Here is a 50,932-nt window from a genome sequence, read left to right on the forward strand (position 1 = left end):
CTGATCGTGGGGTGCTGGGACCGGTACCGCTGGGAGAACCGGCCTCGCTCCAAGCGCATCCGCGCAGCATGATCACACCTACTGGCGGACGTTCTTATCCCTCTCGACGGCGAGGAGCAGGTGTTCCTCGAGGAAGCGCGGACCGGCGAGCTCCTGCCCAGCGGTAGGGAGTTCCTGGTCACAGTGCAGACGCCGCAGCGCTCGCACGCCTTGTAGTGCCGCAGGAGCTGCGTACGCGCTGCGCATCCGGGCCTGACGCACACCGGCGGTGCCTCGTGGAGTCGTTGGCGGGGAGCTCGGAAGAGTTGGCCCCTTCCGAGTAACGAAGCGACTACGCGCAAGGGGCCAACACTTTGGAGCTCCCGGAATCAGCCCCGGCACCTCGCGGAGCGGACCCGCACAGACCGCACGCACACAGACCGGACCACGAGGACGGCGACGACGACGACCGCAGCGCCGCGCATCAAGCACGGATCGCCCATCAGTCGCGGAGCCAGTCCTCCATGACACGCAGTTGGTACTAGGCGAGACCCACTACCGATGGCTACTGTGCGACGCATGGCACCGGATCTCGACCGCAGGACCCAGCTGCTCCGCGGCGCTCTGGACACCTGCCTGCTCGCCCTGCTCGCCCGCACGCCCACGCATGCATACGACCTGGTCGTCCAGCTGGAGAAGCACGGCCTGCCCGACATCAGCTACGGCACCGTCTACCCGTTGATGACCCGCCTGCGCAGCCAGGGGCTGGTGCGCGACGAGACGCGCCCCAGCGACAGCGGCCCTCCCCGCAAGGTCTTCCACCTGACGGACGAGGGCCATCGCACCCTGCACGCCTGGAGCGAGCAGTGGATTCAGACCACCACGACCATCACCGCACTCCTACGCACCGCAGGAGCCGTGCCCGTTCTCGAACCCGAGGAGCCCGCCCGTGTCCACGCTTGAGCGCCGCCGTCCCCAGACCGCCAGCACTGACGCCGTCCTCAGGCGCGTCGACCGGCGCCTGCGCCGGCTGGACCTGCGTCGTGTCGACAGACTGGCGATCACCGCTGACCTCCACGCGGACCTGCTCGCGGCAGAAGCGGACGGCCGCGACCCCGCCGACCTCATCGGACCCGACGTGGACCGGTTCGCGCTGCGCACCGTGGTGGAGGGTGACTACGTCATTGGCTACCGCGGCCCTGCCCGCCTGGCGCTGCTCGGCACACTGGCTGCCGTACCCGCCGTCGTCGTCGCCCACCTGGTGGCGCTGGGCGTGATCCAGCCCCTCTTCACGGCGTTCGTCAGCCCCTTTCTGAACCTGCCGCACTTCGGCGACGAGGCCGCCTGGCTCGCGACGGGTGTCATTAGCCTCCTCGGTGCGCTTCCCGTGGTCGGGCTGCTGCTGCACGGACGGCCAGGAGCGCGCTCGACCATGAAGGTCGCTCCGATCGCGCTCGCCCTCGCAGCAGCCGTCGCCGTCAGCGGCAACAGGGCGGTGCTGGAGGGAGCCTCGGAGATCAGCCCGCTCAGCGTCGTCATCCAGGTCCTCTGCGGGGTGGTCCCCCTGGCGGTGGCGTTGCTGGTCGCCCGCTGGTGGGGCTTGCGCCAGAGCGGCGAGACCGCCCCGGTCGTCTGACCCGCGCTGGCCGGGCCGGCACCTCCTGGCCCACCTGGATACCTGGCACAACGCGCTCACGACGGCTCCACGCGGGGCCGCTTCTGGGGGCCGTAGCGCAAACCCGTGGACCGGGCTCGGCCGGCCGGACAGGATGGCCAGCCGTGATGACCGAGACCGAGGTCGCTGAGGACGACGACGGGGGCTCCGACCTGTACTGCGAGGGCTACGACCTCGCTGAGGCCGGTGAGCACGAGCGCGCCGTCGTCGTCTTCACGCGCTCCGCGGAACTCGGGTACGCCGACGCACTGCATGCCCTAGGCAATTCGCTCCGCGAGCTGGACCGCACCGAGGAAGCGGTCCGCGCCTTCACCGACGCCGAAGCGGCCGGGGTGACGGAGTCGATCCTCAACCTCGGTCACGCGCTCAGGGAGCTCGGCGACGCCGACGGCGCCGAGGCCGCCTACCAGCGGGCGCGCGAGGCGGGGGATCCCACAGCGCCGATGTGCCTCGCGACCCTGTGGCGTCGGCGAGGCGATGACGCACCAGCCCGAGAGCTGCTGGAGCGCTCGGCCGCCGAGGGGAACGCCTGGTCCGCCGGTGAGTTGGCGCTGTGGATGCTGGCCGATCTCGACGACGACCTCGATGCCGTCGAACCTGGCGGCGACATCGAGACGCTGCTGCGCCGAGCAGCTGACGTCGACGGTGATGCCCGCGCCGACCTCGCGTGGGTGCTGCGACGCCGAGGCGAGCTCGACGAAGCAGAGGCGCTGCTGCGCACCGGCCACGAGCAGGGCGACTGGGACTGCTCGATCAAGCTGGCCGTCCTCCTCGACGAAGACCGCGGTGACGTCACGGAGGCCGAGCAGGTGCTCCGCGCGGCGGCTGCAGCCGGCGAGCTCTTCGCGTGGAACAACCTCGGGCTTCTGCTGCGCGACCAAGGCCGGCTACTGGAGGCGGAGGACGCCCTCCGACGCGGGGCCCGCGGCGGCGATGCCCTCGCCGTGAAGAACCTGCGGGCGCTGCGCCGCGACTACCGCCGCCAGCTCGGCCGCGCCCACCGCCGCACGGCTCGGGAGTCCGTCAACGTCGGGCACGGGTGACCGGCGCCCTCGGCGCCGACGCGCAGGCCAGCCGCTGTTCGTGTCGGCGGGGTTGTCAGCGTTGAGCTCGGAAGAGTTGGCCCCTTCCGAGTAACGAAGCGACTACGCGCAAGGGGCCAACACTTCGGAGCTCGCGGAATCAGCTCCGGCGCCCCGCGGACCGATCCCCCACAGACCGCAGGCGCACAGACCGGACCACGAGGACGGCGACGACGACGACCGCAGCGCCGCCCGCGAGCGCAAGCCAGCGCGATCGCCCACCGCGTTCGGCAGAGCCGGCCGGATCGCCGCCACGCCCGTCGTCGTCCTCCTCCTCCTCCTCCTCCTCCTGCTCAGGGACCAGGGTGACCGTGCCGGCGTCGCCATCCACGGTGACCAGCGCCCCGTCGGTCAGGCGCTGCGTAGCGACGCCCGTGCCGAGCACGGCGGGGATGCCGTACTCGCGCGCCACGATCGAGCTGTGCGAGAGCGGCCCGCCGACGTCGGTGACGACGGCGGAGGCCATCGCGAACAGCGAGGTCCACGCCGGTGTGGTCATGCGGGCCACGAGAACGTCGCCGGGTCGCAGGCGGGCGGAGTCCTCCGGGCCTGAGAGCACCCGCGCCACGGCCGTCACCTGCCCACCGCTCGCGCCGACGCCGCGGACCACCGGCCCGGTCTGGGACTGGTCACCGCTGGGCATCACGCCGCCCAGGGCCCGCTGCAGCCACGGCGGGGCGAGCGGCAGCAGCTGCGGCGGGCTCGCGAGGCGCTGACCGCGCCACATCTCCTTGCGCACCGCCACACGGTCACGCAGTGGCGTGAGATCGCCGGCGGCGGCGGCCTCCATTTCGGTGCGGCGCAGCCAGAAGACGTCGTCGGCGTGCTCCAGCACCCCAGAGGCTGCCAACCGCCGGCCCGACTCCCGCAGGAACCTGCGGATGGTCGGCCACGCCAGACCGATGTCGGAGAGCGCGTCCTCGCGAGCGGCGCCCGCCTCCTGTGCCCACCGCAGCAGCCGCACCAGCAGGGAGCGGCGCAACGGGCTGAGCCGCCCCAGCACCTCCGCGGTGGCGCGCTCGCGCCGCTCGGCGGAGCGGCGCTGCCGCTCGTGGGGATCGCTGCCGTGACCTTCCAGGTACTGGCGCAGGGTGGCAATCAGCGGCTCGGGGTGGTCTGCCGGAACGCCGACGGAGAAGTCCAGGGTGTAGAGCGCGTGCCCGTGCTGCTGCAGGTGGTCGTGGAGGAGCTGGTGCCACGCGGGATCGTCAGGCACCCGCCCGGCCCGCAGGGCTACCGCGACGGGCGGGTGGCGGTGCGCCCATTCCGCGAGGTCGAACAGCGACGTCTCCGCGCGGATCGGCGCGCTGTCGAGGCCGAGCAGCAGGTCGAGCGAGGGTGGGTCGCCGGGGCGGCGGGCGAGCCGGTCGTAGGCTGCGCGGAACACCGCCTCGGTGATGACCGCCTGCGGCACCACCGACTGCACGGCCGTGTAGTAGGTGCACCCGGCCTCGAGCAGTTCCGCGGCGGCGGCCAGCAGCTCAGCCTGGCTCATCTCGGCTTCGCGTCGCGCCGCCCACCGCTCGACGAGCGCGGCGTAGGTCGGGTGGGCATGCTCCCGCCAGCCGCGCACGCCCGTGTGCGCCTTCCCGTTGACGAGCCACACGACGGCCCGCGGCGTCGCGAGGCACATCCGCACGAAGGCCGTGTGGGAGAAGAAGTAGTAGGCGTAGCCGTTGACCGTGGGGAAGCGGATGTCGTCGTCGTCGTCGAACGCTCCCTCACCGAGGGCCTGCGAGACCAGCGCCCGCAGCGACCGCGGGACGGCCACCCCGGCGAGGTCCGCGAACAGCGGCGTCAGCGGGTCGGGCAGCTGCTCGACGATGCTCGCCCTCCAGTACGTGCCCCCGTGGACCGGCACGGTCCAGTCGGTGGGGACGTCGCCGGTGGGCTCCGGGAGCGCGGTGATGGGCCGGGCCTGGAGCAGCACGAACGCGCCGGCGGTGTCGCGCGCCCACTCGACGTCCTGCGGCGCACCGAGATGCACCTGCACCCGCAGGCCGAGGTCCGCGAGCGCCAGCGCCTCGGTGTCGGTGAGCACGGGACGGCGGCGCAGGTGATCGGGGACGGGCTCCTCGCGCGTCCCGCCGTCGCTGGAGGCGAGGGCGCGGGTGAGCACGGGCTGGTCCGCCGTCGTCCTGCTCACCACCGCTCTCCGAGCGGTGTCGACGACGACGACGTCGGGGGTCACCGTCCCCGACACGACGGCTTCGCCCAGACCCCATGCGGCGCTGATGACGGTGCGGCGGCGCTGGCCGGTGGCGGGGTCGGCGGTGAAGAGCACGCCGGCGGCGTCGGCGTCGACCATCTGCTGGACGAGCACCGCGAGCGCGAGCCGGTCAGCGTGGCCGTCGTCGTCCTGCTGGTCCTGCTGACGGCTGTGGGGATGGTGCCTGCGGTAGTCGATGGCGCGGGCGGTCCACAGCGACGCCCAGCAGGCGCGGACGGCGTCGAGCAGGTGCGCTTCGGTGCGGACGTTGAGGAAGGTGTCCTGCTGTCCTGCGGAGCTGGCTAACGCCAGGTCTTCCGTGGTGGCGGAGGAGCGCACGGCCACCGGCGGTGAGCCCAGCTCGCGCCAGGCGCTGACGATCGCGGCGGCGAGGTCGGCGGGCAGGGGCGCGGAGGTGAAGAGGCGGCGGACGTCGTCGGACGCGTCCGATCCGCGTGCCGTGATCAGGCGGGTGAGCTGAGGGGCGATGCCGGTCTGCACGACGAAGTCCTCGTACGCGTCCGTGAGCACCACGTAGCCGGGTGGCACCGAGAACCCCGCGGCGAGCAGGTCACCGAGGGTGGCGGCCTTGCCCCCGGCAATGGCGGTGTCCGTGCGGCGCAGGTCACGCAGGGGCACCACGCGGGTCGCGGCCGGCGTCGTCGCTGCCGCCGGAGGGCTCGACGAAGTCATAGGTGCCGGTCTACTCCAGCGCGGTCGCCGTGACGAGCCATACCGGGGAGTCCGCACCGGGGAGTCCGCGCCGGGGCAGAGGGCAACGTGCTGGTCAGGTTCGAGCGGGCTGCGCGTCGGACAGCCGAGCGATGACGGCGTTGAGCAGCGGCGAGCGTTCGAGCGGGTCCGCCTGGAGCGCCGGTCGGATGAGCTCGTGCAGGCGGTCGGATCGACCGGCTTCCAGGAACCACGGGCCGACCATCCCGAGGTGATGGGCGTACTCGTCGACGAGTCGGCAGTAGTGGTAGGCCACGTCGAGCAGTTCCTCAGCGACGTCGAGGGCTGCGCCGAGGTCGCCACCGACGTAGTGGCGCACCGCGCGCGGCGCCAGCACCCACAGGCGGTCGATGCCCTCCCCGTCGTCGCGCAGCGGCACGGCGAGCAGGGAGACGGCCGTGGCCCTGTCGCCGCGCGCGTCGGCGGCGAGGGCGCGCTGGACGCGGATGGTCACCTCGGCGATCCAGTCGTCGATGACGGGATGCGCCGCGACGAGAGCGTCGAAGGCCTCCCACCGTCCCAGCGTGCGCAGGGCCAGCGCCTGGTTGGCGACCGCCTGCTCCCTCGCGGGGTGGTCACCGGCGGCGGTCGCGACGGCGATCGCCTCGTCACCGATGGCGACGGCGGCCTCGAGGTCCTCCTCGAGCTCGAAGGCGTGGGCGACGAGCAGGCTGAGGCTGAGCTGAGCGGCGAGGTGGTTCGCGCGTGCGTAGTCGACGGCGAGACGGCGCAGCTCCCGCGCGACGACCCGGTGGCCGCGCAGGCTCTCCGACTGAGCCACCGAGCCGAGGGCGGATGCCAGGACCGCGGGCTGCCCGCTGCGTTCCGCGGAGGTGAGCATCCGGTCCTGCCAGATGAGCGCCTGGGTCCAGTCCGCCCTCGTCTCGAACCACAGCATGAGCCGCTTGGCGATCGTGGCCGCCGGTCCCGGCCGCAGCCGCTCGAGCACGGCTGCGTCCTGGAAGGGCTCCAGGACGCGCCACTGGCTCGTCGCATCGCCCATCAGGGAGTGGGCCCGAGCGGCGAGAGCGGCCGCCCGGGCGCGGTCGTCCAGGGAGGCCGCCCCTTCGAGGACCGGCGCGAGCACGGCCGTGACCTCGTCGAAGCGGGACAGCGCCATGGCCGCCTCACCCATCGCCAGGCGCGTGGGCACCTCGCGTGCGGGGTCGGTGACCAGGCGGAGGATCTCGTGGCCGAGCGTGAGCACCTCCGTGGCACCGCCGACCTCGGCCGCGTGGTCAACCGCGGCGCTCAGCCACGCCAGGAGGCGCGCCGTCACGGTGTCATGGGCGGGGTCGGTGCCAGGGAGCGCGTCACGCGCATCACGCAGGTGCTGGGCGATGACGGCCGCCAGCTCGCCGCGAGCGCCGGTCTCACGTTCGAGGTGGTCGACCGCGGCGAGGTGGAGGGCCGCCCGGTCGCGGCGTGACTGCTGGGCGTACGCCACGTCGCGCACCGACGGCTGGAGGAAGGCGATGCGCCCGCCGTCGGACGAGAGGCGGTCGCGCACCCAGGCGAGCACGTCGCGCGCCACGAGCTCGGCGACGAGCGCCTGCGTCTGGCGCTCGGTGAAGCCGGTGAGCGCCTGCAGGCCCGCCACGGTGAAGACCTGGCCGAGCACGGCCGCCGCCATGACGAGCCGCCGCTGCTCGGTGCCGAGGAGGTCGAGCCTGCTCGCGATCAGCACCTGGAGGCTGGTGGGCGCTCCCATGCGTCCGACGCTCGTCAGGTCGGCGCCGGCGCGGACGCGCAACGGCGACCGGGGGAACTCGGCTCCGGTCTCTTCGAGCAGCCCACGGTCCTGCAGGGCGCGGACCGTCTCGACCGCGTAGAGCGGGTTCCCCTCCGCACGGCGCACCAGCGCCTCCTCGACCTCCTCGGGAAGGTCGTCCACGACCTGCGCGAGGAGCTCGGCGACCTCGGAGTCGGTGAGCAGCGGGAGGTTGACCACCGTCGTGTGGCGCAGGGCGGCCAGACGAGGATGCCGTTCGAGGAGCTCGGGGCGGGCGACCAGCACCACGAGCCCCGGGAAGGCGACCGAGTTCACCAGGTGCTCCACGAAGGCGAGGAGGCCGGCGTCGGCGTGGTGTGCGTCGTCGATGATCCACACCACCGGCGTCGATCCGTCCGGCTCCTGCGCGCTGAGCAGCTCGAACCACCTCGCCCACGCGGCGAACGCGTCGTCGAGGTCGGTGTCGTCGGTCTCTCCCCGGCCCCTGGACCCGAGCAGGCGCTGCACGTGCCCCTGGATCCACCCACGTTCACCCGCGTCGGCCACGAGCGACCGCAGCGACGCCTGCAGCTTCTCCTGGATCTCCGCCGGGCCGTCGTCGCTGGTGACCCCGAGCCGCACGCGGACCGCCGCGCTCAGTGCCGAGAAGGCGACCCCGTCGCCGTAGGACAGGCAGCGACTTCGGTGCCAGAGCACGTCGGACGGCAGGCCCTCGACGTACTCCTCCACCTCGCGCATCAGGCGGGACTTGCCGACACCCGCCGGACCGTTGACGAGGGCGATCCGGGGTCGCTCCTCCTCCTCGACCCCGTGGAGGAGCTCACGCAGCACTGCCAGCTCACGCCGCCGCCCCACGAGCGGGACCTCGAGGCGGCGCCGTTCGACGGGGGCGCCGCTGCGCAGCGTCTCGACGGCGTACAGCTCGACGTCGCCGACGCGGCCCTTCAACCGGTGCGGACCCACGCTGCGCGTCGCCACCACCTCGGACACGAGCTCGGCCGTGGACCGGTCGCACCACAGCGTGCCGGCGGGAGCGAGGCTCTGGATGCGCGCCGCCGTGTTCACGGGGTCGCCGGCGACCATTCCCTCTCCGACGGCTCCGACGGTCACCGCCACCTCGTCGGTGGTGATGCCCACCCGAGCTGACAGGTCCGCGGCGCCCACGCGGTCACCGAGCAGGGAGACCGCTTCGAGCAGGCTCAGGCCGGCGCGGGTCGCGCGCTCCGCGTCGTCCTCGTGAGCGGCGGGGACGCCCCACACGGCCATCACGGCATCCCCGATGAACTTCTCGACGGTCCCTCCGTACCGAGCGACGATCGCGCGGGCGGCGGCGAAGTACTCGCTCAGCAGCTCACGGACGTCCTCGGCGTCCCGGGTCTTGGAGAGCGAGGTGAAGCCGACGAGGTCGCAGAACAGCACGGACACCACGCGCCGCTGCGCGACCGGGACCGCCGTCGTCGTCGTCGGCGGCGCCGCGCCTGCGACCCTCGTGCCGCAGACCGGGCAGAAGCGCGCTCCGTCAGGGAGCGTCGAGCCGCAGTGAGCGCAGTTCCGCAGGGAGGCTCCGCAGCTGGCGCAGAACAGGTGACCCTCGCCGACGGGTTCTGCGCATGCCCGACAGTGCAACCCCGGTGTTCCCTTCGCTCAGCAGGCGCGTCGTGCGCGTCCGCCAGCCTAGGCGCGTGCGTCGATCGGTCACGACCGGTCACGACCTGCGGTTTCGATCAAGACGCGCACTGTTTCGCTGTAGTGTTGCTCTACCCATTCCCGCGGTGGTCGATGGGGACCCGATCCCGAGGTGACGCGATGGCTGCCCGACCCGTTGCCCGCTTCACGGCGGTCGTCCGAGACACCCGGGAATCGATCGTCGCGGTGTTCGCGAACCGCAACCTCGCGCGCATGCAGGTGGCGCTGCTCATCTCCCTGATCGGCGACCTCGCGTTCGCCACCGCCGTGACCGTGTGGGCGTTCGGCGAAGGCGGAGCCTCGGCCGTCGCCGTGCTCACCGCCGCCCGTCTCGCCGCCGCCGCCCTCACCGCCCCCGTCGCCGCCGCCATCACCGACCGCGTGTCACGGCGCTCGACGCTGCTCGCCACCCTGGGCATCCGCGCCGCCCTCATCGCCGCAGCCGCCGGCTGCCTGCTCGGAGACGTCGAGAGCCCCTGGCCGGTGTACATCCTCGCCGCCGCCGCCGGAGTGCTCGTCGCGCCGTTCCGCACCGCGCAGCGCGCCTGGATGCCGGCCCTCGCCGCGCACCCCCGTGAGCTCGCCGCCTCCAACGCCACCAGCGGGACCCTGGAGAGCCTCGCCGTCTTCGTCGGACCCGCTCTCGGCGGTCTCCTGCTGATGGTGACCAGCGTGCCCGCGGTGTTCGGCATGACGGTGGCGGCGCTCGTCGTCGCCGTGGTCGCGGTCGTCGCCATCCGCCCGGAGAACCGTGGGAACACGGTGACGGCAGTGCCCCACGACGAGCCGGCGGGCCTCCTGCGCGAGCTGTCCGCCGGCTTCCGGACGGTCTTCGGTGACCCCGACCTGCGCCTCGTCACGGGTCAGGTGTGCGCGCAGACCTTCATCGGCGGCGCCGCCAAGGTGTTCCTCGTCGTCGTCGCCGTGCAGATCGTCGGCACGGGGGCGGAGGGAGTCGGGTTCCTCGAAGCGGCACTCGGGATCGGCGCGGTCATCGGTGGCGTCGTCGCGATCGCGCGGGCCTCGCGCGGGCGTCTCGGCTGGGACATGACCGTCGGCGTGGTGCTCTGGTCGGTCCCGCTGCTGCTGATCGCCGCCTTCCCGCACCTCGTCGTCGTCATCGCCGTCCTGGTGGTCGTGGGAGCGGCGAACCCCGTCGTCGACATCAACCTCGACACGATCGTGCAGCGCATGACGCCCGAGCACCGGATGGCCCGCGTCTTCGGCGCGCTCGACACCTGCTACATCACCACGCAGGCGCTCGGCTCCCTCGCGATGGTCCCGCTCCTGGACCTGCTCGGCCTGCAGTGGGCGCTTGTGGTCGTCGCGCTGCCGGTCGCCGTCGCGGCGGTGCTGAGCCTGGGCCGGATGCGCCGCCTGGACGCGCGGCTGCAGGCCCCCGAATCGTTGGGACTGCTGCGAGGCATCCCCTGGTTCGCCTCTCTCACCCCCGCGACCCAGGAATCGCTCGCGCGCTCCCTCACCCGCACCGAGGTGGCGGGCGGGACGGCCGTGGTCACCCAGGGCGAGAACGGCGACGAGCTGCACATCATCGAGTCCGGCCTGGTCGAGGTGACCCAGGACGGGCGCCTGCTGCGCACGCAGGAGGCCGGCACCTTCTTCGGCGAGATCGCGCTGCTGTACGACACCCCCCGCTCGGCCACGGTCACCGCGCTCACCGACACCGTCCTGCTGTCGCTGCGCCGTGAAGACTTCCTCGCTGCCGTCACCGGCGTGAGCCGCTCGCTCGCGGAGGACACCGCAGCCACCCGTCTCGCCTTCCGAGGCTGACGCGGCTCGGTGTCGCGCGCGAGTGCCTGTCCGCACACGACGGTCGCGCTACTCCTCGTGCTGCTCCGGGGCGTGTCCTCCCGGGTGGACCGCGTGTTGCGGCAGCCGACGCCCCACGAACAGGATCGCCGCAGCACCCACGGCCGAGGCCGCGCCGACCACGAGCCACGGCAGCCACAACCCCACCGCCATCGCGGACACGAGCAGCGGCGCGAGCAGTGCCGCCGCGGTGAAGGCGTACTGGAACGCCGCGAGGTGCCGCCCGCGGGACGCGGCCGGGGCGGCGGCCTCGGCGAGCGCGTTGACTCGGGAGCCGAACAGGAGGCTCCCGGCTGCCAGCAGCACCATCGACGCCAGCGCCCACGGGCCGACCCAGCTGCTTGGCAGCCAGATCGCCGCCCCGCTGGCCACCGCCCAGCCGGCGAGGCAGCAGCCGCCGAGCGCCATCGCGGTGGTGCGTCGCCAGTGCCCGGTCACACGCACCACGGTGACCGTGAGCAGCGACGTGGCCGTGAGCGCGGTGATGCCCACCCCGGCCGCCCACTCCGAGCCCGGCGCGAGCTCGCGCAGGTAGACGGCCATGCCCACGAGGAGGAAGTCCACAGGCAGGCCGAGCAGCCCGGCGACGACGATGAGCGCCAGGTACGGCCGGTTGCGCCACACCGGACTTCGCCGCCCGCGGAGGCTCACGTTTCGAGGGTTGCCGGCGAAGCTGCACCACTCCCTCACGATCACTCGAAATTGACCGCCTCCGTAGACCGAGCGGAGTCGGGCGGTCACTTTTGGTACCCGAGACGGCCCCCGGTCAGAGTCGTTCAAGGACCTGCGCGCCACATTGCGCGTCCGCAGTGGGCAGCCTGAAGCCCGGTGGGCAGGATCACGCCCGCTTCAGGGCCCGGATCCGGGCGTGAGGCTGCCCACCGGGCGTGAGCCTGCCCACCCCCGACCGTCGGAGGTCACGCGCGGACGTCGAGGCCTTCCTCACCGCCGTCGGAGAACCGTTCGAGGGCGCGCGGGCTGAAGCCGTAGCGCGTGGCCAGGTCGCGCAGGTGGTGGGGCGAGACCGTGCCCGTCACGGTGCCCTGCGCTCGCTCCTCCGCCAGCTTCCGGGCCAGTTGGAACGCGGCGAAGGTGTCGTTGGGAGACAGCGACGCCGACGTTCCGACCTCGCCGTCGGCCGTCACCTCGAGTCCGGCTTTCGCCTGGAGCTGGGCCCGGTCGTCCGCGGTGAGGTACTGGGCCGCTGAGTCAGGATTCGAGAGCGCCGGGAACTCCGCCGGTTCCTGGTCTTGCCGCTTGTCATGGCGGTGGTGAGCTGCGGAGGGCAGCGGGCGCCCCGCTCCGCCTGTCGCTGACACGGACATGGTCGTCTCCGGGGGAAGAAGGCACGGAAAGTGGTGCTCATCGACGCTGCCGACCGTAGTGGATCTGGGCCTCTCACCAGGGGCGATCGCCGCAACCGCCGAGCACCTCGGGAGGGAGACGCAGGCGCACGGACGCGTGCGGCAGGATGCCCTGCCGAGGACCCGCGCCCGTCGTCGTCCCCGTCCTACCCCGTGATCGAGGCACCCCCGATGACCACTCCCCCCGTTCCGTCCGAGCTCGCGGAGCTGCGCCGCAGCATTGACAACCTCGACGCCGCGCTCGTGCACACGCTCGCCGAGCGGTTCCGCTGCACCCAGGCGGTCGGTGAACTCAAGGCGCGCCTGGCGCTGCCCGCCGCTGACCCCGAGCGGGAGAAGCGCCAGATCGAGCGCCTGCGCGGTCTGGCCACCGAGTCGGGTCTGGACGCCGACTTCGCGGAGAAGTTCCTCAACCTCATCATCGACGAGGTCATCCGCCACCACGAGCGGATCAGCGCCTCGACGGGTCCCGCCTGAGGGGCGCACACCACCTCGGCGTCACCGCAAGCGCAGCACAAGATCGGTGCTCGGCGGTGTCCGGGGCGCCCCGACGACGGCAGGATGTTCCGGCGTGGACCTCGTTGTGCACCGCGCCGAGCTGGTCGGACGCGACCACGACGCCGCCCGGGTGCTGGCCCTGCTCCTGGAGCACCGCCTGGTGACGGTGACCGGCTTCGGCGGGCTCGGCAAGACGCAGCTGGCCCTGGCCGTCGCGGATCAGGCCGGCGGCCACCCAGTGGGCTCCCAGCCCCTCCAGGTCCGTGTGGTTCTCCTCGCCGACGTCCGTCCAGGCGGGGTGCGGGCGGCCCTGGCGAGGCAGCTGGGCGTCCCCGCGACCGGCAGCGTGGGCGAGTACCTCCCTCCGGGGCCGCTGCTGCTCGTCGTCGACAACTGCGAGCACGTGCTGGCCGAGGCGGCCCAGGAGGTGGCCGACGCCCTCGCGGGCCACCCGGGGGTGCGGGTGCTGGCCACCAGCCGTGAAAGCCTCGGACTTCCCGGCGAGCGCCACCACCCCTTGCAGCCGCTGGCGCTCCCGCCCGCGGGGACCCCCGCGGCGGAGGCTGTGGGCTACGCGGCGGTCGAGCTGTTCGTGCAGCGAGCCCGGGCGGTCAACCCGCACTTCCACCTCGACGACGCCGACCCCTCGGTCACCACCCTGGTGCGCATCCTCGACGGAGCGCCACTGGCCCTGGAGCTGGCCGCCGCGCGAGCCCGGTCCATGACACCCGGGGAACTGCTCCAGCGCTTCGCCGGCCCACGTGCCCTGACGGCGAAGGCCAAGGGTCCCTCGCCGGAGCGCCACCGCAGCCTGGCGGCCGTGGTGGCGTGGTCGTACGACCTGCTGGAGCCGGTGGAGCAGCGGGTGCTCGAGAGGCTCGGGGCGTTCGCCGGCACGGTCACGCTGGAGGGCGCCGAGGCGGTGTGCTCCGGGGACGGGGTCGACGTCGCGGACGTGCTCGCGGCCCTGGACGCGCTGGTGGACAGGTCTCTCGTCCGCGTGGCCGGCACGGAGGACCTCGCCTCGGCCCACCGCGACACCTCATCGCTGGGGCGCACCCGCTACACCCTGTTGGCCACGTTGCGCAGCGCCGCACGCGTGCGGCTGGCTGACAGGCCGGAGGCCGAGCGGGTCGCCGAGCGTCACCGTACCTACGTGGTGTCGCGGGCCCGTCGCGTGCGCGCGGCCAGCGACCTCCGCATCGACCCCGTCCTCTTCACCGACTTCGCCGACGACGCAGCCGAGGTCGAGCAGACCGTCGCCGCACTGGTCGCGGGCACCCCGCAGCAGGACGACGACGACGCGCGCCAGCTCGCCGACGAGCTGCTGACGTCGATGTCGGAGGCGGTCTTCGACGGCCTCGCCGGCACGGTGATGTCGATGGTGCGCTCGGTGCTGACCCGCTGGCCGCAGGCACCGACCGACCCGCGCGGTCGCGCTCTGCGCGCCGAGACGCTCTCCGTGGCCGCCAACGCCGCGCGCCTCGCCGACGACGCCGAGGCTGCCCGCGCCTTCGCCCGCGCCGCCCTGGAGCTGAACGCCGGTCCTGCCGGAGCCTTCGCGCACCGCGTGCTCGCCGAGCTGACCGCCTGGTGGGACGACGACGCGGAAGCCGGGCTACGGCACGTCGACGAGGCGATCGAGGGCTTCGCCCGCGCTGGACGCATCCCCTACCTGTGGGGGGCCCGCGGCGTGCGCTCGGAACTGCTGGGCCACCTCGGGCATCACGCCGCGGCGCGGCGCGGCTTCGAGGAGCTGCTGCCGGAGGTGCGCGACTGCTCCCCCTGGCAGGAGGTGCACGCGCGGTTGCAGGCCGCTCTCACCCTCGTACCGTCCGATCCCTCACGTGCTGTCGAGGAGCTGGAGGGGCTGCGGACCGGCAACCACGTCGCGCAGCACCCCTTCGAGCGAGCGGCACTCCTGAGCGCTCTCGCCACCGCCCACCGCGCCGCGGGGGCACCGGACGCGGCCCGCCGCTTCGCCGCGGACTGCCTGGCGCAGATACTGGCCGTGGGCCCCTGGCAGTACTGGCAGACCTACCTTGCAGCCGCTGTGCCCATGATCGCCGAAGACCCTTTGCGGCGGCCCCTCGCCCGCCAGCTCGTGGCGTTGCTGGAAGCCGACGGGGTGCGCCCGATCGCTCTCTTCACCCCGACCTGGACCGCCGACAGGGCAGCGCTCGGCGGCCTCCCAGTACCGGGGTTGACCCGACGCGACGCGCTGCTGGCCGCGCGTGACGCACTGCTCGGCGTCGGCGGCGAGCAGGAGCGCGTGCCTGTGCCTGTGCCTGTGACGCAGCCGCCGACCCGCCTGGGCCGGATGTCGTGCGGCGTCGGTGTCTGGACGCTGACCTGGGCGGGGACCACGGTCCACGTCGCCGACCGTAAGGGACTTCACGACCTCGCCGTCCTTCTCGCCAGCCCGCACCGAGAGGTGTCCGCGGTGCAGTTGGCGGGGGCGCTGGAGCTGGACGGTGCCGAGGCCGACCTCGGGGAGATCCTCGACCCGGTGGCACGCCGCGCATATCGGAGGCGCCTCACCGCTCTGGAGGAGGGAGGGGAGGGCGAGGGTGCGGAGGCCGTGGCGCTGCGCCAGCAGCTCGCAGCAGGAGGCGTGTGGCACGGGCGTGCGCGCCGCGCCGGCGGGACGGCGGAACGCGTGAGGTCAACGGTGGGGTGGCGCCTGCGGGCGGTGCTGCGGCAGCTCGCTGCGGTCCACCCCGAACTCGGCGAGCACCTGCGGGCGTCGGTGCGCGTGGGGGCTCTCTGCTCCTACGAGCCCTCAGAAGAGGTGACGTGGGTGGTTAGCACGGTGGTCACCCCAGGGATCGATCCAAGGATCGGCCCAGTCGTCAGTCCGCTGGCCGGCCCAGCGACCAGCGGGGCTCTCAGCGGGGTCATGCCACCACCATCTGGGCCGCCATCCCCACGGTGACCACAGCGCCGGCCCACGCCGCGACTCGCCGGGCCCGCACGGTGAGCCAGCGCCCCAGCAGGTGACCGGCCAGGGCAAGACCGGAGTGCCACAGCACGGAAGCGGTACCGCACCCGAGCGCGAACGCCAGCACCACGCTCGGCGTGCTGGATGGCCCCAGTGAGGTCGCCAGTGCGGTGAGGGTGAGGGTCGTGAGGGAATTGGGGGCCGCATGAACCACGAATCGCAGGAGCGTCGAGCGCGCCCCCTCCGCCTCCGGAGCCGGGTCCCGGCAACTGTGGAGAGCGATGGGCACTGTCTGCAAGGCTGACCGGAGAACATGAGCACCGATCACGACGATGACGACGGCGGCCACCATCTTCACCTCCGCGTGCCAGGGTCCCAGCGCCCCGCTGACGACGCCGCCCGCCGTCGCCGCCACGAGAGCGAAGAAGACATTGCTTGCGGCCACGCCAGCAGCCGCGCACAGGGCCACTCTCGGTGTGGAGCGCAGGCCAACGTCCATGAGCATCCCGGAGAGCGCACCGAAGGGAACGGAGATCGCCAGCCCCGCGGCGACCCCCACGAGCAAGCCTTCGAGCGGGGAGGGGCCGGCGCCCTCCGCAAGACCGGCCAGCGCTGTCGCATCGAGGGCCGTGAGGTGCAGGTCGGTCAAGGCGAGGGCCAGCACGGCAGCTCCAGGGGCGGGCGGGGTCGTCACCCGTAGCGCGGGAACTGCGCCCTCCCCCTGGGAGGTGCGCCATCCTCGGCTCCGTGCTCCTCGTGACCCTGATGTTCCCTCCGTGATCCTGGGCTTCCGAAACAGTGCTCAGGGCAATGTTCCGGAAGCCCATGATCACGAGTGGGTCATCGGAGCCCGGGACGCCTCAGAGGCCGGCGGAGTCGTAGAGCGCGTCCACCTCGTCGGCCACGGCCTCGGGGTCGCGGGTCTCGTCGGCCCACAGCGCCTCCAGCTGCGACCGCACCCCGCCGTCCAGGCCCTCCCAGGTCCGCGTCCACTCCTCGGCCCGCTCGATCCAGTACCCGACCACCTTGTAGGCGGCACCGGGCAGACGACGCTCGTGACGCAGGTGCTTGCGCACGGCGCGCTGCACGCGCGCCTCCCCGGCGAACCAGACGTATCCGGGCTCCGACGGGAGGGTCATCGCCTGCAGTGCCTCCAGCAGCCCCGACGGGCCGTGGCCGTTGCCCCCGACCAGCCAGACCACCTCCAGCGGCCCCGGACAGGTCAGGTCGATGCGGTGGGAGGCGTCGGGCACCTCGACGACGGCGCGGCTGCGCACGTCCGGCGGGGCCTGCTCGAGCAGCCGGGCCAGCGCCGGAAGACCCGTGGCATCCGCCACGAGCAGCTGCCAGCGCGCGTCCTCCGGCCGCTCGTACAACCCCTTCGGGGTGTTCATCCCGATGACGTCGCCGGGGCTGGCGTTCTGCGCCCAGCTGGCGGCGACTCCCCCCTCGTGGACGACGAAGTCGATGGCCACCTGGCCGGGCGCCGGCAGGGCGCGGATGGTGTAGCAGCGCATCGGCCCGGGGTCGGCGCCCTCGGGGTACTCCCAGTGGTCCCCCGACGCGAAGGGCATCACGACGTCGGTCTGGCCGGGATGGGGCAGGAAGAGGCGCACGTACTCATCCCCCACCCCGGTGCTGGCGAAGTCCGTCATGTCCTCCCCACCGAGCACCACGCGGATCATCCCCTCTCCCACCGGGTGGGTCGAGAGAACCTCGGCTCGGCGGATGCGCCCGGGGTCTCGGGTCGGCTGGTCAGCGTCGATGGAGACGTCGGTGGAGACGTCGGTGGTGGCGTCGGTGCGGGACGTGGTCTGGGTGCTCATGGGGTGTCAGCTCCGTCCGGTGTCGCGGTGGGTGCGGAAGGGTCGGCGGCGGTGGTGTCGGTGGCGGCGTCTGCGCCGTCGTCGGGGAGGGGGCGGGCGCGGGGGACGACGAGCGGGGTGCCGGTCTCGGGGTCCTCGATGACGCGGCACGGGAGGCCGAAGACCCGCTCGACGGTCTCCTCGGTGACGACGTCCTCGGGTCGCCCCGTGGCTGCTACAGCGCCGTCGGCGACAGCGATGACGTGCGAGGCGTAGCGCGCGGCCTGGTTCAGGTCGTGCAGGACGGCCACCAGGGTGTGCCGGTCGCGGCGGTTGAGGTCCTGGAAGAGGTCCATCACCGCGACCTGGTGGGCGATGTCCAGGTAGGTCGTGGGTTCGTCCAGCAGCAGGACGTCGCTCTGCTGGGCCAGCACCATCGCCACCCACACCCGCTGGCGCTGCCCTCCGGACAGCTCGGAGACCAGCCGGGTGGCCAGGTCGGCGACACCGGTGGCCGCGAGCGCCCGGGTCACGGCCTCCTCGTCGCGCAGCGACCAGCGGTCCAGGGCGTTCTGGTGCGGGAAGCGGCCTCGGGAGACCAGTCCGGCCACGGTGATGCCGTCGGGGGCGGTGGCGGTCTGCGGCAGCAGACCGAGCGCGCGTGCGAGCTCCTTGGGGGCGTAGTCCTGCAGGTCGCGTCCGGCAAGCTGCACCGTTCCCGCGGTGGGCTTGAGCAGCCGCGCCAGGGCCCGCAGGAGCGTGGACTTGCCGCTGGCGTTGGGGCCGATGATCGCGGTGAAGGACCCTTCGGGGACGAGCGCGTGCAGGTCGGTGCTGATGACGCGCTTGCCGTAGCCGATGGTGATCCCTCGCGCCTCCAGGCGCGGCGGAGAGCTCTGCTCCTCCAGGCGCGGCGGGGGTGCCGGGTTGGTGGTTTCAGGGTGGCGCGTGTGGTGCGCTGCGTGCGTCGTCATCGTCGGTACTCCCTCACGAGCAGCCACAGGAAGAAGGCGCCTCCCACCGCGACGGTCACGACGCCGACGGGAAGGGTCAGTCGCGCGGCGGCGAAGTCCGCGCAGACCAGGAGCAGGGCCCCGGTGGTCGCCGCGGCCACCAGGCCCACTCCGGCGCTGCGCGTCAGACGACGGGCGAGCTGCGGCGCCACGAGCGCGACGAAGGCGATCGGTCCGGCGACGGCGGTCACGAGCGAGGTCAGCGCCACCGCGGTGAGCGTCGCCAGCGCGCGCGTGCGCTCGGGCCGGGCTCCGAGTGCCGCGGCGGCGGCGTCGCCGAGTTCTCCCTGTTCGAGGGAGGGCGAGAGCCAGGCCACCACCGGCAGCAGGACGACGAGCCCCACGAGGAAGGGCCGCAGCTGGTCGTAGCCGAGGTCGGACAGCGAGCCGGCGGCCCACACGGACGCGGCGAGGGCGAGCTCCTCGGAGGCTTCCAGCAGCAGAGCGGAGTTCACGGAGGCCAGGAGGGCCGCCACGGCGATGCCCACGATGAGGAGCCGGAAGCCCTGCACGCCCCCGCGGTACGCCAGGCCGTAGACCGCAGCTGCGGTGACCAGCCCCCCGACGAGGGACCCCGCGGCGATGGCCACGAAGGAGCCGGAACCGGCCACGAGCGTCACCGCGAGCACCCCGGTGAAGGAGCCGGCGTCGAGCCCGAGCACGTCCGGGGACCCGAGGGGGTTGCGCGTCAGGGACTGCATGACCGCCCCGGCGAGGCCGAGCGCCACGCCGCACGCCACGGCGAAGGCGAGCCGCGGCAACCGCCACCCCAGCACCACGAGCTGGCTGCGGCGGTCGCCACCTCCGGTGAGCACGTCGACGAGCTCCCCCACGGACAGCGTCGTGGTGCCCACCGCCAGGGTGATCACCCCTGCCAGCACGACGAGACCGGCGAGGGTGGCGCACACGAGGGCCGAGCGGCGGGCCAGTCGCGCGGAGACCCTGGCGCCCCCGAGCGCGAGGCGGAGCGTCACCTGCTGGTCGGCGACGCCCGGGGCGGAGGTCGGGTGCGCGCTCACAGGGCGCTCAGCTGTCGTCGTCGGACGAGGGCGATGAGCACCGGGGCGCCCACCACCGCCGTGACGAGACCCACCCGGACCTCCCCGGAGGGCAGGACGACGCGGGCCAGGACGTCGGAGACAAGGAGCAGCACCGCCCCGGCCACCATCGACGTGGGGATGATCCACCGCTGGTCAGGACCGGTGACCCAGCGCACGGCGTGCGGGACCATGAGGCCGACGAAGGCGATCGGACCGGCGATGGCGGTCGCGCCGCCGGCCAGCAGGGTGACCGCGACGACGGTCAGCACGCGCACGGTGCCCACCCGGGCGCCGAGGGAGCGCCCGAGGTCGTCTCCGAGCGCGAGCGCGTTGAGGGAGCGCGAGAGCAGCAGCGCCAGGACCAGCCCGAGGACGACGAAGGGAACGAGCGTCCATGTCTGGCTGATGTCGCTGCTCGCGAGCGAGCCCACTCCCCAGAACCGGGTGGCGGTGAAGACGTTGCGGTCGCGCAGGGCTATGCCCGTGGCGATGCCGCTGAGCACGGCTCCCAGGGCCACCCCCGCCAGCGTCACGCGCTCCGGACTAGCGCCTCCACCACGGCTACCGAGGACGTAGACGACGAGCGTGGCCACGAGGGCGCCCACGAAGGCGAACCACACGTAGCCGGCGGCGGCGGAGATCCCGAGGACGCCGATGCCGAGCGTGACCCCCAGCACCGCACCGGCGTTGACACCGAGGATGCCGGGGTCAGCCAGGGGGTTGCGCGTGTACGCCTGGATCAGCGCACCGCAGGCGCCAAGGGCCGGTCCGACCACCAGCCCCGTCAGGGTGCGAGGGATCCGCGACTCCCACAACACCAGGCTGGCCTGGCCGCTGCCGCGGTCGACCAGCGCCTGCCAGGTCTGCCCCAGGGACAGGTCTCGCGCTCCGACGCTCGCGCTGACCAGGCAGGCCACGGCGAGCGCCACGATCAGAGCCAGCAGTCCCGCCGTCCGGCGGGACTGCTGGCCGCGGTCGACCGACTGGACCGGCCGCGCCGACCGGGCCGGCGAGATCGACCGGGCCGGTCCCACCGGCGGGCTGGTCACCCGGCTCAGCCCTTGGCGACGATCACGGCGAGCGCCGGGACGACCGTGTCGAGCGACCACGGGATGGCCAGCGCCGACGGAGCGCTGGAGGCCCAGGCCAGGCCCTGCTCGGGCATGGCGTAGGTCCTGCCCTGGGCGATCGGGGCCCATGCGCCGAGCAGCGGCTGCGCCTTCATGCCCTCCCACTGGGCCTGGTCGTTCGCCCAGATGAGCAGGACGTCGGTGTCGACGGTGTCGAGCTCTTCAAGGCTGACCTCGAACCCGGCGTCCTTCGTCGCCTTCGACCTCTCCACCACGGCGGGCGCGGGGGTGAAGCCGAGCTGCTCGATGAGCTTCACGCGGGCGTCGTCGACGCCGTACAGACCCATGACGGCCTCACCCTCGGTCCAGGGAGACCCGTAGGCGAAGGTCTTGCCCTGGAACTCGGGGTGTGCGGCGGCGTGCGCGGCGATGGTGGCGTTGGTCTCGTCGATGACCTCCTGCGCCGCCTGCCGGCGGCCGAGGGCCTCACCGACGGTGAGCTGGACGTCCTGCCAATCGGCGGCCCAGGCCTCGCTGCGGTAGGCGATGGTCGGAGCGATCTCGCTGAGCCGCGTGTACTGGGCCTGCGTGATGCCGGAGTGCCGGGCGATGATGACGTCGGGCTCCAGGCCGAGGATCTGCTCGTAGTCGTACTCGCCGCTGTCCAGCGCCTCGACCACCTCGGGCATCTGACCGCCGAGCTCGGTGACCTTGTCGGCGAACCACGGCAGGTAGGTGTCGACCGTGCCCCAGGTGAAGTCGGTGACGCCGACCGGCACCACGCCCAGGGCGGCGACGGCATCCTGGGAACCCCACCCGAGCGTCACGACGCGCTGGGGCTCGGCATCGATCGTCGTCGTTCCATAGACGTGGTCGATCGCGACGGGGAAGGCCTCCCCGGACGCAGCAGCGGAAGATGAGGCGTCCGTGGTCGAGGCGCCGGGTGCGGCCGAGCCGCCGCACCCGGCGACCAGTGCGACGGCGGTGAGGACCACGAGGGCGGTGAGGGCGGTGCGGACGCGGCCCACCGCGCTGGGCAGGAACAACGGAGCCTCCAGAGACGACCACAAACTTAGGTGAGGCACACCTAACCACACCCCCCCGCCGCTTGACCCCTCTCCGTCACGTGCGTCGGCATGGGGCACCGGCGAGGCTTGCATCGATACTCCCGGTGTGGGAATACTCCACGGCATGCCTCCGCTCACCGAACCCGCCTTCTGGGTCCTCACCGCCCTCGCCGAAGGACCTCTCCACGGCTACGCCGTGCTCAAGCGCGTCGGCGAGCTCTCCGGCGGAACCACGAGCCTGCGCGTCACCACGCTGTACGCCACGCTCGACAGGCTCAGCCAGCAGGGACTCGTGCGCCTGGTCTCCGAGGAGGTGGTCGACGGGCGCGCCCGCCGCACCTACGAGATCACCCCCGACGGCCGCGGCCAGCTCACGGCTGAGGCCGAGCGCCTCCTCGCCCGGGCCCGGGCGGCCCAGCAGCAGCTGCAGGCACGGCCCCAGCTCGGACACGCCCTGGTCACCACCTCGTGAGCGCGCCCCGCGATCCGTACGAGCGGCTGCTGCGCTGGTACCCGCGAGCGTGGCGGGACGCCCACGGCGAGGTCTTCCTCGCGACGATGAGGGACGCCGACGACGACGCCGGCCGCGCCCGTCCCTCTCGCGCTGACGCGTGGTCGGTGCGGGTGCACGGCACCGCCGAGCGACTCACGCCAGCCGCCGGGTGGGGGCTGGCCACCGCCGGCGCTCTCGCTTCGCTGGTCTCCGTCGTCCTGCTGTTCACCCAGCTCGGGGGCGACGGCCGCTCGCCCTCTACGGGCTGGGAGGTGCTCACCACGCCCGCTGCATTGGCGCAGCTCCTGGCGTCTGCCGCCGCCCCCGCCCTGGTCAGCCTGGGGGCGGTGGCCCTGCTGCGCAGCCTGCGAGTGCTGAGCGACCCGGCGTCGGTCCTCGCGGGCACCGCCGCCGTGGTCGCGTGGGGCGTGGCGTCGGTCACGTCGACGTCGTGGGGCGTGGGCTTCGAGAGGGCCGACCCCGGGCTGGAGCAGACGCCCTTCGCGGCGGCGACCTGGCCGCTCTTCCTCGCCGCCGCGGTCGTGGGGACCGTCGCAGCCGCAGCCGTGTGGGACGGGGTGTTGTCCGTGGTGCCGGCCCTGCGCGACACCCGCGGCCAGCACCGCCCTCGGGCCCTCGTGCGGCGCGCCCTCGCCGTGGTGCTGGGCGCCCCGACGTCGCTGTTCCTCGGCCTCGGCGCCCTCGCCCTCGGCTCCTCGGTGGTCGTGGGCGCCGGCGTGGCCGCCGCATGCCTGGTGCGACGCCGAGACCCCGCACCTCGCGTCGTGCCGAGGGCGCAGGCTCCAGTTCCGTCGCCGCTCCCTCGCCGTCGTCGTCCTCTTGTGGCCGACGGACGACGGGCCGCCGCGGCGGGGCAGCTGGCGGTCGCGGCGCTGCTCGTGGGGTCGGCGGCGACGGTGCACGCCCTGTGGGGCATTTTCTGGCAGGACGCACTGGTCTACGCGGGGGTGCCCTTCGCCTCGCTGCCCTCGATGAACCTCGGCCTGGCGGTGGGCAGCGTCGCGCTGGCGCTCGTGGTGGTCGCGGTGCCCCTGCTGGTGGTCCCGGGGCGGAGCCGGACCGCGCTGCTGGTGACCGCTGCCGTCGTCGTCGCCGTCCTGCTGCGAGGCCTTGACGCGCTGCGGGGACCGGAGTCGAACATCGCGCTCATGCTCGTTGGGGCAGCTGTCCTGGGGCTGATGGCGGCTGCGCTGCTGGCCCGCGTACTGCCGGGGCGGCCGGCATTGCGCTGGCCGACCGCCGTCCTGCTCGGTGCGGCGCTCGGCGTCAGCACGGGCATAGGGGTCCTGGCGGTAGCTCCTCTGCTCGCGCCGCTCGGGGCGGCCACCCTGGTGGTGGCGCTGCTCGTATCAGCGGCGCGGGTCCGGAGGGCTCGGCTGCAGCCGGCCGGCCATGACGTCGCAGGCCCAGGTCTCCACGTCGTCGACGTCGATCGGCAGCGCCCCTGACAGCACCTCGTGGCCGTCCTGCGTGACCAGCAGGTCGTCCTCCAGGCGCACCCCGACCCCGCGCAGCTCCGGGGGCACGGTGAGGTCGCGGGCGTGGAAGTACAGGCCCGGCTCGACCGTCATCACGACGCCCGGCTCTTGCTAACGGCATGTATCGGAGTGCCGTGAGCCTCGGGTGTGGATATCTCTCAGCCGATAGGCTTACAGTAAGCGCTATGGCTGATGATTTGCTGCAGGAGACGACCTTCGGCACGTACTACGTGCGGCCGGGCTGCCAGGACGAGTTCGAACGGACCATCCCCGAGAGCTGGCGCGTTCTGCGCCGGCTCGGCTTCATCACCGAGGCCGAGCCCGTCCTCTTCCGCAGCGTCGCCCAGCCGCGCACGTACATCGAGATGGCTCACTGGCTGCCGCAGGTCATGGGACCGGCCCACGAGCACCCCGATGTCATCCCCGTCTGGACCCGGCTGGCCAACACCGTCGAGAGCCGCACCCCCGAGGCCGTTCCCCGGGGGCTGACCTTCTCCGAGTTCGTCCGGGTAACCGTCACCCCGTGAGCGACCCCGCACCCGAGCGCCAAGAGCCGTCGGTCCGTGGCCTGGCGGACCTGGACGAGCTCGACGCGCTCTTCGCAGCCCTGTCGCACCGCACCCGGCGGGCGATCCTCGTGCGCCTGCAGGCCTACGGGGGCGCCATGACCTCCGGCAAGATCGCGGAAGGCATGGAGAACACCTGGCAGACGACGAGCCGCCACCTGCGCCTGCTCCAGGAAGCCGGCCTCATCACCGCCGAGCTGCACGGCAGAGAGCGGATATACCGCCTGACCGCAACGCCGATGAAGGACGCTCTGGCGACGTGGGCGGCGCGTTTCCCCTCGGACGACTCGAACGACTCGAACGGCTGAGACGCTGGACGGGTGATGCGCCGGTGGCCGCAGCAGCCCCGCTGGTTGCGCGTCGCCGTCGTCGTCCTCGTCCTACTGCTCTTCTACGGCACCGCTGTGCACGTCGCGCAGCTGCTGACCGCGCGGGGTCAGCCGTATCCGGCGCTGCCCGCGTGGCTCCGGCTGTACTTCGTCTCGCTGACCCTCCTCGATCCGCTCGCCGCGGTACTGCTGCTGCGGAGGCATCGCGTCGGCGTGCTGCTCACCGTCGGTGTTCTCGTCACCGACGCCGCCGCCAACACGCTCGCCAACTACGCTTTTGACGACGCCACCGGCGTCACCGCCGGCCGATTCGGGCAGGCAGTCATCACGCTCTTGGCGGTCGGCTGCCTGATGATCACCCCGGCGCTCTGGCGAGCGACCGCATCACCCAGACCACGGATCAGCCAAACTCCAAGCCCCCGAACTCGGCGTACCTGACCGCCACACGCGCCGGGTTCCCGTCGATGTCGACCACGCCGGGCACCGAGACGACCGACGGAGCACCGGCGACGACGTCGGCGAAGTTCCGGCCCGGCCAGGGGTGCAACTCGACGAGCCCGCTGTCCGAGGCCCAGTCGTAGCCGGCCGTCGAAGACTTCACGGGACCGTCCATGGACGCCTTCAAGGGCTCCGATGCGGCCGCGACGATCGCCGAGACGTCGTTGACGGAGGGAGAGGACGAGGACGACGGCGCGCCGGCCTCCGTCGTCGTCCCCACGGATCCGGCGTCCCCGCAGCCGGTGAGCACGAGCAGCCCAGCAAGGCAAACCCCACCGCCATATACCGCCTCGAGCTCATGCGCGCCTCCCCGGCCGACCGCCCCGATCAGCGTGACGCGGCAGCGGACGGTTCTGTTGCACCAGTGCTCGGGCGGCGCCCCGGCTCAACTCTGCGCGCCGCCCGAAAACTGCCTGTCGATCTCGAACCACGCCCGCTGGCGCTCCTCGCAGTCGGCGAGCTCGCGCAGCGAGCAGGTACTGCATGTGCGCGGCTTCGGGTCCGAGGCCGCAGGGAACCGGGCGGCCCAGGCCTGGTGCCGCGCCGGCGGGTCGCCGTCGTCGTCCGTCCTCGTCTCCTCGGGCACGAGGTAGGCGAGGCAGCAGCCGGCTTTGCGGGCCAGGCACCCACGGCCACCCTCCACCGGGGCTGCGCGCACGTCGGGTCGCGCCTTCCACGGGCTGCCGGGAAGGTCCAGCAGTGCCGCGAGTCGGCTGACCATGTCGTCGGTGACATCGAGCCCCGGCGCATGGGTGAGGCACAGCCCGACGTCGTCGGCGACCTCCGCCCACAGCGAGGTGGCGCCCACCTTGCCCAGCGGGCGCAGCGCGGTCACGAACGGCGAGGCGACGGCGACGAGCGCGTCTCGGGTACGACGCAGCAGCTCCTCAACAGGCGCCACCTCCACGCCTGGGCACTCGGCCCACGCGTGGCCGTTTGGCACGAGGATCGTGGAGCCGCGGAGGTCGACCCGCTCGGGCCACCCGCCGGGGTTGAACCTCAGACGGCAGCTCCCGGTGCCGGCCAGCACGCCTGCGCCGGTGGTCGCCCACGCGTACCCGACCGCGGCGGCCACCGGACCGACGGTCCAGGTCAGAGCCCACTTCGCCGCGGTGTTGGCGGGGGCGTTCTCGGCGACCACGATCCTGCCGTGCAAGGCCTGGAGGGCACCGGGCTTCAGCAGGTCGGCGAGGTCGGCCCAGGTGCCGTCGAGACCGACGTCGTGCAGCTCGTCGTGCCGGGCCTGGTGCTCCTCGAAGCGGCCCTCCCACCACTCCTGCGGTGAGCGGGAGGGCACGTCCGCGCTGGTCAGGCTCACGCCAGCAGCGTCTTCTCGATCCAGTCGAGGTTGGCCGAGGCGGTGAGTGGAGACGTGTAGTAGATGTCGCCCTCGATGAGGAACACGTGACCGGCTGCGACCGCCGGCACGCGGCTCCACAGGGGAGCCGACTGCAGCTCCTGCAGCTGTGCCGTGTCGACCTCCGTGCCTCCCTCGACGGGGTTGGTGCGCACGAGCAGGAGGTCGGCGTCGTCGAGGAGGCCGAGCTCCTCGTAGGAGATGTCGGTGCGCCGCTCCTCCACCGAAGGCGGGACCGCCGAGGCGAACGGGAGCCCCATCTCCTCGTGGAGGATGGTGTTGGTGAGCATCTCGGGCTGCGCCACGTAGAACTGACCGGTGCCCATGGCGCCGATGTAGGCGAAGGTCGAGCCGCCCCACCGCTCCTGGACGCGCTCGCGCAGCTGCGCGGACCGGGCGTCGTAGTCGGCGATGAACTGCTCGGCGACGTCGCTGCGGTCCATCAGCTCCGCGAGAGACCGCAGAGCCTTGCGCCAGTCGTCCTGGGCGTCCTCGGACATCGCGTGGACCGGGGCGATCTTCCGCAGCGTGTCCATGACGTCGGGCTCGTAGAGGTCGGGCGAAGGGACAAGGATCAGGTCGGGCTCGGTCGAGGTGATCGCGTCGAGGTCGGGCTCGGGGAAGCTGCTGATCGGCGTCGCCCCCGCGAGTCGGTCGCCCTGGTACGGCGGGAAGTCCTTGCCGTTGGAGGAGTACGAGGCCACCACCGGCAGCCCCAGTACGAGCGCGTAGTCAGCCTCGGTGGCGTACATGGCCGTGATGCGTGACGTCACGGTGCTGGCGGTGCCCGTCGGCCCCTGCGCGGACGCACCTGTCGGGTGGGCAAGGCCGCAGCCGCTTGCGCCCGCGAGGGAGCCGGTGGCCGCGAGGGCCGCGGTGACGCGGAGCAGGCTGCGACGGGTCGGGCCGGTGCCGCACCGGGTGGCGGCCCAGATCGCGGTGCAGCGGGCAGCGGTGCGGTTGAGGGGGATGGCGCTGCAGGTGCGGGTGGGCGCGGTGATCGACGTCATGACCTCTCCAGGGACGGTGTCAGCAGAAGGGAAGGGGCGGGTGAGCAGCCACAGCGCTCCAGCCTCACGCCAGCAGCGTCTTCTCGATCCAGTCGAGGTTCGCGTGGGCCGTGAGCGGCGAGGTGTAGAACAGGTAGGCGTCGATGAGGAAGACGTGCCCCGCGGCGACGGCCGGAAGCCGGTCCCACAGCGGCGCCGCCTGCAGCCCCTCCAGCTGGGCCGTGTCGATCTCGATGCCGCCCGCGACGGGGTTGGTCCGCACCAGCAGCAGGTCGGCGTCGTCGAGGAGGCCGAGCTCCTCGTAGGAGATGTCCATGCGCCGCTCCGCGATCGACGGCGGCACCGCCGAGGCGAACGGCAGCCCCATCTCCTCGTGAAGGATGGTGTTGGTGAGCATCTCGGGCTGCGCCACGTAGAACTGCGCGCTGCCGAGCGGGCCGAGGTAGGCGAACGGCGATCCACCCCACCGCTCCTGGACGCGCTCGCGCAGCTGCGCGGACCGGGCGTCATAGTCCGCGATGAAGGTCTCGGCGACGTCGGTGCGGTCCACCAGCTCTGCGAGAGACCGCAGCGCCGTGCGCCAGTCGTCCTGGGGGTGATCGGCCATCGCGTGGACCGGGGCGATCTTCCGCAGCGTGTCCATGACGTCGGGCTCGTAGAGGTCGGGCGAGGCGACGAGGATCAGGTCGGGCTCGGCCGAGATGATCGCGTCGAAGTCGGGATCATCGAAGCTGTTGATCGGTGTCGCACCCCTGAGCCGGTCGCCCTGGTAGCGCGGGAAGTCCTTGCCGTTCGGGGAGAAGGCGGCGATCACCGGCAGTCCGAGCACGAGCGCGTGGTCGGCCTCGGTCGCGAACATCGCCAAGACGCGTGAGGGCACGGTGCTGGCGGTGCCCGTCGGCCCCTGCGCTGACGCACCTGTCGGGTTAACCAGGCCGCAGCCGCTCGCGCCCGCGAGGGAGCCGGTGGCCGCCAGGGCCGCGGTGACGCGGAGCAGGCTGCGACGGGTGGGGCCGGTGCCGCAGCGGCTGGCGGGCCAGGGCACGGTGCAGCGGGTGGCAGTGCGGTTGGTGGGGATGGCGCTGCAGGTGCGGGTGGGCGCGGTGGTCGACGTCATGACCTCTCCAGGGACGGTGTGATCGGAAGAGACGGTGCCAGCAGAAGGGAAGGGGGCGGGTGAGCAGCCACAGCGCTCCAGCCTCACGCCAGGAGGGTGTTCTCGATCCAGTCGAGGTTGGCCTGGGCCGTGAGCGGCGAGGTGTAGTAGAGGTAGACGTCGTTCAGGAAGACGTGACCCGCGGCGACCGCCGGGAGCCGGTCCCACAGCGGCGCCGACTGGAACTCCTGCAGCTGGGCCGTGTCGATCGCGATGCCGCCCTCGTCGGGGTTGGTCCGCACCAGCAGCAGGTCGGCGTCCTCAAGCATGCTGAGCTCCTCGTAGGAGATGTCGAGGCGTCGCTCCGCGATCGACGGCGGCACCGCCGAGGCGAACGGCAGCCCCATCTCCTCGTGGAGGATGGTGCTGACGAGCATCGTCGCCTCCCCCACCCAGAACTGACCGCCACCGAGGGGGCCGACGTAGGCGAACGACGATCCACCCCACCGCTCCTGGACCCGCTCACGCAGCCGCGCGGACCGAGCGTCGTAGTCGGCGATGAACTGCTCGGCGACGTCGGTGCGGTCCACCAGCTCCGCGAGACCACGCAGTGCCGTGGGCCAGTCGTCCTGGGAGTCGTCAGCCATCGCGCGGACCGGGGCGATCTTCCGCAGCATGTCGATGACGTCGGGCTCGTAGAGGTCGGTCGAGGCGACGAGGATGAGGTCGGGCTCGGCCGAGGTGATCGCGTCGAGGTCGGGCTCAGGGTAGCTGCTGATCGGCGTGGCGCCCTTGAGCCGGTCGCCCTGGTACGGCGGGAAGTCCTTACCGTTCGGGGAGTACGCGGCCACCACGGGCAGCCCGAGCACGAGCGCGTGGTCGGCCTCGGTGGCGTACATCGCCATGACGCGCGAGGGCACGGTGCTGGCGGTGCCGGCGGGCTCCTGCGTTGACGGCCCTGCCTGACCGGCGAGCCCGCAGCCGCTCGCACCGGCAAGGGAGCCGGTGGCCGCGAGGGCCGCGGTGACGCGGAGCAGGCTGCGACGGGTCGGGCCGGTGGGCCACGTGGCGGCGGTGCGGCGGACCGCTCCGGCAAGGACGCAGTGGCGGGAGCCCAGCTGGCCGACGTGGCCGGCGTGGCCGGCGCGCACGCAGCACTGGGGTGACAACGGGAAGTGGGTGGCGCGGGCGGTGGACGGATTCATGACCTCTCCGGAGACGGGGCGGGCAGGGGCTGGGTGAGCAGGGGCTGGATAGGCGGGCTCAGCGACGGGAAGTCGCGCGGCGAGAGGTTCCACGTCACTCGCCCTGCCCAATCCGCTGAGGGCGGCTGAGCAGCCACATGAGGTACGGGGCGCCGATCACTCCGGTGACGATGCCCACCGGGAGCTGCACGGCTCCGAACGCCGTCCGTCCGACCAGGTCGGCGGCGAGCACGAGGGCCGCCCCCACGAGCGCCGCCGGCACCACGGTGAGGGTGCTTCCTACGATGCGGCGGGCCAGTGGAGCTGCGACGAAGGCCACGAAGGCGATCGGCCCGGCTGCGGCGGTCGCCACCGCAGCCCCGGTGACCGACACGGCCACGAGGGCGCGCCGAGTGCGCCGGACGTCGACACCGAGCGCGAGCGCGGTCTGCTCCCCCAGCTGCAGGACGCGCAGGCGACGCGCCAGCACCGCGGCGGCGGGCAGCACGAGGCAGGCCGCGCCCACGGCGGGCACCGCGTCGTCCCAGGTCCGTGCTCCCAGCGAGCCGGCGAGCCACACCGCCGCCTTCTGCGCGTCGTCGATGCTGGCGCGCGTGACCAGCCAGGAGGTGAGCGAGGTGAGGACGGCGGACACGCCGATACCCACGAGCACGAGGCGGTACGGCGTGACGACGCCCCTCGCCCTGGCGAGGCGGTAGACCACCAGGCCGCTCACGCCGCCTCCCGCGAGCGCGGCGAGCGGTGTCGACACCATCGAGCTGGTGAGCGCGCCGGTGCCGGCGCTGGTCGCGACGATGACGGCGACGGCGCCGGTGCTGGCGCCCGCGGTGATGCCGACGACGTCGGGGCTGGCGAGGGGGTTGCGGGCGAGCGCCTGGAGCACCGCCCCGGAGACGCCGAAGCACAGGCCCACCCCGAGCGCCGTGAACGCGCGCGGAGCGCGCAGCTCGACGACGGTGAACGCCGTCCGGGAGGTGTCGGTGCCGAGCAGCGCGGCGACGACGTCGGCCGGGGGCACGATGGTGTGCCCGAGCGACAGGGAGAGCAGGAAGAGGGCGGTCACGAGCACCGCCAGGACTGCGCCGACGACGATGCTGCGCCGCCGCGCGGCGGTGCGGGCGCGGGCGACCTGCGCTGCGGGAGCAGCGACGTCGAGCTGGCTCACGCCGACGCCAGCCGGCGGCGTCGAACGAGAGCGATGAAGAACGGCGCCCCGACGACGGCGGTGACGACACCCACCTGCACCTCTCCGGGGCGGGCGACCATCCGGCCGAGGACGTCGGAGCCGATCAGCAGGACGGCGGCGAGCACCGCGCTGTAGGCGAGCACCCAGCGGTGGTCGGCGCCAACCAGTGCTCGGGCGACGTGCGGGACGGTGAGGCCGACGAAGGCGATCGGCCCGGCGATGGCGGTGGCGGTGCCCACGAGGAGCACCACGGCGGTGGCGCACAGGGCGCGACTGCGGCCGAGCTGGACTCCCAGGCCCTGGGCCAGGTCGTCACCGAGGGCAAGGGAGTTGAGCAGCGGTCCGCTGCCTGCCGCGAGCACCGCACCGACGGCGAGGAGGGGCAGCAGGTCGGCGAGGGTGCTCAGGCGGACTCCGGCCACGGCACCGACGGCCCAGAACCGGTAGCGGTCGAGGGAGGCCGAGTCGAGCAGCAGCACCGCGGCGGTCAGCGACCCGAGCAGCGCGGTGGTGGCAGCCCCGGCCAGTGCCAGGCGCATCGGCGAGGCGCCACCGGGCCCCGAGGAGCCGAGCAGAAAGACGAACACCGACGTCACGGCGGCACCGGCGAGGGAGAACCAGACGTAGCCGAGGGGGTCCTGGAAGCCCACCACGTGCAGGCCCAACACCACGGCGAGGGAGGCACCGGCGCTGACGCCGAGCAGTCCCGGGTCCGCGAGGGGGTTGCGGGTCAGACCCTGCGTGACCGTCCCGGCAAGGCCGAGCGCTGCGCCGACCAACAGCGCCGCGAGGGTCCGCGGCACGCGGCTCTCCCGCACGATGACGTGGTCGGCGAGGGCCGGGTCGTACGCGGTGAGCGCGCCGATCGCGTGCTCCAGCGGTACTGCCTTGGCTCCGACAGCGAGCGAGACGAGGCAGAGCAGCACGGTGAGCGCCACGAGGACGACGAGCCCGGCAACCCGACCGGAGGTGCGCCGGACCGGCGCTCCCCGCCAGGCACCCACCCAGGCGCGCATGCCAGCACCCACGCCAGCCCCCTGACGTGGCTGGGGGTCGTGCGGGGCTCGCCCGGCCAGCTCCTTGACCACGTGCTGAGGTTAGCCACACCTAAGTCGCTGCGGGGGACGCGGGCGGCAGACCGTCAGAGCCAGCCGCGGGTCAGAGCCGGCTGCGGGGAGGCGTGGTCGAGCACGGCCGCATGGACGACGTGCTCGTCCACCCCCAGGACGCCAGCACGCAATGCCCTCTGGACGGCTTGCCCGAGACGACGAGAAGCCCGGCGTCACGACCTGACGGCCCGTGCACCTCCCGCGGCGAAAAGGTGGTCGAGTTCGGGGGCCGGCACCGCGGCAGACCAGAGCAGACCCTGCGCGCTGTCGAAGCCGGCGGCGCGGACAGCCGCCTCCTGCGAGGAGGTCTCGACACCTTCGGCCACCACCGACATCCCCAGGGCGTGGCCGGCTCTGACGACGAGCGCCATCACCTCAGCGGCTCCAGATCCGTCCCTGGCGACGAGGCGCCGATCGACCTTGACCACGTCGCACGGCAGGTGCTGCAACTCCGCGGCGAATGTCCAGCTGCGACCGACGTCGTCCACAGCGACCCGTACGCCCAGGTCGCGAAGGGCCTGCAGGTTCTCCCGCACGGCGGCCGACGCCACCGCGCCCGCCTCGCTGACCTCCACCAGCAGGCTGCCCGGGTCCACGCCGCTGTCCGCCAGCGCGTTCATGACGTCGTCCAGCACGGAGGCGCGGGCGAGATGCCTGCGCGAGAGGTTCACGCTGACCTGCGGACCGCGCCCGTCCGCGGCGGCTCTCGCCCACGCCGCCTGCTGTCGCAGGGCTGTGCGCAGCACCCAGCGGTCGAGGTCGCAGATCAGGTCGGAGTCCTCCGCGACGGGCAGGAAGCTCTCCGGCGCCGCGACTCCGTGCCCGGGCCGCTCCCAGCGCACCAGCGCCTCGACCGCTGCGATATGACCGGAGGCCAGGTCGAGGACGGGCTGGTAGTGGAGCACCAGCTGCTCGTGGGCGATGGCGGTGCGCAGGGCGGCCGCCATGGCGGCTCGTTCGACGGCCTCGGCGCGCATGGCGTCGTCGAAGACCACGACACGCCCCTTGCCCTGGGCCTTGGCGCGGTAGACGGCCTGGTCGGCCTTATGGAGGAGCGCGTCTGCCGCCGCTACGCCGTCCTCGCCGCGGCGCGGTGCCAGGGCTGCGCCGATGCTCGCCCCGACCGCGACGGTCTGGCCCTCCGTCTGCATCGGACGTGACAGCTCGGCCACGAGTCGGCGAGCGATGTTCACGAGCTGGCCCTCGCTCTCGAGGCCAGGGAGGACGACGACGAACTCGTCGCCGCCCAGGCGCCCCACCGTATCCGTCCCGCGCACCACCGCGGCGGCGCGAGCAGCGGTGACACGGAGCACCTCGTCGCCGGCGCGGTGGCCGTGGGTGTCGTTGACGGCCTTGAAGCCATCGAGGTCGATGAAGAGGAGACCGATCGTCGTGGAGCCACCAGCCGGTGCTGGAGCGCCCAGTGCCTCGGCGAGGACGGTCCGCACCCGTGGCCTGTTCGCCGGGCCGGTGAGTGCGTCGTGCGTTGCCTGGTGCTCCAGGTCCTGGTGCAGCGCCGCGACCGCTCGGGCAGCCGTGCGCACGGCTCGCAGTGCCTCTACCAGGCGAAGGAGAACGAGCAGCGGCACGAGGACACCGAGGACGACGGCGCCGACGACCACCCCGCCGTAGCCGCCGCCTACCGGGGGGTGGGGCACCGTGCCCAGCAGGACTGCCGGCAGCGCACCGGCGACAGCGAGCACGGCGAGGCGCCGCGGTGACAGCGCCGCCGACTCGACGGCGGGCCGGTCGGGGCGCGGAGCCCTCGACTCGTGAGTTCGAGCGGCCACCACGGCCGCGCCCGCCCAGGAGAGGTGGCACAAGAGGTGGAGACTGTTGAGGGCCCCGATGAGAGCGGAGTTGACAGGCACCAGCAACCAGAGGCAGTCGCTCAGCAGGGCGAGCGGCAGCGTCGCCGCGGCGACGATCAGCGCCACCGGACGCGGCTGGGAGACCGACACGAGGCACGTGGCGAGCGCGATCAGGAGCACGTCGCCCACGGTGAAGGCGACGTCGACCATCTGCCCCAGCAGCTCATCGCCGGCCGTCGCCTCCAGCGAGCGACCCACGGCGAGGACCAGTCCCGCGAGTGCCAGGGAGACCGCCACCGCCGCCCCGTCGAGCAGACCACCGAGCCGTTCCTCCCGGGCGGAGGCACGCCAGGTCAGCAGCAGCAGGCCGATCAGTAGTGGTGGGTAGGCAGACAGGTACACCGACGACACGCCGGAGGCGGTGATGTCCAAGGACGACGACACGCCCGTGTACTGCAGGACGTCGGCCCCGAGCCAGGTGGCGATGCCCGCCGCGATCCACCACCACCCGGCGTCGGCGCCGGGATCGGCGGCCCGCAGCCTTCGGGCGGAGGCGATCAACACCACCAGGGCGAGCAGCCGGAGCGGCACGCACACCAGGGCCGCCCACGAGCTGTCGAGGTCGGGGACGCTCAGAACGATGCTGCCGAGGACTCCGAGCACGGGGAGCGCCCACCACTTCACGCCTCCTTGTCGGCTGACGGTGAGCCAACCTTGATCGCCGACAGCTGCCGACCATCGCCGACTTCCCCACACCCGCGCCGTGAGACACGGTGAGACGCTCAGGGCCCGACCCCTGATCCACCCCTGACCTTTCGAGGAGCGAGCACCGCCGTGACGCCACCCCGCCGCGCTCTCGTCGTCGTCGACATCCAGCAGGAGTACGTCAGCGGTCCGCTGGCGATCCAGCACCCGCCGCTCGCCGACTCCCTGCCGCAGATCCTGCGCGCCCTCGACGCCGCGGCGGACGCGCGGCTGCCCGTCGTCGTCGTCCAGCACGACGGCGGTGAAGGGGCGCCCATCTTCGATCCGACCCAGCCGGGCTTCGCGCTCCACCCCGACGTCGAGGCGCGCCGGAGCGACACGTGGAAGACCGTGGTCAAGGAGTACAGCAGCGTGTTCCCGGGCACCGACCTGCTGCCGTGGCTGCGCGAGCAGGGCGTCGACACCATCACGCTGGTGGGGTTCATGAGCAACAACTGCGTGCTGGCGTCCGCGGTGGAGGCCGAAGCACTGGGCCTCGCCGTGGAGGTGCTGAGCGACGCCACCGGCGCGATCCACCTCACCAACGACGCGGGCTCGGTGGACGCCGCGTCGTTGCACCGCACGCTCATGGCGCTGCTGCACTCGAACTTCGCGACCGTCACGGACACGGCGACGTGGGCGGCCGCGCTCGCCGCCGGGCAGTCACTGCCCGGTGACGACCTCGTGGCCTCGGCCACGCGAGGCACGGTCAGCGCAGCGTCCTGACCCCGCGTCAGCGCCTGTCGACGTCCGCCGCCGAGAGGCGCTGGGCGAGGTAGATGGGCACCACGGAGACGACCACCAGCACGACAGCGATCACGGCGACGACGGGCGCCTGGTTCGGGCGGAACATGTTGTTGAGGATGAAGATCGGCAGGGTCGTGACCCCGGACCCTGCCGTGAACGTCGTGACGATGATCTCGTCGAAGCTCAGCGCGAAGGCCAGCAGGCCACCGGCCAGCAGCGCTGAGCGCAGCTGGGGGAACGTCACGAGTCGGAACGTCGTCCACCCCCCGGCCCCGAGGTCGGCCGAGGCCTCCTCCAGCCGGGTGCCGGTGCGCCGCAGGCGGGCCACGGCGTTGTTGAAGACCGTGACGATGCAGAACGTGGCATGGGCGACCACCACGGTCCAGATGGACAGCGGCACCCCGGCGATGGTGCGGAAGAAGTTGTTCAGGGCGATGCCCGTGACGATGCCGGGAAGGGCGATCGGCAGGATGACCAGCAGGTTGACCGTCGACCGCCCGAAGAAGTCGTACCGCTGCAGCGCGATGGCCACGAGGGTCCCGAGGACCAGGGCGATGACCGTGGAGGCGAGCGCCACGCCGACGCTCGTCACCACGGCATCGCGCGCCCCGGCGCTGTTCGCGGTGCGAACCCACCACTCGAGCGTGAACCCGGGAGGCGGCCACGACAGCGAGGTCGAGCTCGAGAAGGAGTTGATGAGAACCACCACCAGCGGTAGGTAGATGACCGCCAGCGTCAGGCCGGTGATGGCGGCCAGCAGCCCGCGCGTCGGACGTCCGAGGTGCATGCCCGTCCCCGCCTCAGAGGTTGTCGAGGGCGCCGGTGCGTCGCACCAGGGCCAGGTAGCCGAAGATGATCACGATCGGGACCAGGGCGATCGCCGCCGCGAGCGGGAGGTTGTTGGCCGCGCCGACGTTGGTGTAGACGAGGTTGCCCAGCATCTGGCTGGTCCCCCCGACGATCGTGACGGTGATGTAGTCACCCAGGGAGAGCGAGAAGCTGAAGATCGTCCCGGCGATGATGGCCGGCAGCGCGAGCGGCAGGACGACGCTGGACAGCGTCCGCCACGGCGGTGCACCGAGATCGGCGGACGCCTCCAGCAGGGAGTTCGGGACCTTCTCCAGGCCGGCGTAGATCGGGAGGATCACGTACGGGAGCCACAGGTAGCTCAAGGTGATGACCGTGGCGGGCAGTCCGTACCCCGGACCCTGCAGGCCCACCGGCGCGACGAGCCAGTTCAGCAGGCCGTCCTGCGACAGCACCGAGCGCCAGGCGTAGGCCTTGACGAGGTAGCTGGCCCACAGGGGCATGAGAACAGCGATCACCAGCAGCCGCTGCGCACGGGGAGAGGCCACCTTGGCCATGTAGAACGCGATGGGCAGGGCGATGACGACGTCGATGACGGTGACCAGCAGCGCCACGCCGACCGTGCGCAGGGTGACGGTGCGGTAAAGCGCCCCGGTGACCACGGTCCGCAGGTTGTCCAGGGTCCACGTCGGGCTGATCTGCCCGGTGAACCCGTCCACGGTCCACAGCGCCGTGACGAGCAGCAGCGCCAGCGCGACCACGTACACGAGGGCGAGCCACGTCAGCGGCGCGGAAAGGATGAGGGCCAGGCGGACCCGGGGGTGCGTGGCGAGATAGGCGGCGGAGCGCCGGGTCATCCCGGCCGAGGGAGCTGTCGTCATCGTGTCCTCGTGATCTGCGGATGCGGTGCCTCGGCGGCCGCAGGGCCGGGACGTCATCGCCGTCCCGACCCTGCGGCCGCGGGGCCTCAGCCCTTGATCTCCTGCCAGGCCGCAGTCCACTTCGCGTAGTCGGTGCAGGTGACGTCGGTACGTCCGTCGACGCACTTCGCGACCGGCGTGGTCCAGTACCAGATCTTGGAGGCGTACTCGGCGTCGCCAGCGTGGAAGGCCTCGCAGTCGTCCCGGAAGGTGCAGGCCTCCTGGCTGGAGGGAGCCTCACCGAAGTAGGCGGTCGCCTTGGCGTTCACCTCGGGGCTGGCGATCCAGTCGAGCCAGGCGTAGGAGCAGTTGGGGCTCTTGGCCTTCGAGGAGATCATCCAGGTGTCCGACCATCCGGTGGCCCCCTCCTCCGGCAGGACGACGGCTGTCTTGACGCCCTCCTTGGCGAGGGAGTTCTGGATGACCTGCCAGGTGGTCCCCACCACGGAGTCACCGCTGGTGAAGGACTGGATCTCCTTGAGGTAGTCCGACCAGTACTCGCCGACGTTCGGGCGCTGTGCCTTGAGCAGGTCGACGGCGGCGGCCAGCTGGGTGTCGTCGAGGGCGTAGGGGTTCTTGATGCCCAGCTCCGGCTTGTGGGTCATGAGGTAGAGCGCCGCGTCTGCGATGTAGATCGGGGAGTCGTAGGCGGTGACCTTGCCGGCGTACTGCGACGCGTCGTCGAAGACGACGCTCCAGGACGTCGGCGGCGGCGTGACGACGTCGGTGTTGTACATGAGCAGGTTGGCGCCGTAACCGTGGGGGACCCCGTAGGCCTTGCCGTCGACGGAGTTCCACGCCTGGTTCTTGAGGAAGTCGAAGATTCCTGCGTAGCTGGGGATGAGGTCGGTGTTGACGGGGGTGACCTCACCTCCGGCGATGAGGCGCAGGGTCGCGTCACCCGAGGCAGCGACGACGTCGTAGTCGCCCGTCTTCATGAGGTTGATGGCCTCGTCGGAGGTGCCGTACGTCTTGGACGTCACCGTGCAGCCCGTCTTGGTCTCGAAGTCGCTGACCCAGTCGACAGTGGGGTCGTTGCTGCCGTCCTCGACGTAGCCGGGCCACGCAAGGATCGAGACGCTGCCCTCGGTCTTGCCGAGGGAGGTCTGCTCCTGGGTCGGCTCCGGCCCGGAAGCGGCCGTCGTGCCACAGCTGGTCAGCGCCGCGGTGGTCAACAGCGCGGTGATCGTTGCGGTGACCGCGCGCAACGTGGAGGTGGTGCGGAGCATGGGACTCCCCTTCTGTGGGTGTTCTGCGGAAGGTGGTCGAGGTGGAAGAGACGGAGTGCTCGTCAGCTGGCGGCGGGGACGAGGGCGACGACGTCGTCGTCCTGCCAGACGACGTGGATGCGTCCGCCGCGGACGCGCTCTTCGCGGCGGGACCCGTCGTTGTGCTCGAGCACGGTGACGCGCGGACCGTCGTCAAGGTCGACGACGCAGCGGACCGCGCTGCCGACGTAGATCGACTCGACGACGGTCCCGGGGGCGCTGGGCCGACCTCCAGAGGTGTCGTTGCCCGCACCGGCGTGGGGGTCCGTGACGAGGCGCAGGCGCTCCGGGCGAATGGAGAACGCGCCCTGGCGCCCGATCAGCCGCACGGCGTGCTCGTCGGTGAAGAGGTTGGACGTACCGACGAAGTCCGCGACGAACAACGACGCCGGGTTCTCGTAGAGCTCGCGGGGCGTGCCGAGCTGCTCGATCCGACCGTTGTTGAAGACCGCGACGCGGTCGGACAGGCTCAGCGCCTCTTCCTGGTCGTGGGTCACGAAGACGAAGGTGATGCCGAGGTTGCGCTGGATCTGCTTGAGCTCGACCTGCATCTGCTCGCGCAGCTTGAGGTCGAGGGCCCCCAGCGGTTCGTCGAGGAGCATGACCTTGGGCTCGACCACGCTCGCGCGGGCCAGGGCCACGCGCTGACGCTGACCGCCCGACAGCTGCGTGGGTTTCCGCTGTGCTGCGTGGGCCAGCTGCACGGCCTCCAGTGCCTGCAGGGCGCGTTCCCTGCGCTGCCGGGGCCGCACGCCACGCACCCGCAGGCCGTAGGCCACGTTGTCGAGCACGGTCATGTGCGGGAAGAGCGCGTAGTCCTGGAACACCGTGCTGACGTCGCGCTCGAAGGCGGCCTTGGCGGTCACGTCGTCGCCGAAGAGCTCGACGGAGCCGGAGGTGGGCTGCTCGAAGCCGGCCACCAGGCGGAGCACCGTCGTCTTCCCGGACCCGGACGGGCCCAGCATCGAGAAGAACTCCCCGGCACGGACGTCGAGGTCCACGGCGTCGACAGCCTTCACTCCCCCGAAGTGCTTGGAGAGTCCGCGCAGGCGGATCGTGGGTGAGCCGCTCATGGATGTCCCTTCGACGTCGTCGTCGCTAAAACATATGGATCCATATGTCATGAGAAGACGTCAATGGTTACGATCACGTGACCAGCACCGCGAGCCACGCCGACTCAGCCGCCAGGACGCCCACGCCACGGGAGCCGCATGTCAGGTGACGCCAGGCACACCGACGCCTCGCTGTCCGTGGTGTTCGCCCCCCTGGACGACCACGGCCGTGCAGGACTGGTGGAGCGGCGCCTGACCGACGCGATCATCAGCGGCGTCCTCCGTGACGGCGAGCGCCTCCCCAGCGAGGCCTCCATGGCCACCAGCCTCGGGGTCGCCCTGGTCACGGCTCGCGAGGCGCTCGAGGCGCTGCGCTCCCAGGGGCTCGTCGTGACCCGCCGTGGACGCGACGGAGGCAGCTTCGTCACGTGCACCACCGACTCCGCCGCCCGGTGGGCCCAGCGCCGACTGCTGGAGAGCAGCCGCATCGACCTGCGAGACCTCGCCCTGCACGTCTCCGCCATCCTCGGCACCGCCGCGGAAGTGGCCGCCGACCGCGCGACGGACGACGACCTCGACGTCCTCCTGAGCATCCACGAGGGCGCGGACCTGCGGACCGCGGGCGGGGCGCGGCGCGCCCTGGGCTGGTTCCAGCTCGAGCTGGCCGCCGTGAGCCAGTCCCCGCGCCTGGTCCGCGAGGAGATGCGGCTGCAGAGCGAGGCGGCACCGCTGCTGTGGATGTGCCTTCGCGAGGACGCGCATCGCGCGCGCAGCGCGGAGAGCAGAGAAGAAGTCCTCGCCGCGCTGCGCCGCGGCGATCCGCAGGCGGCGAGATCCGCGGTGACCTCGTTCGTGCAGGAGAGCCTGGACTGGCTGGTGGCAGAGCGGATGCGCGTACGCAACGCACAGCCCGCCGATGAGGAGGCGTCATGAGGTCGGTGGTCATGAGTTCGGCTCCGGTGGAGGCCGCCCGCAAGGTCGGGGAGATCTTCGCTCCGCTGTTCGAGCAGGTCGACGGCTGGCGCAGGACCGTGGAGGAGCTGCCGAGCGCCGTCGCCGGATCACCGGGCGCACTCGACGACGCCGTGGCGGCGTTCGCCCTGCCCGCACTGCGAGGCGGCTCCGGGCTCATCGCAGGGGCCGGTCTCATCTGCACTCCGGCGCTGCTGCCCGGCCCGGGGTGGCACGTCGCCTGGTGGCTCTTCGACGGCCCCGGCAAGGAGCCGCGCCGGCTCCCCTCCGGCGCTCCGGGCAGCGACCAGCTACGCGACTACAGCGCCATGGAGTGGTGGCGGGTGCCGGTGCGCACCGCGGCTCGCCACCTCACCGGTCCCTACGTGGACTACGTCTGCGTCAACGACTACGTGCTCACGGTCACGACGCCGGTGCTGCGCTCCGGTGAGGTCACCGGCGTCGTGGGTGCCGACCTGCTCGTCGACAGGCTCGATCGACTCGTCCTGCCGCTGCTGCTCCCCCTCGGGGCGCCCTGCACCCTCGTCAACGCGACGGCGCGCGTGATGACGTCCACCGACGCGCGCCGCGAGCCCGGGTCGCTCCTGCGGATGGACGGGCTCACCGAGGCACTCCTCCCCCTCCGCCAGGACAGCGCGGCGTCCCTCGACGTGGAGCTCGGAGACGAGGCCCGCGTGCTCTCGTGTGGAGCGACGTCGCTGGCCGTCGTCGTCGGCAGGTAACTCGGCAGATGGCAGAGAGGCGCAGTGACACCTGCCTCCTCCGTCACCAGGAGGCGGCCTTCACCCAGCGTCGCCACTCATCCTGCGGGGCGTAGCCCCTGGCGGCCCAGAACGCGCGACCCAGCTCGTTCTCGTCGAGCACCATGGCGCAGAATCGCTCGGCTCCCAGCGCCCGCAGCCGCTCCTCCGCTCGGGCGAGCAGCTGCTTCCCGAGGCCGCGCCCGCGAACCTCGGGGTCGACGGCCAGCCGGTACAGGTTTGCTCGCCAGCCGTCCCATCCGGCGATGACGGTGCCGACGAGCCGCCCGCCCAGCTCCGCCACGATCAGCGCCTCGGGATCGCGCTCGACCAGCCTCAGTACAGCGCCCGGATCATCGGACGGGCGCGCGGCGTTCTCCCCCGCACGCCCCCAGAACTCCAGGATGGCCGCGGCCTCGTCCGCACGAGCGTTCCGGAACAGGACGTCGTTCACGTCGCGATCTTCTCGTCTCGCGCCACCGCGAGCTGCTTCTCCCGGAGGGCGCGGTTCAGCGGGATGCGCCCGATGACCGTGGGAAGGACACCGGCGACGACGACGGCGACCGGGCCCCAGCCCGTCCGCAGCGCCGCGATGGCCAGCAGCCCAGTGGTCAGGCTGATGCAGGTGAACCCGACGGCCGCGACGTATGCCGTCGTCGTCGCCTGTCCTCTCACGGGGCGGATCTGCCACGCACGGATGCTGCGGTAGCTCATCACCGCCGCGAGTGCGAGCAGCGTGACGAACACGACGTCCAGCGAGAGCGGGGTGGACCCCCAGCCCACCCACAGTGCCCCGCCCAGCGTGACGGTCATCGCGACGGTGGCGAACGCGTGCACGCCGACCAGCGCCGGGTAGCGGAAGGCGGCCACGCCCGCCAGGAGCGCGACGGTCGCCGTGACGGCGTGGACGGTGATCAGCACGGCGTGCACGGGGAGCTCCCTGTCGAAGTCGTTCGGCGGGTGAGTGCCCGCCGCTCGGTCACGTCAGGGAGTCAAGCCGGGTGCTGCCGTGCGCGGCCAACAACCGCCAGCGCCGTTGACAACCACCGGTTGTCGTGACGAGGTGGGGTGTGGACGTCGACACGAGCCTGCTGCGCGCCGTCGTCGCGCTCTCCGAGGAGCTGCACTTCGGCCGCAGTGCCGCTCGCCTGGGCATCACCCAGCAGGCGCTGTCCAAGCGCATCCAGCGTCTCGAAGATCAGCTGGGTGCGGCACTGGTCGATCGCACCGACCGCCGTCGGATCCGCCTGACCGCGGCAGGTCAGCGCGTGGTCAGCCTCAGCCGCGAGGCGCTGGCGCTGCTGGACCGGCTCGACCCGGCCCAGGACCGGCCGGCGGGACGGCTGCGCGTGGACGTCATGGGCGAGGGGCTGGCGCCGTCGACGTGGTTGCGCCGGGCAGCTCAGCAGACGCCGCTGCCGCTGGATGCCGTGCACCGCTCTTCCGAAGCCACCGCCGAACACCTCGTGCGCACCGGAGCCGCGGACATCGCCTTCGGACGGGCAGGGGCGGTGCCGTCACCGTGGCCCGACGCCGTCGCACACCGCCTCGTGCGACTGGAGCCCGTCGCGGTGCTCGTGCCGGCCAGGCACCCGTGGGCGAACGTCGAGCAGCTGCCGTTGGCCGCTCTGGCAAGGCAGTCGCTGTGGTTCCCGATGGCGGCCGCGCCCGTCGAGTGGCGCAGCTACGTCGCGGACCTCCGCGCCGTGGCCGGCTTCGATCTGGACGTCACCGGCTCGACCTTCGGGTACCGCCAGTGGGCTCACGACGTCGCCAGCGGTGCCGCGGCACCGTCACTCATCGGCGAGGCGATGCTCACTCCGACCCCGGGCATGCGCACCGTTCCCCTGGTCGACCCCACGCCCGTGTTCCCCTGGTCGGTGGTGTGGGCGCGCACGCTGGCCGAGGAGACGCTCGACGAGGTGCTGCGCGGGATGGGCTTGGCCGAGACCCCTCGCCGGGACGAGGGGATCTGGATGCCGGACGACGACGCCCAGCTGCTGGCGGCGACCACCTGACCTGCGCGGTCGCAGTCGGCGGCCACCATCGAAGGTCAGGCGTGCGGATCCTCGGCCAGGGCGAGGCGACGCAGATGCTCGGCGCTGGCCATGGCGTCGGCCACGGGGCCCTCGCCGTCGCCGGGGAGCAGCTGGAGCACGGTGTCCTGCTCGAGCACGAACCAGCCGTCGTACCCGGCGCCCAGCAGGGACGCCAGCAGCGCGCTCACGTCGACGTCGCCCTGCCCCAGCGGGCGGTAGAGGCCCTCCTGCACCGCCTGGTAGTAGGTGAGCTCTCCGTCGCGGACGCGCTGCGCGGTGGCGGCATCGACGTCCTTGAGGTGCACGTGGCGGATCCGCTCGGGGTGCGCCTGCGCCAGCGCGACCGGGTCGGTGCCGCCGATGAGCAGGTGCCCGGAGTCGAGGCAGAGCCCGACATCGCAGCCGGCGAGCACGCGTTCGACGTCGTCCTTCGATTCCACGAGGGTGCCGACGTGCGGGTGGAGCACGGCCAGCACGCCCACGGCGGCCGCGGCGTCGCGGAGCCGCACGAGGTTGGCCAGCAGCGTCGTCCACCCGGCCTCGTCGAGTTCCACCCGCTCGTCGTACCCGGACAGCCCCGAGTCGGCCGAGAGGACGACGACGCCGGCGCCGGCGGCCACGAAGGCCTCGAGCTCGGTCTGGAGCGCAGGGAGGGGGTCGTGGTCGGGCCGGTGCAGCACCACGGGCACGAAGCCGCCCACGGCCACGAGGCCGTTGTCGTGCAGCACGGCGGCCCGGTCAGCGGGGTCGACGGGCAGGAAGCCCTCCGGGCCGAACTCGGTGGCTGTCAGTCCCACCTGACGCATCTCGCGCAACACGCGCTCGACGGGCAGCTGAGCGCCCCAGCCGGGCACCTCGCAGACACCCCAGGTGATGGGAGCACCAGCGATCTTCAGGGTGGTCACGGTGTCGTCTCCTGGATCGGGGGTGGGCGTCAGGCGGACAGGTCGACGCGGACCGTGCGGCCCTCGCGCGCGGAGACGCCCGCGGCGTCGGCCAGCACGAGGGCGGCGCGACCGTCCTCGAAGCCGGGGCCGGTCAGTTCGGCGCCGCGCACCGCGGCCAGGAAGGACTCCAACTCGGCGGAGTAGGCCTGGGCGTACCGCTCCAGGAAGAACGTCTGGAACGGGGCGCCGGCCTCCCCGGAGGCGCCAGTGGAGGAGCGGACCAGGGTGTCGGTGACGTTGCCCACGCTCAGGGTGCCCAGCGGCCCGGCGGCCTCCAGGCGCTGATCGTAGCCGGCGGCGCAGTGACGGGAGTTGATGATGGTCACCGACTGCCCGCCCGCGCCGACGAGCGTGACGACGGCGCCGTCGTAGTCGTCGTGCTTCGCGATGACGTCGGAGAACTGCCGCAGGCCCACCGCGGTGACCGCCACGACGTCGGGCACGAACCAGCGCGCGGTGTCGAAGTCGTGGATGGTCATGTCACGGAAGATGCCGCCGGAGACCTTGATGTAGTCCTCGGGGGCGGGCGCCGGGTCGCGGCTGATGATGGTCAGCTGCTCCAGGGCGCCGATCTCTCCGGCGGCCACGCGGCGGTGCAGCTCGGCGAAGTGCGGGTCGAAGCGGCGGTTGAACCCGAGCGCCACCGGCAGCCCCGCAGCCCTCGCGGCGGCGGCGCGCTCGCGCAGGCCGTCGACGCGGGTGATGTCGAGATCGATGGGCTTCTCGCACAGCACGGGTTTGCCGGCGTCCAGGCACGCGGCGATGAGGTCGACGTGGGTGGAGGTCGGGGAGGCGACGACGACGGCGTCGACGTCCTCGGCGGCGATGGCTTCGAGCGCGTCCGTGGTAGCGCGGGTCTGGCCTGACCCGAAGCGCGCCACGACGGATTCCGCGCCGGCGACAAAGGGGTCAGCGACGACCTGCAGCACCGCACCCTCGGCGCGATGGATGCTCGCGGCGTGCACCTGGCCGATGCGGCCGCTGCCGATGAGCCCGATGCGTACCGGGCCGCTCGGGGTGCCGGGCGCGGACGTCGGCGTGCTGGTGGTGGTCACTGTCGGGGCTCCTCGTCGTCGAGTGGGGCGTCAGCGCCCTGAGCGCCGACGGCGATGCTAGTCAGTTGTCAGGTCATACCCGGAAGCACGGGGGCGCGGGGCCGGATGTGGCGGCACTGCTCACCGCTGCATCGTCGCAGGTGAAGACCCCTCTTTCGAGATCGCGACCACGCTTCGGTTCCACAGGATCGGACTGACAGTATGTCAGGACAAGACTTGACATGGTGAGGTGCGCGGCGAGAGGGTCGTGCCCGGCGGAGGCCGAGAGATCTGCACCCCGCTCCCAGCCGCACGCCGACGTGGAGGACCTCCGTGAGCACGCGCTCCGCAGCTCCCGAGGTGCTCGTGCTCGGTCGCTGCGGCGTCGACATCTACCCCCTCCAGGTGGGCGTCGGGTTGGAGGACGTCGAGACGTTCGGCAAGTTCCTCGGCGGCAGCGCCGCGAACGTCGCGGTGGCTGCGGCGCGCCTGGGTCGCCGGCCGTGGCTCCTCTCAGGAGTCGGCGACGACCCCTTCGGCAGGTTCGTCCGCCGGTCGCTGCGCGAGCTCGGCGTCGACGACACCCTCGTGGCCACCGACGCTGCCCACCTCACGCCCGTGACGTTCTGCGAGGTCTTCCCGCCAGACCGGTTCCCGATCTGGTTCTACCGCCGCCCCACCACGCCCGACCTGCAGCTCGAGACGTCCCACCTCGACCTCGACGCCATCACGGGCGCGGAGCTGCTGTGGGTCACCCTCACCGGTCTGTCGGAGGAGCCGAGTCGGTCGGCGCACCACGCCGCGTTGGCAGCGCGCGCAGGAGTCTCCGGGGCGGCCTCTGCCGGCTCCGATCGTCGTCCTGAGACCCGTCACACCGTGCTGGACCTCGATCACCGGGCCGACTTCTGGCCCGCCAGCGGGGGTGTCGGGGCAGCCCGCGAGCAGGCCCAGCGGGCCCTCGCGCACGCCACCGTCGCCGTCGGCAACCTCCACGAGTGCTGGGTGGCGACAGGTCAGGACGACGCCGACGCTGCCGCGGACGCCCTCCTCGACCTCGGCGTCGAGCTCGCGATCGTCAAGCGGGGACCCGAGGGCGTGCTGGGCGCCACGCGCACCGAGCGCGTTGCCGTGGCGGCGTCGCCCGCCGTCGTCGTCAACGGTCTCGGGGCGGGAGACGCGTTCGGTGGGTCCCTCATCGATGGGCTGCTCGCCGGGTTGCCGCTGGCCGAGCTGCTGGTGCGCTGCAACGCCGCCGGAGCCATCGTCGCGTCCCGTCTGGAGTGCTCCACGGCCATGCCCACTCCGGAGGAGATCAGCGCGCACATCGCTGCTCACGCAGCTGCCTACGCAGCCACCCAGCCCCAGAAGTCCTCAGATGCCTGACACCGGTTGACATCGCCGTCTCCCTCGTCCACCGACCCCCTCCCGAAGGACCGTCCCGTGACCACCACCGCACACGCCCCCACCCCCGCCCCCGCGGGCCAGCGCGCGGCCAGCGCCAACCCGCTGCCCAGCCTCGACCCGTCGCAGGCGCACCTGCCGACGGCGGTCGCCGCAGCCACCACGCCGACCGCGCTGTGGAACGACTCCGCCGAGATCGGCGAGCTGACCAAGTCCATCGCGTGGGGCGCCGTCGGCGCCACCTGCAACCCCGTCATCGCGCTGGCCGCCATCAAGGCCGACCAGCCCCGCTGGACCGCCCGGATCCGGGAGCTCGCCGCAGAGCACCCGACCGCGGGAGAGTCAGCGCTCGGCTGGATGGTGGTCGAGGAGCTGTCCGTCGAGGCCGCCAGGCTCCTCGAGCCGGCCTTCGAGGCCTCCGGGGGCCGCAACGGCCGCCTGTCGATGCAGACCGACCCGCGCTTCCACCGTGACGCCGCAGCCCTCGTCGAGCAGGCGGTCCGCTTCTCGGAGCTGGCGCCGAACATCATCGTGAAGATCCCCGCCACGAAGACGGGCATCGAGGCCATGGAAGAGGCCGCCTACCGCGGCGTCTCCCTCAACGCCACCGTGTCCTTCACAGTGCCGCAGGCCGTCGCCGTGGCCGAGGCCATCGAGCGCGGCATGGCTCGCCGCGAGGCCGACGGGCTGCCCATGCCCGAGTTCGGCCACGTCTGCACGATCATGGGCGGCCGCCTCGACGACTGGCTGAAGGCGTACGTGGCCAAGCAGCGCATCCTCGTCGACCCGGGCCACCTCGAGTGGGCCGGCGTCGCTGCGCTGAAGAAGGCGCACCACCTCTTCGTCGAGCGCGGCTACCGAGTGCGCATCCTCTCGGCCGCCTTCCGCAACTCCATGCAGTGGAGCGAGCTGCAGGGCGGTGACCTCGTCGTCTCCCCTCCGTTCGACTGGCAGGCCCGCTTCAACGAGAACAACCTCCCGGTCAACCCCCACGCCATCGACGAGCCGGTCGCCGAGGAGCACCTCGCGGCGCTGCGGGGCATCTCGGAGTTCGTCAAGGCTTACGAGCTGGAGGGCGAGGGTGGCATGAGCGTGGAGGAGTTCGAGCAGTTCGGCGCCACCCGCCACACGCTGCGCCAGTTCCTCGACGCCGACGCCCAGCTCGACGCCATCGTCCGCGACGTCCTGGTGCCCGCCCCGTGACCAGCGCCACCAGAACGACGCAGGACCTGCACCTGCGCGCCGGCGCCACCGCCAACGGCGTCTGGGACACGTGGATCACCCCGGACGTCGCGGGCTGGGGCTGGACATCGCTGCGCGCCGCCGACCTCGCCCCCGGACAGGAGATCTCCCTAGACACCGGCGACGACGAGGTGGTGCTCGTGCCGCTGCGCGGAAGCCTCACCGTCGTCATCGACGGTTCCGAGGGAGAGGACCATCGCTACGAGCTCGCCGGACGTCCGTCGGTGTTCGCGGGCCCGACCGACGTCCTCTATCTGCCTGCCGGCTCCCAGGCCGTGCTCTCCACCTCCCCCGACGACGACGGGGGACGCGTCGGCGTACCCGGCGCAAAAACCGGTGTGCTCCCCGACGGTGTCCGCAAGCCCGTCCGGTACATCGCCACCGACGAGGTGGCCGTGGAGTTGCGCGGCGCCGGGTCGTGCACCCGTGAGGTGCGCAACTTCGCCTCCGCTGACGTCGACGTGGCGAGCAAGCTCGTCGCCGTCGAGGTCATCACCCCCGCCGGGAACTGGTCGAGCTACCCACCCCACAAGCACGACGTGACCAGCGAGCACGAGAGCAAGCTCGAGGAGATCTACTACTACGAGGTCGCTCCCGGCCCCGGCGGACAGCCCGGCGTCGGCTACCACCGGACGTACTCGACCCCAGAGGTCGAGGACCGCCAGGACCGGGCCATCGACGTCCTCGTCGAGGTCCGCGACCGCGACACCGTGCTGGTCCCCCATGGGTGGCACGGTCCGTGCATGGCCGCCCCGGGCCACCACCTGTACTACCTCAACGCGATGGCCGGACCCGCCGACGACCGCGCCTGGCGCATCGTCGACGATCCGGACCACGCCTGGGTGCGTTCCACCTGGGCCGGCCGGCCCACCGACCCCCGGCTGCCCCTCGGAGGACCCCAGTGACCACCCGCCTCACGGTCGCGCAGGCGACCGTCAGGTTCCTCGCGAACCAGTACGTCGAGCGGGACGGCGAGCGCACCAAGCTGTTCGCCGGAGCCCTCGGAATCTTCGGCCACGGCAACGTCGCCGGCCTCGGCCAGGCGCTCCTGCAGGACGAGGTCGACTGGATCGAAGGGGGTCGCGACTCTGCGGTCAACCGCCTGCCGTACGTCCTCGGTCGCAACGAGCAGGCGATGGTGCACACCGCCGTCGCCTACGCCCGCGCCAAGGACCGCCTGCAGACCTGGGCCGTCACCGCCTCCGTAGGGCCCGGCTCCACCAACATGCTCACCGGCGCGGCGCTGGCCACCATCAACCGCCTGCCGGTACTGCTGCTGCCCGCCGACACCTTCGCCACCCGCTCCGCCGGGCCGCTCCTGCAGGAGCTCGAGCTCCCCAGCTCGGGTGACGTCACCGTCAACGACGCGTTCCGCCCGTTGTCGCGCTACTTCGACAGGGTGTGGCGCCCCGAGCAGCTGCCGGGTGCGCTGCTGGGCGCGATGCGCGTCCTCACCGACCCGGCCGAGACCGGTGCCGTCACGGTCTGCTTCCCGCAGGACGTGCAGGCCGAGGCCCATGATTGGGACGACGACCTCTTCGCCGAGCGCACCTGGCACGTGGGGCGCCCGCTGCCCGAGAGGGCCGCGCTGGCCCGGGCCGTCGAGGTCATCCGCTCGGCGAAGAACCCGCTGATCATCGCCGGCGGAGGTGTCCACTACTCCGGCGCCCAGGCAGCGCTGGCGGCCCTCGCCGACGCCACGGGCATCCCCGTTGGCCAGAGCCAGGCCGGCAAGGGCGCGCTGCCCTTCGACCACCCGCAGTCCGTCGGTGCCATCGGTTCGACCGGGACGACGGCGGCCAACGCTCTCGCCCGCGAGGCCGACGTCGTCGTCGGCGTCGGCACCCGGTTCCAGGACTTCACGACGGCGTCGCGCACAGCGTTCCAGAACCCCGACGTCCGCTTCGTCACGATCAACGTGGCTTCGCTCGACGCGGTGAAGCACTCCGCCGTCGCCGTCGTCGCCGATGCCCGCGAAGGGCTCGAGGCAGTCGCGGATGCACTGACCGGTTACGACGTCGCGGACGCCTACCGCGCGCGCACCGCGGAGCTGAAGGCCGCCTGGGACGCGACCGTCGCCTCGGTCTACGCGAGGGACTCGGGCGACCTGGACGTGCAGCCCGACCAGAACCAGGTGCTCGGCGCCGTCAACGAGCTGTCCGACCCACGTGACGTCGTCGTGTGCGCCGCCGGCTCCATGCCCGGTGACCTGCACAAGCTGTGGCAGGTGCGCGACGCGAAGGGGTACCACGTCGAGTACGGGTACTCCTGCATGGGCTACGAGGTGGCCGGCGGGATCGGCGTCGCGATGGCGGCTGCGGATGACGTCCGCCAGGGCGCGGCCCCGCGTGACGTCTTTGTCATGGTCGGTGACGGCTCCTATCTCATGATGGCCACCGAGCTGGTGACGGCCGTCCAGGAGGGCATGAAGATCATCGTAGTGCTGGTGCAGAACCACGGGTTCGCGTCGATCGGGTCGCTGTCGGAGTCGCTGGGGAGCCAGCGGTTCGGCACCCGCTACCGCGCCCGCACGTCCTCCGGGCGTCTCGACGGCGACTTCCTCCCCGTCGACCTCGCCGCCAACGCCGCCAGCCTCGGCATCGAGGTGGTGCGCACGAGCACGCGCAAGGAGCTGGAGGCCGCGATCCTCGACGCGAAGGCGTCCCCAACCTCCACCGTCATCCACGTCGAGACCGACCCCTTCGTCGACGCTCCCTCGTCGGAGAGCTGGTGGGAGGTCCCCGTCAGCGAGGTTTCGACCCTCGAGAGCACGCAGCGCGCCCGCGAGGTCTACGAGCAGCACAAGGCGCGCCAGCGCACCTACCTCAAGCCGTCCGATCTGAAGCCGTCCGAGAAGAACTGAGGCGAGAAGGAACCATGAGCGAGTCCGCATCCTCGACATCCACGGTGCAGCATTGGATCGATGGGGCTGCCACCTCTGGTGCCTCTACCCGCACCGCCGACGTGTTCGACCCCGCCACCGGTGAGGTGGCCCGCCTGGTGGTGCTGGCCGAGCCCGCTGATGTGGACGCGGCGGTGGCATCGGCGAAGGCGGCGTTCCCCGCCTGGCGTGACACGTCCCTGGCCAAGCGCACCCAGGTGCTGTTCGCCTTCCGGGAACTGCTCAACGCCCGCGC

At 72.4% G+C, this 50,932-nt stretch carries 46 protein-coding genes and 2 pseudogenes; 20 read left to right on the forward strand and 28 right to left on the reverse strand.

Features of this window, described 5'->3' with window-relative positions; genetic code table 11:
- Positions 1 to 558: 558 nt before the first annotated feature.
- The 3 genes from BXY45_RS19865 to BXY45_RS19875 all read left to right on the forward strand — a co-directional run bounded on the left by BXY45_RS19865 (position 559) and on the right by BXY45_RS19875 (position 2,697).
- Positions 559 to 942 (forward strand): PadR family transcriptional regulator, encoded by a 384-nt coding sequence (locus tag BXY45_RS19865; RefSeq protein ID WP_109776271.1) that lies wholly within the window; start codon positions 559 to 561, stop codon positions 940 to 942.
- Entirely contained in the window at positions 929 to 1,615 is a 687-nt protein-coding gene (locus BXY45_RS19870; protein ID WP_109776272.1) for a hypothetical protein, read from the forward strand. Before BXY45_RS19865 ends, BXY45_RS19870 begins: the two co-directional genes overlap by 14 nt.
- 146 nt (positions 1,616 to 1,761) lie before the next feature.
- A complete protein-coding gene (locus BXY45_RS19875) occupies positions 1,762 to 2,697 on the forward strand; it encodes a tetratricopeptide repeat protein (RefSeq protein WP_146211290.1) in 936 nt (311 codons plus the stop codon).
- A gap of 139 nt (positions 2,698 to 2,836) precedes the next feature.
- Here BXY45_RS19875 and BXY45_RS19880 read toward each other — a convergent pair whose 3' ends face one another.
- The 3 genes and pseudogenes from BXY45_RS19880 to BXY45_RS24885 form a co-directional block, all read right to left on the reverse strand.
- Positions 2,837 to 5,638: a PEP/pyruvate-binding domain-containing protein gene (locus BXY45_RS19880; protein ID WP_109776274.1), complete on the reverse strand. Its 2,802-nt coding sequence runs from the start codon at positions 5,636 to 5,638 to the stop codon at positions 2,837 to 2,839.
- A 94-nt stretch (positions 5,639 to 5,732) separates the two neighbouring features.
- The gene (locus tag BXY45_RS19885) at positions 5,733 to 8,834 is read right to left on the reverse strand and encodes an AAA family ATPase (RefSeq protein ID WP_245961945.1); all 3,102 of its coding nucleotides are present in this window, start codon (positions 8,832 to 8,834) and stop codon (positions 5,733 to 5,735) included.
- Between the two features lie 63 nt (positions 8,835 to 8,897).
- Positions 8,898 to 9,035 (reverse strand): annotated as a pseudogene (locus tag BXY45_RS24885) (zinc-ribbon domain-containing protein); the annotation flags it as partial.
- Between the two features lie 180 nt (positions 9,036 to 9,215).
- On the opposite strand from BXY45_RS24885, the gene BXY45_RS19890 reads away from it, so the two are divergent.
- The gene (locus BXY45_RS19890; RefSeq protein WP_170131634.1) at positions 9,216 to 10,886 is read left to right on the forward strand and encodes an MFS transporter; all 1,671 of its coding nucleotides are present in this window, start codon (positions 9,216 to 9,218) and stop codon (positions 10,884 to 10,886) included.
- Between the two features lie 48 nt (positions 10,887 to 10,934).
- Here BXY45_RS19890 and BXY45_RS19895 read toward each other — a convergent pair whose 3' ends face one another.
- On the reverse strand, positions 10,935 to 11,576 hold the full coding sequence (locus BXY45_RS19895; RefSeq protein WP_146211291.1) for an MFS transporter: 642 nt from the start codon (positions 11,574 to 11,576) through the stop codon (positions 10,935 to 10,937).
- Positions 11,577 to 11,842: 266 nt separating this feature from the next.
- Positions 11,843 to 12,250 (reverse strand): hypothetical protein, encoded by a 408-nt coding sequence (locus BXY45_RS19900; protein WP_109776278.1) that lies wholly within the window; start codon positions 12,248 to 12,250, stop codon positions 11,843 to 11,845.
- A 210-nt stretch (positions 12,251 to 12,460) separates the two neighbouring features.
- Between BXY45_RS19900 and BXY45_RS19905 the strand changes: the two genes are divergently transcribed.
- Positions 12,461 to 12,766: a chorismate mutase gene (locus tag BXY45_RS19905; protein WP_109776306.1), complete on the forward strand. Its 306-nt coding sequence runs from the start codon at positions 12,461 to 12,463 to the stop codon at positions 12,764 to 12,766.
- Between the two features lie 94 nt (positions 12,767 to 12,860).
- Positions 12,861 to 15,722 carry an ATP-binding protein gene (locus BXY45_RS19910; protein ID WP_109776279.1) on the forward strand — a complete coding sequence of 954 codons (2,862 nt, stop codon included), beginning with the start codon at positions 12,861 to 12,863 and terminating at the stop codon, positions 15,720 to 15,722.
- Here the strand turns inward: BXY45_RS19910 and BXY45_RS19915 are convergent.
- The 6 genes from BXY45_RS19915 to BXY45_RS24380 all read right to left on the reverse strand — a co-directional run bounded on the left by BXY45_RS19915 (position 15,685) and on the right by BXY45_RS24380 (position 21,702).
- Positions 15,685 to 16,392, reverse strand: a complete 708-nt coding sequence (locus tag BXY45_RS19915) for a hypothetical protein (RefSeq protein WP_109776280.1) — start codon at positions 16,390 to 16,392, stop codon at positions 15,685 to 15,687. The two genes, BXY45_RS19910 and BXY45_RS19915, sit on opposite strands and share 38 nt — an antisense overlap.
- 196 nt (positions 16,393 to 16,588) lie before the next feature.
- Positions 16,589 to 17,554, reverse strand: coding sequence for a siderophore-interacting protein (locus BXY45_RS19920; RefSeq protein ID WP_109776281.1), 966 nt, complete (start codon positions 17,552 to 17,554; stop codon positions 16,589 to 16,591).
- A complete protein-coding gene (locus BXY45_RS19925; RefSeq protein WP_109776282.1) occupies positions 17,551 to 18,507 on the reverse strand; it encodes an ABC transporter ATP-binding protein in 957 nt (318 codons plus the stop codon). The genes BXY45_RS19920 and BXY45_RS19925 overlap by 4 nt, the downstream gene beginning before the upstream one ends.
- Entirely contained in the window at positions 18,504 to 19,565 is a 1,062-nt protein-coding gene (locus BXY45_RS19930) for a FecCD family ABC transporter permease (protein ID WP_211319774.1), read from the reverse strand. Before BXY45_RS19930 ends, BXY45_RS19925 begins: the two co-directional genes overlap by 4 nt.
- On the reverse strand, positions 19,562 to 20,620 hold the full coding sequence (locus BXY45_RS19935) for a FecCD family ABC transporter permease (RefSeq protein ID WP_425468342.1): 1,059 nt from the start codon (positions 20,618 to 20,620) through the stop codon (positions 19,562 to 19,564). The genes BXY45_RS19930 and BXY45_RS19935 overlap by 4 nt, the downstream gene beginning before the upstream one ends.
- 20 nt (positions 20,621 to 20,640) lie before the next feature.
- Positions 20,641 to 21,702 (reverse strand): iron-siderophore ABC transporter substrate-binding protein, encoded by a 1,062-nt coding sequence (locus BXY45_RS24380; protein ID WP_245961947.1) that lies wholly within the window; start codon positions 21,700 to 21,702, stop codon positions 20,641 to 20,643.
- Positions 21,703 to 21,847: 145 nt separating this feature from the next.
- Here BXY45_RS24380 and BXY45_RS19945 point away from each other — a divergent pair, with 145 nt between their 5' ends.
- The gene (locus tag BXY45_RS19945) at positions 21,848 to 22,195 is read left to right on the forward strand and encodes a PadR family transcriptional regulator (RefSeq protein WP_109776285.1); all 348 of its coding nucleotides are present in this window, start codon (positions 21,848 to 21,850) and stop codon (positions 22,193 to 22,195) included.
- On the forward strand, positions 22,192 to 23,685 hold the full coding sequence (locus BXY45_RS19950; RefSeq protein WP_109776286.1) for a hypothetical protein: 1,494 nt from the start codon (positions 22,192 to 22,194) through the stop codon (positions 23,683 to 23,685). Before BXY45_RS19945 ends, BXY45_RS19950 begins: the two co-directional genes overlap by 4 nt.
- Here the strand turns inward: BXY45_RS19950 and BXY45_RS19955 are convergent.
- Positions 23,587 to 23,820, reverse strand: a pseudogene (locus tag BXY45_RS19955) (M24 family metallopeptidase); the annotation flags it as partial. The gene BXY45_RS19950 and the pseudogene BXY45_RS19955 overlap by 99 nt on opposite strands.
- Positions 23,821 to 23,900: 80 nt before the next feature.
- On the opposite strand from BXY45_RS19955, the gene BXY45_RS23565 reads away from it, so the two are divergent.
- From BXY45_RS23565 to BXY45_RS19965, 3 genes are read left to right on the forward strand one after another with little or no spacing between them, the layout of a single operon-like run.
- Positions 23,901 to 24,242 carry a hypothetical protein gene (locus BXY45_RS23565; RefSeq protein ID WP_170131635.1) on the forward strand — a complete coding sequence of 114 codons (342 nt, stop codon included), beginning with the start codon at positions 23,901 to 23,903 and terminating at the stop codon, positions 24,240 to 24,242.
- Positions 24,239 to 24,589: an ArsR/SmtB family transcription factor gene (locus tag BXY45_RS23570; protein WP_170131636.1), complete on the forward strand. Its 351-nt coding sequence runs from the start codon at positions 24,239 to 24,241 to the stop codon at positions 24,587 to 24,589. Before BXY45_RS23565 ends, BXY45_RS23570 begins: the two co-directional genes overlap by 4 nt.
- A 15-nt stretch (positions 24,590 to 24,604) precedes the next feature.
- A complete protein-coding gene (locus tag BXY45_RS19965; RefSeq protein ID WP_342799589.1) occupies positions 24,605 to 25,048 on the forward strand; it encodes a hypothetical protein in 444 nt (147 codons plus the stop codon).
- Here BXY45_RS19965 and BXY45_RS19970 read toward each other — a convergent pair.
- From BXY45_RS19970 to BXY45_RS20005, 8 genes are all read right to left on the reverse strand, one after another.
- Positions 25,011 to 25,328 carry a hypothetical protein gene (locus BXY45_RS19970; RefSeq protein ID WP_146211293.1) on the reverse strand — a complete coding sequence of 106 codons (318 nt, stop codon included), beginning with the start codon at positions 25,326 to 25,328 and terminating at the stop codon, positions 25,011 to 25,013. The two genes, BXY45_RS19965 and BXY45_RS19970, sit on opposite strands and share 38 nt — an antisense overlap.
- Positions 25,329 to 25,493: 165 nt before the next feature.
- Positions 25,494 to 26,426 carry a hypothetical protein gene (locus tag BXY45_RS19975; protein ID WP_109776289.1) on the reverse strand — a complete coding sequence of 311 codons (933 nt, stop codon included), beginning with the start codon at positions 26,424 to 26,426 and terminating at the stop codon, positions 25,494 to 25,496.
- A complete protein-coding gene (locus BXY45_RS19980; protein WP_109776290.1) occupies positions 26,423 to 27,475 on the reverse strand; it encodes an ABC transporter substrate-binding protein in 1,053 nt (350 codons plus the stop codon). The genes BXY45_RS19975 and BXY45_RS19980 overlap by 4 nt, the downstream gene beginning before the upstream one ends.
- 64 nt (positions 27,476 to 27,539) lie before the next feature.
- On the reverse strand, positions 27,540 to 28,592 hold the full coding sequence (locus BXY45_RS19985) for an ABC transporter substrate-binding protein (RefSeq protein ID WP_109776291.1): 1,053 nt from the start codon (positions 28,590 to 28,592) through the stop codon (positions 27,540 to 27,542).
- Between the two features lie 83 nt (positions 28,593 to 28,675).
- Complete coding sequence (locus BXY45_RS19990; protein WP_109776292.1) at positions 28,676 to 29,776, reverse strand: ABC transporter substrate-binding protein; 1,101 nt, start codon at positions 29,774 to 29,776, stop codon at positions 28,676 to 28,678.
- A 94-nt stretch (positions 29,777 to 29,870) separates the two neighbouring features.
- Positions 29,871 to 30,941: a FecCD family ABC transporter permease gene (locus tag BXY45_RS19995; protein ID WP_109776293.1), complete on the reverse strand. Its 1,071-nt coding sequence runs from the start codon at positions 30,939 to 30,941 to the stop codon at positions 29,871 to 29,873.
- Positions 30,938 to 31,978 carry a FecCD family ABC transporter permease gene (locus tag BXY45_RS20000; RefSeq protein ID WP_109776308.1) on the reverse strand — a complete coding sequence of 347 codons (1,041 nt, stop codon included), beginning with the start codon at positions 31,976 to 31,978 and terminating at the stop codon, positions 30,938 to 30,940. Before BXY45_RS20000 ends, BXY45_RS19995 begins: the two co-directional genes overlap by 4 nt.
- 266 nt (positions 31,979 to 32,244) lie before the next feature.
- Positions 32,245 to 34,566 (reverse strand): putative bifunctional diguanylate cyclase/phosphodiesterase, encoded by a 2,322-nt coding sequence (locus BXY45_RS20005; protein ID WP_109776294.1) that lies wholly within the window; start codon positions 34,564 to 34,566, stop codon positions 32,245 to 32,247.
- A gap of 150 nt (positions 34,567 to 34,716) precedes the next feature.
- Here BXY45_RS20005 and BXY45_RS20010 point away from each other — a divergent pair, with 150 nt between their 5' ends.
- Positions 34,717 to 35,352: an isochorismatase family protein gene (locus tag BXY45_RS20010; RefSeq protein ID WP_109776295.1), complete on the forward strand. Its 636-nt coding sequence runs from the start codon at positions 34,717 to 34,719 to the stop codon at positions 35,350 to 35,352.
- A 7-nt stretch (positions 35,353 to 35,359) separates the two neighbouring features.
- Here BXY45_RS20010 and BXY45_RS20015 read toward each other — a convergent pair whose 3' ends face one another.
- The 4 genes from BXY45_RS20015 to BXY45_RS20030 form a co-directional block, all read right to left on the reverse strand.
- Positions 35,360 to 36,160: an ABC transporter permease gene (locus BXY45_RS20015; RefSeq protein WP_109776296.1), complete on the reverse strand. Its 801-nt coding sequence runs from the start codon at positions 36,158 to 36,160 to the stop codon at positions 35,360 to 35,362.
- 13 nt (positions 36,161 to 36,173) lie between these two features.
- Positions 36,174 to 37,061, reverse strand: a complete 888-nt coding sequence (locus tag BXY45_RS20020) for an ABC transporter permease (RefSeq protein WP_170131637.1) — start codon at positions 37,059 to 37,061, stop codon at positions 36,174 to 36,176.
- An 86-nt stretch (positions 37,062 to 37,147) separates the two neighbouring features.
- Positions 37,148 to 38,329, reverse strand: coding sequence for an ABC transporter substrate-binding protein (locus BXY45_RS20025; RefSeq protein WP_109776298.1), 1,182 nt, complete (start codon positions 38,327 to 38,329; stop codon positions 37,148 to 37,150).
- 62 nt (positions 38,330 to 38,391) lie between these two features.
- Complete coding sequence (locus BXY45_RS20030) at positions 38,392 to 39,441, reverse strand: ABC transporter ATP-binding protein (RefSeq protein ID WP_218566953.1); 1,050 nt, start codon at positions 39,439 to 39,441, stop codon at positions 38,392 to 38,394.
- Between the two features lie 138 nt (positions 39,442 to 39,579).
- Here BXY45_RS20030 and BXY45_RS20035 point away from each other — a divergent pair, with 138 nt between their 5' ends.
- Positions 39,580 to 40,353 carry a FadR/GntR family transcriptional regulator gene (locus BXY45_RS20035; protein ID WP_109776300.1) on the forward strand — a complete coding sequence of 258 codons (774 nt, stop codon included), beginning with the start codon at positions 39,580 to 39,582 and terminating at the stop codon, positions 40,351 to 40,353.
- Positions 40,350 to 41,114 (forward strand): cache domain-containing protein, encoded by a 765-nt coding sequence (locus BXY45_RS20040; RefSeq protein ID WP_109776301.1) that lies wholly within the window; start codon positions 40,350 to 40,352, stop codon positions 41,112 to 41,114. Before BXY45_RS20035 ends, BXY45_RS20040 begins: the two co-directional genes overlap by 4 nt.
- A gap of 43 nt (positions 41,115 to 41,157) precedes the next feature.
- Here the strand turns inward: BXY45_RS20040 and BXY45_RS20045 are convergent, their stop codons facing one another.
- Positions 41,158 to 41,586: a GNAT family N-acetyltransferase gene (locus tag BXY45_RS20045; protein WP_211319776.1), complete on the reverse strand. Its 429-nt coding sequence runs from the start codon at positions 41,584 to 41,586 to the stop codon at positions 41,158 to 41,160.
- Entirely contained in the window at positions 41,583 to 42,062 is a 480-nt protein-coding gene (locus BXY45_RS23940; protein WP_211319777.1) for a hypothetical protein, read from the reverse strand. Before BXY45_RS23940 ends, BXY45_RS20045 begins: the two co-directional genes overlap by 4 nt.
- A gap of 140 nt (positions 42,063 to 42,202) precedes the next feature.
- Here BXY45_RS23940 and BXY45_RS20050 point away from each other — a divergent pair, with 140 nt between their 5' ends.
- Positions 42,203 to 43,150, forward strand: a complete 948-nt coding sequence (locus tag BXY45_RS20050; protein WP_170131638.1) for a LysR family transcriptional regulator — start codon at positions 42,203 to 42,205, stop codon at positions 43,148 to 43,150.
- Positions 43,151 to 43,185: 35 nt separating this feature from the next.
- Here BXY45_RS20050 and BXY45_RS20055 read toward each other — a convergent pair whose 3' ends face one another.
- Together BXY45_RS20055 and BXY45_RS20060 are read right to left on the reverse strand one after the other, a co-directional pair.
- A complete protein-coding gene (locus BXY45_RS20055; RefSeq protein ID WP_211319778.1) occupies positions 43,186 to 44,076 on the reverse strand; it encodes a sugar phosphate isomerase/epimerase family protein in 891 nt (296 codons plus the stop codon).
- Between the two features lie 29 nt (positions 44,077 to 44,105).
- Positions 44,106 to 45,173: a Gfo/Idh/MocA family oxidoreductase gene (locus BXY45_RS20060; RefSeq protein WP_109776303.1), complete on the reverse strand. Its 1,068-nt coding sequence runs from the start codon at positions 45,171 to 45,173 to the stop codon at positions 44,106 to 44,108.
- A gap of 312 nt (positions 45,174 to 45,485) precedes the next feature.
- Here BXY45_RS20060 and iolC point away from each other — a divergent pair, with 312 nt between their 5' ends.
- From iolC to BXY45_RS20085, 5 genes are all read left to right on the forward strand, one after another.
- Positions 45,486 to 46,535, forward strand: coding sequence for a 5-dehydro-2-deoxygluconokinase (gene iolC, locus BXY45_RS20065; RefSeq protein ID WP_109776304.1), 1,050 nt, complete (start codon positions 45,486 to 45,488; stop codon positions 46,533 to 46,535).
- Positions 46,536 to 46,688: 153 nt separating this feature from the next.
- Entirely contained in the window at positions 46,689 to 47,756 is a 1,068-nt protein-coding gene (locus BXY45_RS20070) for a transaldolase family protein (RefSeq protein ID WP_109776311.1), read from the forward strand.
- Complete coding sequence (gene iolB, locus BXY45_RS20075) at positions 47,753 to 48,700, forward strand: 5-deoxy-glucuronate isomerase (protein WP_109776305.1); 948 nt, start codon at positions 47,753 to 47,755, stop codon at positions 48,698 to 48,700. Before BXY45_RS20070 ends, iolB begins: the two co-directional genes overlap by 4 nt.
- Complete coding sequence (iolD, locus tag BXY45_RS20080; RefSeq protein WP_211319780.1) at positions 48,697 to 50,658, forward strand: 3D-(3,5/4)-trihydroxycyclohexane-1,2-dione acylhydrolase (decyclizing); 1,962 nt, start codon at positions 48,697 to 48,699, stop codon at positions 50,656 to 50,658. Before iolB ends, iolD begins: the two co-directional genes overlap by 4 nt.
- Positions 50,659 to 50,672: 14 nt before the next feature.
- Positions 50,673 to 50,932: aldehyde dehydrogenase family protein (locus tag BXY45_RS20085; RefSeq protein WP_119700390.1), on the forward strand; the 260-nt coding region annotated here is incomplete at its 3' end.

The organism is Quadrisphaera granulorum, from assembly GCF_003149145.1.
GTDB lineage: Bacteria > Actinomycetota > Actinomycetes > Actinomycetales > Quadrisphaeraceae > Quadrisphaera > Quadrisphaera granulorum.

Coding starts and splice junctions, on each gene's coding strand:
- BXY45_RS19945 (WP_109776285.1), top strand. CDS start 21,848: ATGCCTCCGCTCACCGAACCCGCCTTCTGGGTCCTCACCGCCCTCGCC.
- BXY45_RS20020 (WP_170131637.1), bottom strand. CDS start 37,061: ATGACGACAGCTCCCTCGGCCGGGATGACCCGGCGCTCCGCCGCCTAT.
- BXY45_RS20040 (WP_109776301.1), top strand. CDS start 40,350: ATGAGGTCGGTGGTCATGAGTTCGGCTCCGGTGGAGGCCGCCCGCAAG.
- BXY45_RS19965 (WP_342799589.1), top strand. CDS start 24,605: ATGCGCCGGTGGCCGCAGCAGCCCCGCTGGTTGCGCGTCGCCGTCGTC.
- BXY45_RS19990 (WP_109776292.1), bottom strand. CDS start 29,776: ATGAATCCGTCCACCGCCCGCGCCACCCACTTCCCGTTGTCACCCCAG.
- BXY45_RS19980 (WP_109776290.1), bottom strand. CDS start 27,475: ATGACGTCGATCACCGCGCCCACCCGCACCTGCAGCGCCATCCCCCTC.
- BXY45_RS19875 (WP_146211290.1), top strand. CDS start 1,762: ATGACCGAGACCGAGGTCGCTGAGGACGACGACGGGGGCTCCGACCTG.
- BXY45_RS20025 (WP_109776298.1), bottom strand. CDS start 38,329: ATGCTCCGCACCACCTCCACGTTGCGCGCGGTCACCGCAACGATCACC.
- BXY45_RS19925 (WP_109776282.1), bottom strand. CDS start 18,507: ATGACGACGCACGCAGCGCACCACACGCGCCACCCTGAAACCACCAAC.
- BXY45_RS20030 (WP_218566953.1), bottom strand. CDS start 39,441: ATGAGCGGCTCACCCACGATCCGCCTGCGCGGACTCTCCAAGCACTTC.
- BXY45_RS20035 (WP_109776300.1), top strand. CDS start 39,580: ATGTCAGGTGACGCCAGGCACACCGACGCCTCGCTGTCCGTGGTGTTC.
- BXY45_RS23565 (WP_170131635.1), top strand. CDS start 23,901: ATGGCTGATGATTTGCTGCAGGAGACGACCTTCGGCACGTACTACGTG.
- BXY45_RS19880 (WP_109776274.1), bottom strand. CDS start 5,638: ATGACTTCGTCGAGCCCTCCGGCGGCAGCGACGACGCCGGCCGCGACC.
- BXY45_RS20015 (WP_109776296.1), bottom strand. CDS start 36,160: ATGCACCTCGGACGTCCGACGCGCGGGCTGCTGGCCGCCATCACCGGC.
- BXY45_RS19890 (WP_170131634.1), top strand. CDS start 9,216: ATGGCTGCCCGACCCGTTGCCCGCTTCACGGCGGTCGTCCGAGACACC.
- BXY45_RS19900 (WP_109776278.1), bottom strand. CDS start 12,250: ATGTCCGTGTCAGCGACAGGCGGAGCGGGGCGCCCGCTGCCCTCCGCA.
- BXY45_RS19865 (WP_109776271.1), top strand. CDS start 559: ATGGCACCGGATCTCGACCGCAGGACCCAGCTGCTCCGCGGCGCTCTG.
- BXY45_RS19985 (WP_109776291.1), bottom strand. CDS start 28,592: ATGACGTCGACCACCGCGCCCACCCGCACCTGCAGCGCCATCCCCACC.
- BXY45_RS20000 (WP_109776308.1), bottom strand. CDS start 31,978: ATGCGCGCCTGGGTGGGTGCCTGGCGGGGAGCGCCGGTCCGGCGCACC.
- BXY45_RS19905 (WP_109776306.1), top strand. CDS start 12,461: ATGACCACTCCCCCCGTTCCGTCCGAGCTCGCGGAGCTGCGCCGCAGC.
- BXY45_RS19920 (WP_109776281.1), bottom strand. CDS start 17,554: ATGAGCACCCAGACCACGTCCCGCACCGACGCCACCACCGACGTCTCC.